Raw genomic sequence first — 40,420 nt, 5'->3', positions numbered from 1 at the left:
CCACAATTTTCATGGGCTTCCCCTCCATCGAGATGACGATGAGTTGTGCAATCCCATCGTGGCACTCAAAACGCGACGCCGCTCACACGGCACCGCGGGATGGGGAATGCCCTTTCATTCGTTAGGCTTATGTCTCAGCTTCTGGTCATTTTCGATCTCGACGGAACCCTTGTTGATAGTGAGCTGCTCTGCAACCAGGCTTTTCTGGATTTACTGCCGTCGCTATGCGAAACAACTGAAGAGCTCGTCGATCAATTCCGAGGGAAGAAGCTCTCCGAGATACTTCTCGAGATCGAACACAAACTCTCGTATTCGCTCCCTGACGGTTTTGAAATAACCTACCGACGCCGAGTTGCTGAACTCTTCGCGTCGCACCTGACGCCGGTCGAAGGCGTACCCGAAATGCTGCAAACCATCGAGTATCCTTACTGCATAGCATCTTCAGGGCCGCCCGAGAAGATTGAGCACGCGCTTACAGTTACGGGGTTGGCGCAGTTCTTTTGTGGTCGGTGCTTTAGCTCTTACACGGTAGGCTCTTGGAAACCCGATCCAGGGTTGTTCTTGCACGCTGCGGCGGCGATGGGTTTTGCGCCATCAAGTTGCGTGGTTGTCGAAGACAGCCCGACGGGGCTTGAAGCGGCGAAGGCTGCAGGAATGCACAGGTTGCACTACGCCCCTGGCCTCGACACAGCAAGGAACGCCGTACAGTTTCGTCACATGTCCGACTTGCCGGCAATTCTTCATAGCATCGAAATCGCTAGTGCACACTGAGCCTAACCCGTCCGTCAACGGGACGCCAAAATGCGGCGCAGTTTGGTTCCCTCCGCTGCGCTCCGGCGCCCGTTACGTCCAACGTTCTCGGCCGATCAGCAATTGATTTGCGCTCCAGATCTTCTTCTTTCAAAAACGGACCCCACGCCATTCGAGCTTACCGCCGCCCACGAGGGCGAATTGCAGGTGTTCTTTGAGGCGAACCCCGCCTACTTCCTTGCAGTGCAGGGTGCGCCGGCTGGGGCACAGGAGGCGTACGACGAGATTCACGGGGAGTTACCCGCTGGTTGGTCGTACACGAAGAAGTGGTTGATCGGTTATCGCGATCCGGCAAGTGGCGAGCTGGTGGCCTTTGCCAGCCTGGTGTCCGATTTGCTAGCGCGTAGGGTGTGGCATATCGGGCTGTTCGTCGTTGCAACCGAGCACCATGGCTCGGGGCTTGCGGCCTCCATCTTTCGCGGAATCGAGGCTTGGGCGCGATCGAATGGCGCGCAGTGGTTTCGCCTCGGCGTGGTGGCGGGGAATCAGCGTGCGGAGCGCTTCTGGGCTCGCCAGGGATTCACTCAGGTACGCATGCGCGAAGGGGTTGAAATTGGCGGAAGGCTTAACAACGTGCGGGTGATGGTGAAGCCGCTCGCCGATCAGGATCTGCGCAGCTATCTAAAGCTTGTGCCGCGCGACGATCCAGCACTGGACTGACGCAAACAGCCCGTCGCATTGGGCGCCCATGCGGCGCACGCACAACCCGCCGCTTACATCCTGAGAAGACATTTCGGCTCGATTCGGGGCAGGATTCGCGCTTGATCCAAAGGAAACCCCGCGTGTCGAAGTCTATTCCACTCATCGCCGTGTTGCTCTGCGCCTCCGGCCTGCTCTGGTCGAACGGCGCCCTTGCAGGCACAAAGAAGCCGCACAAGGCGCAGCCTGCCCGCACGGAGCAGGTACAAGTTCAGGTGAATGACCTGTCGGAGCGCTTCATCGATTTCTACAACGCTGCCAACAAGCCTGGCGTGACCGAGGCGCAGCGGTGGAAGCTTTGGCGCACCCATTACGGGTTTGGCGCGGTGCCGCCTGGGCAAGCAGGCGAAGCGGTAGCGCAGGCAATGTTGGCGGACGCATGGCCTCGCTACCCTGCGGTGATGGACCGCATCGTTGCGGGCTACGCTGGCATGCGCCCTTCGCCAGAGCGGCAAGTCCGTTCGATTGCGGATTTGCTCAAGCTCGACCAGCCCTTGCATCTGCGCATCACTGCCTATGTCGGCTTCCTTGAAGGCAATGCATTTACCCTGGGTAACCGTGGTGAGGTACGCGTCGCGATTCCGCTTGAGGATGCGCCGGAGCACCGCGCGATTACCGCCGCACATGAACTGACGCATGCGGTGCACATTGCTCTTGGTGCGCTGGATGGCGACGGCGCGCAATCGGTCGCGGCGATCGCAATCTCCGAAGGGCTCGCGATGCATGTATCGCGCGCGGTCGTACCCGGTGCCCGGGTCGAGCGCTACGTAGAGTTCATTCCCGGCTGGTTCCGCGACGCCGAGGGCATGCAACGTTCGATCTATGAATCGATCCGCCCGCAGTTGGCGCGCGAGGATGCCGATACCGTTGGCCGCCTTACGCAAGGACACGGCAACACAGGCCTTGAACGCGAGGCCTATTACGTCGGCTGGAAGATCGTCGAGCTGTGGTTGGCAGAAGGGCGCAGCTTTGCGCAGATTGCGCGCATTCCGCCGACCAAGATGGCCAGCGAGGCCGACGCCGCGCTGGCCCGCCTGCTCGCCAAGCTGCCGCCGCGCGACACCAGCGAGTTGAAGCTCTAGCGCACCCCCGCGGCGATCGTTTGTATCAAGCGGTCGCACGGTGAAACATGAGCGCACCCGGCATCGGGAATAATCCGTAGCGTTTGCTGCGCCGCCAAGTGCCGGCCTCCTCCGGCACCCGCACGCGGCGCTTCGTCATTCGGAGCCCCTTGATGCCCACTCTCACCGCACGCACCGCGGTTTCGTTGCTGGCGCTCGTCGCCGCCATCGGCGCCGCCTTCGCCGCTGACCCGGAAACCCCGCTCGACGCCCTGCCCTACACGCCCAGCCTCGACGTCACGGCGATGGACCGCACCGCCAACCCGTGCGAAGACTTCTACCAGTACGCGTGCGGCAACTGGATCAAGAACAACCCGATGCCGGACGACCAGGCACGCTGGAGCGTCTACAGCAAGATGGCGGCGGACGGCCAGCGCTTCCAGTGGGGCATCCTGCAACGCCTCGCCGAAGCTAAGAACGGCAACACCCCGCTGCAGCAGAAGCTGGGCAACTACTTCGCCGCCTGTATGGACGAGGCGCACGTCGAAGCGGCTGGCATGACGCCGATGGCTCCGACACTCTCACGCATCGCGGCACTGCAGAGCACCCGCGAGCTGCCGGCACTGCTCGCCGAGTTGCATCAGGAGCTGCCCGGCAGCAGCCCGCTGTTCGGTTTTGGCGCTGCACAGGACTATGCGGACGCCACGCAGGTCATCGCCTTCGCGGTGGCAGGCGGACTGGGCCTGCCCGATCGCGACAACTACCTCAAGAACGACGCACGCAACCGCACGCTGCGCAAACAGTATGTCGAACACATCACGCGCATGTTCGCCCTGCTCGGCGACGACTCGACTACGGCGGCGCGCAACGCAGCGACCGTGATGCGGGTGGAAACCGAACTCGCGCGCGCCTCGATGTCGCGCGTCGACCTTCGTGATCCGCACAAACAGTTCAACAAGATGGACGCTCGCCGCCTCAAGGCGATGACGCCCCACTTCGACTGGTCGGTCTACCTCGCCGGCCTGCAGCATGCCGATCTGAATCAGTTCAACGTCACCGAGCCGAAGTTCTATGCCCGCCTCGATGCCCTGCTTGCGCGCGAATCGGTCGGCACGCTGAAGACCTACCTGCGCTGGCACACCGCGCACGCATACGCACCACACCTTTCCAAGCCCTTCGTCGACGAGAACTTCGCGTTCTTCGGCAAGACCTTGCGCGGTACGCCGCAACAACAGCCGCGCTGGAAGCGCTGCGTTGCGCTGGCTGACCAGCAACTCGGCGAAGCACTCGGACAGGAATTCGTCAGCCGCGCCTTCAGCGCCGAGCTGAAAGCCCAAACGCTGCGCATGACGCAGCAGATCGAAGAAGCGATGGCCAAGGACATCGAGGGGCTCGACTGGATGAGCCCGGAGACCAAGGCACGCGCGCAGGAAAAGCTGCGCGGCATCGTCAACAAGATCGGCTACCCGGAACGCTGGCGCGATTACGACGCCTTCGTCGTCGCGCGGGAAGACCATGCCGGCAACGTCGTGCGCGGCAGCCGTTTCGAGGCCCAGCGCCAGCTCGCCAAGATCGGCAAGCCGCTCGACCGCGGCGAATGGGACATGACGCCTTCCACCGTGAACGCGTACTACAACCCGCAGATGAACGACATCAACTTCCCGGCAGGCGTGCTGCAGCCGCCGCTGTTCGACCCGAAGCTTGATGACGCACCCAACTATGGCAACACCGGCGGCACGATCGGGCATGAGCTGATCCACGCCTTCGACGACGAGGGCCGCAAGTTCGACGCCCAGGGCCGCCTGCGCGACTGGTGGACCAAGCGCGATGCCAAGGCCTTCGAAAGCCGTGCGCAGTGCGTGGTCGACCAATACGGCAAGTACGTCGTGATCGACGACATCAAGATCAACAGCCGCCTCACGCTGGGCGAGGACATTGCCGATCTGGGTGGCATGATCCTCGCGTGGTCTGCCTGGAAAGCCGAAACCGCGAACAAGACGCTGGAAGCACGCGACGGCCTCACGCCGGAACAGCGCTTCTTCGTTGGCTTTGCGCAGTGGACCTGCGGCGAAGTGCGGCCGGAGGAGCAGCGCATCCACGCGATGACCGACCCGCACTCGCCGGGCAAGTACCGCATCAACGGCGTCGCCGTGAATCTGCCTGAGTTCCAGCAGGCCTTCGCCTGCAAGCCCGGCCAGGCGATGGTGAAGGAAAAGCGCTGCCGCGTCTGGTAAGCGCCGGGCCGGCACGCATGGCCGGCCTGCTACCGCCGCGCCCGCGAGCGGACTAACATGGTGACTTTCCCTTCTGTGGAAAGTCACCATGCGCCGGATCATCCAAGCACTGCTGCTCTGCGTTGCCGCCTCGGCCGAGGCCGGCGTGTACAAATGGACCGACGCTAACGGCAAGGTGCACTACAGCGACCAGCCGCCCCCCGCCGCCGAGGCGCAGAAGGTGCCAATCCGCAAACCGGAGGGCATTACCGCGCCCGAAGTGCCGGAAGAGCACACCAGCACCACCCGCAAAACCAAGCCGGACGATGAAGCCATCGCACGCGAACGCGCGCGCACCTGCGAGATGCTGCGCGCCGAACAGACACGGCTTGAGAATTCACCCAGCGGCAACGCCCTGCGGAATGGGGACGAACGTGCCAAGCGTGCGGCGAACATTGAACAGAATGCCCGCGCCCTGAAGGAGAACGGCTGCTGACCGGAGTTGCGCGGGCCACTTGCCGCCGACCGCCGCCGAAACGGCCATCTCCCTAGATGGCCGGCGCCCTTCCCTCTCAACCCGCGCCCAGCGCGAGCGCAGCGACAGCAATGCTGCCGCTGTCCGAAATCAGGCCTTGCGCCCGATACGCAGCGTCAGCGGCCAGCTGATCGACACGGTGTCCTGCGGATGGCCCCAGACGGCCAGCAGCTTCTGCGTCAGCGCCTCGGTCGGGTCGCTACCGTACATCGCCACATAGCGCCCGCAGGCCGACCAGCTGCGCAGATAGCCCAGAAGTTGCGCCAGCGTCCACTGCACCGACAAGGTGTAGGGCGGGGTCTGGATTTCTTCGAATGGAAAGGCGAGTCGCGCGTAGCGCGTATCCACGTGCTCGCGCTCGGGGTTCCAAAGGGCACCCAAGGTTTCGGTGCGGAACGCCTGCACCAGCGCGTCGATCGCTTCGTGGTCGACTTCCACCGTGCCGTAGGTCCAGGCCGCAATCATGCCGCCCGGCACAAGCACGCGATTGGCTTCGGCGTAGAACGCATCAAGCGGGAACCAGTGCAGCGACTGCGCACAGGTAATCAGGTCGACGCTGGCGTCGGCGAGGCCACTCGCCTCGGCGGGCGCAACGCGCCATTCAACGCGCGGATGGCTCGGCGCGGCGGCGATCTGCGCCTCGCTGATGTCGGTGCCGACCACATGGTCGAAGCGCTCCGCCAGATCCAGCGTCGCCTGCCCGCTGCCACACCCGACGTCCCACGCCAGCTTGTGGTGCGGCACCCAGGCCAACAGGTAGTCGTAGAGCGACCGCGGATAGCGCGGCCGGAACAATACGTAGCCCTGCGCCAGGGGCGAGAAATGATCAGCCGAATCGTCGGCCAGCAAATGATTGGTCATGGCGATACTCTCGATCGGGGGATGCAGCCAGAAACCGCATTGTCGCGCAATGCGCTGACGGTACGCTGACCACTGTCAAGGCTGCCAAGTCGATTCATTTTCCCCCTCCGGGCAAAGGCCTGGCACCAATAGAAACGGCCGGCGTTGGTACGCCGGCCGTCGCCCTGTCGGTAAAACAGGCCACTCACGCAACGGCGACCCCGGTTGCGAGCACCGGGCTGTGTCGTCGCGCGTGCGGGTATTACTTGTCGCTCAGTGCATCCACGCCCGGCAGTGCCTTGCCTTCGAGGAATTCGAGCGATGCGCCGCCGCCGGTGGAGACGTGCGAAACCTTGTCTTCCAGACCGGCCTTCTCGACTGCAGCAACCGAGTCGCCGCCGCCGACGATGGTGATCGCGCCGCCCGCGGTGGCTTCAACCAGTGCGTGCGCCACGGCGTAGGTGCCCTTGGCCGACGCGTCGATTTCGAACACGCCCATCGGGCCGTTCCACAGCACGGTCTTCGCGCCACGGATGATTTCGGCGTAACGCGCGGCGGTCTTGCTGCCGATGTCCACGCCTTCCTGGTCGGCCGGGATCGCGGTCGAATCAACTTCAACCAGGCCATCCAGCGTGCGGGCGTCGAAGTCCAGTTTCTTGGTGATCATCGTGTCGATCGGCAGCTCCAGCTTGTCGCCGGCCTTCGCGATCAGCGCCTTCGCGAGTTCAACCTTGTCGTTCTCGCACAGCGACTTGCCCACTTCCAGGCCTTGCGCCTTGAAGAAGGTGAAGGCCATGCCGCCACCGATCAGCAGCTTGTCGACCTTCGGCAGCAGCGCTTCGATCACGTCAATCTTGCCCGAGATCTTCGAGCCACCAATGATCGCGACCAGCGGGCGCACCGGCTTGTTGACGGCCTCGCCGAGGAAATCCAGTTCCTTCTTCAGCAGGTAGCCCGACGCGCGCGGCAGGTTCACGCCGACCATCGACGAATGCGCGCGGTGCGCGGTGCCGAACGCGTCGTTGATGAACACATCGCCCAGGCGGCTCAGCGCGGCGCGGAAAGCAGCCACGGCTTCCGGCGTCGCCTTCACGCTGTTGCCAGCGGCATCCTTGGCCTTGCCTTCTTCTTCCAGGTAGAAACGAACGTTCTCGACCAGGGTCACGTCGCCCGGCTTCATCGCGTTCACAACGGCTTCGACTTCCGGGCCGACGCAGTCATTGACGAACTTCACCGGCTTGCCCAGCAGCTCTTGCAGGCGGCCAGCCACCGGCTCGATCGAGTACTTCGCGACCTTGGCGCCGTTCGGGCGGCCCAGGTGCGACATCAGCACCACCGAAGCGCCCTTTTCCAGCGCATAGCGGATCGTCGGCAGCGCAGCGCGGATGCGCTTGTCGCTCTCAACCACGCCGTTCTTGATCGGCACATTGAAGTCCACACGGATCAGGGCGCGCTTGCCGGCGAGGTCGAGGTCTTCGATGAAAAGTTTGGTCATGGATGTTCTCGCATGAAAGGTAGAGGGGATGTTCTTGCTTATGCTGGCGCAGCCAGGTTTCAACACATCGCGAAGCACGGCCGCAGCGGCGCTTCACGACCCGACGCCACCGGCCCGGCGCGCATGCGCACCGCCGACGGCTCGAACCTGCCCAGGCCGGCTTCCGCTGGCGATACGGCAGGCCCGGCTGCGGACCGGGCAGCACTTTAACGCATCCGGCGGCGCGGGGATTTGGTTAGGGTCAGGAGATTGCTTGTTTCATTTTTGCTCAGGCTGAGCGTTTGGCGCTGATCGAACGCTTGCGGCATTGGATCGGTGCGTCGGCCGGGTTCCCGCACCCGGCGGGCGTGTTACTTCTTTTGCTTCGCCAAAAGAAGTAACCAAGAAAAGGCGACCCGGCGTTCGCGGTCAGGTGCTAGGCACCTGACTTCCCTCGCGTGCTCGCGAAGTCGGGCGGCTGCGGAACTCGCGTCGGGCTACGCCCGCCGCTCAGACAGTCCTCGCCGTCGGCGCCGCACGCCGATCCCCCGACCCCGCTGCGCCACTCGGCGCTCTCGACGGGACCCAAGATCAAAACCGTCGCAGTGTCACCGTGCGTTGCGCATTCGTAGCCTGGATGGGGCGGAGCGGAATCCGGGGCCGCCTCAAACCGTTCATGCGCGCTCCCCGGATTCCGGCCTGCGGCCTGCATCCGGGCTACGAGGACGCGCCAGCGGTTGATCGTCGACGCTTTTCTTTCCCCCTCTGAAACGCCGAGCAGCGCAGCGTTGCCGGGTTCCGACGTGCGAAGCACGGCGGGGCCGAGGACTGTTTGAGCTCCGAGCGCAGCGAGGGCGAGTTCCGCAGGCCCCCGGCGACGCGAGCAGCGCAGGGCACCCCGCCGCAGGCGGGGCGTTGAAGCGGGGCGACTTTCTTTGGGTACTTTCTTTGTTCGCACAAAGAAAGTACCCCGGCCGCCGGGCCGGGACCCGGCTTGATCGGGAAGGCCCTCGCAACTCGACACCATTGATCGCAAGCCGAACGATGAAAACCTCGAGCCTCACCCAACCCAGCGGCTCGGCGCCGTCCGCACGCGGCGCTAGAGAAGATCCCGCCGCATCAACACACTGAGATAGTTCGTCTTCGGCCGCCAGTCGTGCGTGCCGACCTCGACGTAACCCCAGCGCCGATACATATCGAACAGGTCGGTCGACGGCGCCGCGGTGTCGATCATCATCGTGGCGGCGCCATGCTCGCCAGCCAACGCCAAAGCCGCTGCGTGCAGCGCGCGGCCGATACCCTGCCCCTTGAAGGCGGGGGCCACCGCGAATTGGCACAGCGTCCAGACATTGGGATCGCGGTAGCGCTCAACGTCGGACGCAGGCTGCGGCGGCCGAGTGGTGATGGTGCCAACGATGCTGCCGTTGGCTTCCGCCACCAGGCCATGTCCGGCAGCGAATCGCGCGGCGGTGTCTTCGGGCGATTGATGTGTCGCCCAGTAACGCAACCCCCGCGCCGCCTGACTGGCATAGCCAGCGCGGATGACGTCGTGCGTCAGGGCGACGAGATCATCGGAATCACTTAGCGGGCGGACGATCAGCGAATTGCTCATTGTCCGCTCCACACCAGACAACGGGGGCTCACTTACCCCAGCTGTCCTTCAGCCCAACCGCCAGGTTGAACACCGGCTTGCCCGCCACCGAATCCTTGCGGTCGGCAACAAAGTAGCCGTGGCGTTCGAACTGGAAGGTGTCGCCCGGCTGAGCGGCGGCGAGGCCCGGCTCCAGGTAGGCGGTGATCACGCGCTTGGAGTTCGGGTTGAGCGCTTCGAGGAAATCGCGGCCGCCGGCGTCCGGCTGGGCTTCGGTGAACAGGCGGTCGTAGAGGCGCACTTCGGTTGCCACGCCTTCCGAGGCCGAGACCCAGGTAATGACACCCTTGACCTTGATGCTGTCCGCGCCCGGCGTGCCGCTCTTGGTGTCCGGCACCAGCTTGGCCAGCACGGTCGTCACATTACCCTCGGCATCCTTCTCGCAGCCGGTGCATTCGATGATGAAGCCGTACTTCAGGCGCGCCATGTTGCCGGGGAAGAGGCGGCGGAAGCCCTTGGGTGGCACTTCTTCGAAGTCCTCGCGCTCGATCCACAGCTCGGGCGTCAGGTTGAACTTGCGTTCGCCGAATTCCGGGTGGTGCGGGTGCGCCGGAGCCGAGCAGGGTTCGACCTTGCCGGCGCCAATTACCTCGTCCCAGTTCGTGAGCTTGAGCTTGAGCGGGTCGATCGCGGCCATCGCGCGCGGCGCCTTGGCTTCCAAGTCTTCACGCAAGCAGCCTTCGAGCACCGAATAGTCGATCCAGGTGTTGTGCTTGCTGGCACCGGTGCGCTCCGCGAGCATCTGCAGGCTCTGCGGCGTGTAGCCGCGGCGGCGCAGGCCGACGATGGTGGGCATGCGCGGGTCGTCCCAGCCATCGACGATCTTCTCGTCGACCAGCTGCTTCAACTTGCGCTTGCTGGTGATGATGTAGGTGAGGTTGAGCCGCGCGAATTCGTATTGCTTCGGCAGCGGGTCGGCCAGCAGGCCTGCGTCGCGCAGATGTTCGAGCAGCCAGTCGTAGAACGGGCGCTGGTCTTCGAACTCCAGCGTGCAGATCGAGTGCGTGATGCGTTCGAGCGCGTCCTCGATTGGGTGCGCGAAGGTGTACATCGGGTAGATGCACCAGGCATTGCCGGTGGCGTGGTGCTCGGCAAAGCGGATGCGGTAGATCGCCGGGTCGCGCAGGTTGATGTTGGGCGAGGCCATGTCGATCTTGGCGCGCAGGATCATGCTGCCTTCGGCGTGCTTGCCCGCGCGCATCTCGCGGAACAGGCGCAAGTTCTCTTCGACCGAGCGATCACGCCAGGGCGAATTCTTGCCCGGCTCGGTCAGCGTGCCGCGGTTGGCGCGCATCTCGTCCGGCGTCTGCTGGTCAATGTAGGCGTGGCCGCGCTCGATCAGTGCTTCCGCCGCGCGGTACATGAACTCGAAGTAGCTGCTGGCGTAGAACAGGTGGTTAGTGCCGTTCTGCTCCCAGCCGAAACCAAGCCACTTCACCGCATCGAGGATCGAGTCGACGTACTCCTGCTCTTCCTTCTCCGGGTTCGTGTCGTCGAAGCGCATGTGGCAGACACCGCCGAAATCACGCGCCAGGCCGAAGTTCAGGCAGATCGACTTGGCATGGCCAATGTGCAGGTAGCCGTTGGGCTCCGGCGGGAAGCGGGTGCGGATCTTTGCCGGATCGGGCTGGCCGGCACCGTGATGCGCGGCATCACCGGGCGTGCCCGCCCAATTGCGATGGGCATAGGTGCCCGCTTCGAGGTCGCGCTCGATGATGTTGCGCAGGAAGTTCGCTGCCGGCGCATTGGCCGGGGTGTTCTTGTCGTTGGGCGTGCTCACGGCGGATGCGGAATCTGGATTCGGAAACCGTGATTGTAACGGCTCCCCGGCCTGTGCCCGCGCATGTGACAAACGCCTCGCCGGCGCTTACTCAGGATCAATCCGCGCGCAAGCGGCATCGCTATAGTGCAAAGCACATGATCTACGCGTAAAGTTCAGCCCGAACCCGCTCCACCATTCGCTTCCTGATGCCAATTACAAACCAACCGGCCCAAGCGGGCTCTCGCGCCCCACAAGGTGTGCGATGACGCCGGTCATAGCCAGCGCCCGTGTGCTGGTCGTCGATGACGACCTCACCACGCGCTCGATCGCGATGGCCGCGCTCAAGGACGCCGGATTCGAGCCCTTTGAGGCCAGCGATGGCGTTGAAGCACTCGAACGCTTTACCGAGCTGCAGCCCGAACTGATCCTGCTTGACCTGATGATGCCGCGGCTCGACGGCTTCGAGACCGCGCGTCGCCTGCGCCGTACGCCGGGTGGCGAACGCGTGCCGGTGATCGTGATGACCGGGCTGGAAGATTCCGGCGCGATCGAACAGGCCTACCAGGCCGGCGCGACCGACTTCATCTCAAAACCGATCAACTGGATGCTGCTGCGCCACCGCATCCTCTACGTGCTGCGCTCGGCGCGCGCGATGGATGAACTGGCCAAGAGCGAATCCAACCTGGCGGATGCACAGCGCATTGCACGGCTGGGCAGCTGGGAGTGGCATCTGCGCGAAGGCTATGTGCGGCGCTCGGAGCAGTTCTTCGCACTCTTCGGCGACGACCCGGTGGCCTTCCCGCCGGCGATGGATGCGGTGCTTGAACGCGTCTATCCGCAGGACCGCACGATCGTGCGCGAGGCCTACTCGCAGGGCAAGCGCGGCCAACCCTTCCGCATTGAATACCGCATCGTGCGGCACGATGGCGCGCTGCGCACGGTGCTGGAACAAGCCGAGCCGATCGCCGCATCGGACGGCGCGGTGACCCGCCTGCAGGGCACCACGCAGGACATCACCGAACAGGTCGAGGCCGAGAAGCGTATCCGCTACCTCGCCTACTACGACAGCCTCACCGGGCTACCCAACCGCCAGTACTGTCGCGAACTGCTGAAGCAGACGCTGCGTCGCGCCACGCGTGCCCGCCACTGGGTGGCGGCGATGGTGGTGGATGTCGACCGATTCGGCCGCATCAACGAAAGCCTTGGCCAGAGCGTCGGCGACCAGGTTTTGCAGGTCGTCGCGCGGCGGCTGTCCGAAGCCGTCGCAGCCCTGCCCGGCCGCGAAGACACCCGCTCCACCGCCGCCGTGGTGGCGCGCATCGGCGGCGACCAGTTTGTCGTCTTCGTCGACGGCGCCCCGGCCGGCGAATCGCCCGAAGCGATCAGCGCGCGCCTGCTCGACGCAGTGCGCAAGCCGATCCTGCTTTCGGCGACCGAAGTCGCGCTGACCGCCAGCATCGGCCTCGCCGTGTTCCCCGAGCATGCCGACGATGCCGACGCGCTGCTCAAGTGCGCAGACATGGCGGTGAGCCTCGCAAAGCGCGAGAACCGCGACGCGGTGCGTTCCTTCTCGCAGGATCTGCGTGTCGCCGCCGAATTGCGACTGGCGCTCGAAAACGAGATGCGCAAGGCGCTCGAACAGGGCGAATTCGAACTGCACTTCCAGCCGGTTATCTCCTGGCCGGAAGGCACCGTGCTCGCGGCCGAGGCTCTGATCCGCTGGCGCCACCCGAAGCGCGGCCTGCTCGCGCCGGGCGAGTTCATTCCGCTTGCGGAAGAAACCGGGCTCATCGTCGAGATCGGCGAATGGGGCCTGCAGGCCGCTTGCAAGCAGATGGCCGCCTGGGTTGCGCAAGGCGTGGCGCCGCATGCCGTTGCGGTGAACCTGTCGGGCATCAGCTTCCGCCATGTGCGACTGCTGTCGGCCGTCAGCAGCGCACTGGCCGCTGCCGGCCTGCCGGCAAACCGGCTCGAACTGGAAATGACCGAGAGCGTGCTGATGCGCGACGTGGAACTCACCTACGAGATCCTCGCCGAGCTCAAACGCATGGGCGTGCGGCTGATGGTGGACGACTTCGGCACCGGCTATTCGTCGCTCGCCTACCTCAAGCGCTTCCCGATCGATGTACTTAAGATCGACCGCTCCTTCGTCAAGGATCTGGATCGCGACAGCTCGGATGCCGCGATCACGTCGGCGGTGATGGCGATGTCGCAGGAACTGGGGCTCGCCGTGGTGGCCGAGGGCGTTGAAACCGAAGCGCAGGCCGCTGCATTGGCGCGGCGCGGCTGCAAGGCGATGCAGGGCTTTCTGTTCGCACGCCCGCTGCCTGCCGCCGACTTCATCGAGTGGACCCAACGCGGCTGGCCGCGTGCGATGAAGTCCGCCTGAAGCGAAGAAGTCCGCCTGAAGCGATGAAGTCCGCCTGAAGCCCTGTCCGAGCTACAGAACGCCCGCCCGGCCAAGCCGCGCGGGCGTTTTTCATGGCGCCTCAGATCTTCCAGCGCACGTTATCGCGCACCGCAGCCGCCATCGCCGCAACAGCCGCATCGTTTTCGGCCACGATCGCGATATGCCCGCGCCCGGCAGGTTCGGCAAGCGCGCGGTAGCCCTGCATCGTGCCAGTCTGTGGCACATGCACCTTGTCACCCGGAATCAGGAACAGCGACACCATGCCCTTGTCGGTATCCAGCACCACATGCCAGCCGGTACCTTCCGGCCCCGGGCACAGCTTCATGTAGCGCACATGACCGAGCGAGTGCGTCAGCTCACCGCCGAAATGCGCGAGCACTGCGCGGAACTGATCGGGGTCGGCCAAGCGCGCGGTGGTGAAGGATTCCGGCTCGTGCATCACATGCTCGATCGCAAAACGCGGCGCGTCGTAACGGCCGTGCCCCTGCCACACCGAAACACCAAGCCCGATGCTCAGCACCACCGACGCCGCCACGGCCCAGGCACGCCAGGGCATCTGGCGGCGGCCACTGACGGCGAGCAGGATACGCTCGTCGAGGCCTTCCGGCACCGGCACATCCAGCACACGGGCGATGCGCGCCTCCTGTGCGTCGATGCGGCGCGCAAACAGGCGGCAAGCGTCGCAGCCGGCCTCGTGGGCGCGGGCTTCGGCGGAGATGCGTTGCGGATCGGCGAGTTTCGCGCGCCGGTACGCGAGGCAGTTCATTTCAGTGGGCGCGTTCATGCGTGTCCTCTTTTCTGATCGGCCGGCGTGCCCTCCAGCAAACCGCGCAACGCCTGACGCGCGCGGGTCAACCTGACCATGATGGCCCCTTCGGTGGTGTCCAGTTGCTGCGCGATCTCGGCACAGGAAAACCCGCCCAGCGTCTGCAGCAGAAAGGGTTCGCGCAGCGACAAGGGCAGGCTGCCGATCAGTTGTTCCATCTCATAGAGCGCGATCGGCGAATGCTCGGCCGGCAGGTCGAGATCTTCCGGCGCCTCATCGGCATAGTCGAACTGCTTGCGCTCGTAGAGTCGTGCATGTTCGTTGCGCAGGATCTGTAACAGCCAGGGCTTCGGATTGTCCTTGTCGCGCAGGCTTTCCCATGCGTTCCACGCGCGGGTGCAAGTCTCCTGCACCAACTCCTCGGCAACGAAGCGGTCACGGCAGAGCCAGAAGGCGAAGCGATAGAGATCCGCGCTATAGGCGCGGACCACACGTTCGAAATGGCGTTGGCGAAGCATCAGCAGCATGGCGCTTCCAGTAGGTTCTGCCCGAGCAGACCGGGGGCCGGCAGCAAACCTTACATCGTGTGATCAATGCGGTCGGGGCAGCAAGGCAATTTGCCGCCTAAACTGCGGCCATGTCACCCGCTACTTTGCCCGACGCCGCGCCTGATGCCTTGCGCAACCTCGGTCCGCGCTCACGCGAGATGCTGGCTGCGGCGGGCATTCACTCGATCGCGGATCTGACGGCGCGCGGCGCCGTGCGGGCTTGGGACGATGTGCGGCGGGCGGGCCAGCCGGCGAGCCTGAATCTGCTGTGGGCGCTGGTCGGAGCACTGGAGGGCCGCGACTGGCGCGATGTGGCGCGGAACGACCGCCTCGACCTGCTGATGCAGATCGAGGCCATCGCAGAAGCGCGCAAGGCGCTATCGGATCAGGACACCGACACGCCCTGAGCAAGCGGGCGCGCGCGGCGGCAGATATCCGACACCAGCGCCGCATGGGCTTCCGGTACCGGTTGCTCGACGCGGCGATAGACGCGGCCATCCGGCGTGCGGGCCAGCAGGCCATGATTGACCAGCTCGCGCCGGATCAGCACATAGTCCTCGAACCCCAGCGCAGCCTGGATCCAGCCGTTCACGTCGCGCTCATTCATCGCAATGCGCGCAGGCAGTTGCGCCCACACGCCGAGCACGCACGGCAAGCGGTGGCCGGCCTTGGTGGGCCAACGCCGCAGGCGACCGCTCGCATCAAAGTAACGCAGCAGCGCCGTCTGGTCCTTCGGCGGGGGCGGTGCTTCCGGTTGCGGCCGCGCTGTCGGCACCGTGTGGCGGTGTTCCGCGCGATAGCTCTGGTAGTTGCGATAGCCGGTAGCGCGCGACAGTGCGTTGAGCAACTGCAGATGGCCGGGCGGTCCGTCGATCTCGGCAAGCTGGCGAGCAAGCGAACGGGCGAGTGCCGAGATGTCGTCGGCGTAGTAAGGCAGGGTAGTACGGGACACGATCAATCCTTTCATCGTGCCGGCCCCGGATTCGGGTTGTCGGTGGTCGCCGTTCCGACGCGGCACAGGACGCGCGTCAGGGTGTGGTACGTGGCAGGTTTAGCTTCCCTTGCGGGGGCGACGCCTCGGTGATCTGCCGACCGGGGCGGAAGTATGCCGCGCGCGGCGCCGCCCGGCAAGCTTGATCAGCACGCCTCGGCAGTACAATCGCCCCAGGGCCCGCGCGCTAAGGGCCTGACCTGATGGAGCTTCCATGCTGTATTCGATTCTTGCGATCAGCGTTGGCGCCGCCGCCGGCGCGGTGTTGCGCTGGCTGCTTGGCACCTCGCTCAACGCACTGTTTCCCACCGTGCCGCCGGGCACGCTGGCGGCAAATCTGATTGGCGGTTATCTGATCGGCGTGGCGATCGTGTTCTTCGCCGATCAGCCGGGGCTCGCCCCCGAATGGCGACTGTTCGTGATCACCGGCTTCCTTGGTGGCTTGACCACTTTCTCCACCTTTTCGGCCGAAGTCACCACCCTGCTGCAGCAGGGGCGGCTCGCCTGGGCGCTCGGCGCGGTGTCGATTCACGTGGCCGGTTCGCTGTTGATGACGCTCGCCGGCATGGCCAGCGTCGGGCTGCTCAAACGCTTGTAAGGAGACCACCATGCAAGGCGTGCTGCTGAACTTCTACACCGAACAGAACCGCAAGCATCACGGCCGCCCGCTCGCCGACTGGTTGCTCGACGAAGCGCGCCGCCTCGGCGTAACGGGCGCTACGGTGCTGCACGCGGCCGAAGGCTTTGGCCGCGCAGGGCGGCTCCACGCCGCGCACTTCTTCGAACTCGCCGACCAGCCGGTGGAGGTTTCGATGGCCGTCTCGCCAGCGGATGCCGATCGCGTGATGGCGCGCCTGCGCGAGGAAGGCATCAAGCTCTTCTACGTGCGGATCCCGGTGGAGTTCGGCACCACGGCCGACTAGCTGATCCACACCGCCGGCGGCATTCGCTGCCGGGGGCCACTCTTCCTTGCCGGCGCAGCGGCAGATCTTGCCGCTGCAGCGTGCGCTGGCCTCGCTCGTTTCCCCAAGACCCAGCGGCAAAACCCTGGCGTGAACTGCGACCGGAGCGTACGCATCTGGTAATAACCATGACTGCATTCTGGTGTGGAACTGGCGTGTACAGGCCATGACTGCCCGCCCGGCAGCGGCCGCCCATCGCAGGCGCGGCAACCCACACGGAGGAGCACACCATGAGCATCAGCGGCATTTCATCCGGCGCCAGCCAGTTCGCCAGTGCGCTGTTTTCGAAGATCGACACACGCCAGCAGGGCTACATCTCGGAAGACGACCTCACGACCGCCTTCAGCATGGTCGACAAGGCGCGCGGCAAGAGCAGCAATATCGACGCGGCCGAGGTCTTCAAGCAGTTCGACAGCGACAGCGACGGCAAGGTCACGAAGGACGAATTCTCAAGCGCGATCGAGAACCTCGCTTCGCAGCTCGACCAGCAGTTGATGAGCTCGCGCATGGGCGGCCCAGGCGGGCCTGGTGGTGCCGGTGGCATGCCGCCCCCGCCGCCGAAGGACGACACCGGTTTCACGAAAGATCAGCTGAGCAGCCAGATCGAGGAAATCGGTAGCAAGGACAGCAAGCGCACCGACCTGCTGAACAAAATCGTCAACAACTTCGACGATGCGGACAGCGACGGTGACGGCAAGGTCAGCTTCAAGGAAGCGATGGCCTACGACAAATCGACGCAGACCAGCGACAGCGGCACGACGTCGGACACCAGCAATACGAACGCGCAGGCCAACAGCGAGGCGCAGTTGATGATGAAGATTCTGCAACTGGCGCACGCTTACGGCACCTTCGGCACCGATCAGAACAGTGCCGGGGTCGCCAGCCTGCTCTCGACGCAGGCCTGATGCGACGCCAACGCCGGGGTGCCGTCGCGCCCCGGCAAGTCAGCGCAGCAACGAGATCGCAATGATCCCCATGCCGACGCCGATCATGGCATCGAGCACCCGCCACGAAGCCGGCTTGGCGAACAACGGTGCCAGCCAGCGCGCGCCGTAGCCGAGCAGCATGAACCAGCTGACCGACGCGGCGATGCAGCCGAGCCAGAAGCCGACGCGGTCCAGCCCATGCTCACGCCCGCCGATCGAGCCGATCAGCACGATCGTGTCGAGATAGGCGTGCGGGTTGAGGTAGGTAAAGCCGAGCACCAGCACGATTGCCTGCTTCAGCGGCATCGGCGGCGCGTCAGCGGGCGTCAGTGCGTGCGCACTGAAGGCCGAGCGCAAGGAACGCAGGCCGTACCACATCAGGAACGCAGCACCACCCCAGGTCGCCACTTCCACCGCCACCGGGAAGTGTTCGATCACCTTGCCCATGCCGGTCACGCCGAGCCCGATCAGGAAGGCATCGGACAGCGCGCACACGAGAATCGTCGGCAGCACATGCTGCCGCGTGAGGCCCATCTTCAGCACATGCGCGTTCTGCGCGCCAATCGCCATGATCAGACCGGCGGTAACGAGAAAACCTTGAAAGATGACGTGGGTGTTCATGCTGCACCTGATCGCTCTGCTTGTTATCGAGGCCCGTCGATACGCCCGCCGCCGCGCGAGGCAGCAAGGAGAGGCGGCAACGCTGACCGGCACCGGATCGGTGTGCGGACGTATCGACTGCGTGGGCACTCGCGGCACCTTTGTAGGACCGCGGAGAACAGGATAGCGGCCAAAGCAGCATCGAATTAGCAATCTGAAATATGCAGACAGATCATTAGCACTGCTAATAGTTCGACCCGGCACCGCGCTCCCCTGACTTCCATGCTGTCTGAAAGCGAACGGACGTCGCTCGCACCGCTGCCGCTGTCCAGTCTTTGAACACGCGGTGTTCCATTACTGGACACCGCGGCACGCAGAACCCTCCACGCGCACTCAAGGCCAATCGGGGCGCAATGCCCGCCCGGCATGGGTTTCCGGCTGATCGAGCTGCGCCGCCAAAACGCTTGGCACGGGCACTGCACAGGTACGCCACGAGGCGAAGCAATCGCCCGCACACCTACAACAGGAGGAGACCATGACCTACGCACTGCCCGGCCAAGCTGGCGCGCCCGTCCAGTTCAAGCAGCGTTACGACAACTTCATCGGCGGCAAGTGGGTGCCCCCGGTGCGTGGCGAGTACTTCGATAACATCACGCCAATCACCGGCAAGCCCTTCTGCCAGGCAGCACGATCCGGCGCCGAGGACATCGAACTGGCGCTCGACGCCGCACACGCCGCCGCCGACAAGTGGGGGCGCACCTCGCCGGCCGAGCGTTCGAACATCCTGCTGAAGATCGCCGAGCGCATCGAGGCCAACCTCGAGCGCCTCGCCTATGCCGAGACGGTGGACAACGGCAAGGCGATCCGCGAGACGCTCAACGCCGACATCCCGCTCGCGGTCGATCACTTCCGCTACTTCGCCGGCGTGCTGCGCGCGCAGGAAGGCTCGATCAGCGAAATCGACGAGAACACGATCGCCTACCACTTCCACGAGCCGCTGGGTGTGGTCGGCCAGATCATCCCGTGGAACTTCCCGATCCTGATGGCCGCGTGGAAGATCGCGCCGGCGCTGGGGGCCGGCAACTGCGTGGTACTGAAGCCCGCCGAATCGACGCCGATCAGCATCCTGGTACTGGTCGAACTGATCGCCGACCTGCTGCCGCCCGGCGTGCTCAACATCGTCAACGGCTTCGGCCGTGAAGCCGGGATGCCGCTCGCGACCAGCAAGCGCATCGCGAAGATTGCTTTCACCGGCAGCACCGCAACGGGCAAGGTGATCGCGCAAGCGGCCGCCGGCAACCTGATCCCCGCGACGCTGGAGCTGGGCGGCAAGTCGCCCAACATCTTCTTCGCCGACGTAGCGGCGCAGGACGACGACTTTCTCGACAAGGCGATCGAGGGCCTCGTGCTGTTCGCCTTCAACCAGGGCGAGGTCTGCACCTGCCCGTCGCGTGCGCTGATCCACGAATCGATGTACGACGAATTCATGGATCGCGTACTCGCCCGCGTGCGCGCGATCAAGCAGGGCAACCCGCTTGATGCCGCGACGATGATGGGCGCACAGGCCTCGCAGATGCAGATGGACAAGATCCAGAGCTACCTCGCGCTGGGCAAGCAGGAGGGCGCGAACTGCCTGATCGGTGGCGAACGGGCACAACTTGGCGGCGTGCTGGCAGAGGGCTACTACATCCAGCCGACGATGTTCCGCGGTCACAACAAGATGCGCATCTTCCAGGAAGAGATCTTCGGCCCGGTCGTGGCCGTGACTACCTTCAAGGACGAGGCGGAGGCGCTCGCAATTGCCAACGACACGGTCTACGGGCTCGGCGCAGGCGTGTGGACGCGTGACGCCAACACCGCCTACCGCATGGGCCGCGGCATCAAGGCCGGCCGGGTGTGGACCAACTGCTACCACGCCTATCCGGCGCACGCGACCTTCGGCGGCTACAAAGAATCGGGCATTGGCCGCGAAACGCACAAGATGATGCTGGACCACTACCAGCAGACGAAGAACCTGCTCGTCAGCTACTCCCCCAAGGCGCTCGGCTTCTTCTGAGAACGCTTCGCTCGGCTACTGCGCGTCCCGATCTCGAAGCTGCGATGCTCGCCGTACCGGATGTACGGCTGCGCTTCTCACTTCGACCTCGGGCCGCTCGTGACGCCGATCGAAACGTTCTGATGCAGGTCCGATTCGAATCGGGAAGCTCCATCCTTCCCTTGCGGGGCGACTTGTCGCCCCGCCTTTTTTAACTGCAGTCGTCGGTCCGTGCAGCCAGTTCGGGCGCCAGTCCAAAGGTGGCCAAGGCAGGACGTAGTGCGGATTCTCCTTCGGCGTATCCGCACAACAGGACTGATCTGCCCGCTCCAAGCCGTACCTTTCAGCGAAGGAAGAACCCTGTCTCCCGCAACATCTTTACGCAGGGCATATCGCGATACTCCATGTCACCTCTTACGTCCTGCGGTGCGTCTGCGCGAGTGTTTTGACGCGCGACCAGGGACTCGGTAGCTGTCATTTGGTACGTCGTTGCTACTACGGTTCGGAGCACCGGTTTGCCATGTATCTCAATGCGAGTGCGGCATGTATCAACTCCGCCGAGCCGCTCGACGTTCAGAGGGTCAAACGCGAAGCCAAGGAAAGCGATGTGAGTGGCATTCGTCAGCAGCGAACGAGCAAACATGAACTCGGGAGACGACTGATGGTGGCGCACCTCCGGAATAACGCGAAGGTTGCGCGCTGCGGCTTGGACGTGTTCCGCAATGATGCTGCCTCCATAGCCACGCTCGCCTGGCATTGGCCAAGCGGATGCTCCTCCAACATTGCCATACACGTGGACGATTTGAATTGCCTCAAGCTTTTTTAGCGCATCAGAGCGAGTACGTCCGTACGCGGCCATAAGCTTGGTGAGCAGAGCCTGCTCGAGCGAGCGGTCGTAGTTGAACGTCACAACAGACAACCAGGAGAAGTCCAGTTCGTCCCACGACTGATTCGATGGTGCGAGATGATCAAATAGGTAGCCATACAGATCGTCCTGCGTCGCCACATCAAGCCAGTCACACACAGCCCGTTCAGAACGCATGATGAGATATGCGATCGCGAGCTTCCCAACCTCAGCAAACTCGGGACGATTGGCCAGAAACGCGTCGATCGAGGAGCGCCCGCTCAGTCTGAATGCGCCGACAAAATCCTGGACTTCTTCCCTCCCGACAAGGTTGTCAATCGCGGATGGCGGATTCGCAACTGGAGCCGTCGCAAGCGCCAGAATCTGCATGCGCAGCTGAGCGCCAAGGGGATAGCCGTAAGCGCAACTCGCCCCAGCGCCGAGCACGAGACAAACACGCTTCTGGGATAACGTCATCGGCAGCCTCGATAAAGCAATGTCGAGCGCACAATTCTACAGTTCGGTAGGTTCGCTGAACTTGTGAAGCCCAACGACTACGCCAGCGCAAGCACCGAGTTACCCATTGGCCGCACGGCTCGACGTCTTTATCGGCGGTGAATCGTCCTCCGCCTCGATCCTACCTAGACACGGGTCGAGCGACCTCCATCACCTCCCGAAGACCGGGTCCGAAAGCAGCCGCGGCAGTGCGCGCGCCGGCTCGTAAGCTGCGCGAAGGCTTGACCGACCATGCTGCCTGCCCCAGATCCGCCACGAGGTGATCCGATGCCCCTGCCCGCCACGCTCGACGCCCACCGCCAACGCCTCGCACAAGCCCGCGAACTGGCCTTCGTACAGGGCGGGCGGCCGGATACGCTGGTCGGCGAGGAAGTGCTGGCCTCATGGCAGCGCAGCAGCGCTGCTGGGCTCTCGCCCGACGTGCCAAAGCCACCTGCGCTGGTACCGCAGCCGCTACTGCGCGAGGCACATGAGCGCAACGGCCAGCTGATCGCGCTGGCACAGCCCGTGATCGACACCGTCGCGCGGCAAATCCGCGACAGCGCCTCGACCCTGATCCTCGCCGACGCCAATGGGCTGATCCTGCGCTCGCTCGGCGATGCAGACTTCCTCTCGCGTGCCGAGCGCGTCGCGCTGTGCCCCGGCGCGGACTGGAGCGAAATACAGCGTGGCACCAACGCGATCGGCACCGTGCTGGCCACCTCGCGCGCGCTGGAGATCGTCGGCGGCGAACACTTCCTCGCCCACAACACCCAACTCACCTGCAGCGCCGCCCCGCTGTTCGACCCCACCGGCCGGCTCGTCGGCGTGTTCGACATCTCCGGCGACTACCGCGCCTACCAACCCCACACGCTGGGGCTTGCGCGCATGGCGGCGCAGTGGATCGAGCAGCGCCTGTTCGAAGCGGATTTCTCGCGCCACCTGCTGCTCGCCTTCCATCCGGAAGTCGACTACGTCGGCGTGCTCGGCGAAGGCGTCATCGCGATCCGAGAAGACGGCGCGGTGCTCGGCGCCAACCCCGCCGCGCTGGCGATCCTCGGCCTGCGCCGGCGCGCGCTAGACGGACTCGGCTTTGCACAGTTGTTCGAACAACCGCACGCGCGGCTGCTCGATAGTGCCCGCCGGCATCCGGCTGCGCTGCATGAACTCGATGCCCGCGGCGGCCTGCGGGTGTATGCCCGCCTGCGCGGCGAGCTGCCAGCGCCAAGCAGTGGCCCGGCCCGCACGCGCCCGGCGCCGCTGCCCCGCCGCCATGCGCCGGACCTCGACGAGCTCGCCGCTGGCGATGCGACGATGGCTGCGCTGGTTACGCGCGCACGCAAGCTGCTGGCACACGACATACCGATCCTGATCCAGGGCGAATCCGGCGCCGGCAAGGAGATGCTGGCGCGCGCACTGCACGAAGCCGGGCCACGACGCGATCGCCCCTTCGTCGCGCTGAACTGTGCCGCGATCCCGGAATCGCTGATCGAATCGGAACTCTTCGGATACGAACCCGGCGCCTTCACCGGGGCGCGGCGCGAAGGCGCCGCCGGGCGCATCCAGCAGGCCGATGGCGGCACGCTGTTTCTCGACGAAATCGGCGACATGCCGCTGGCCTTGCAGGCCCGCCTGCTCAGGGTGCTGCAGGAACGCTCCGTGAGTCCGCTGGGCGGCGATCGCACGATCGCGGTGGATCTGCGGCTGATCTGCGCCACGCACCGGCGGCTGCGCGACGAAGTGGCCGGTGGCGGCTTCCGCGAAGATCTGTACTACCGCATCAACGGCCTCGCGCTGCAGCTACCGGCGCTGCGCGAACGCAACGATCTGCCGCAACTGGTCAGCCGCCTGCTGCGCGAGGTGTCCGGCGGACGCGAGATCGGCGTCAGCAACGAGGTGCTGCGCGCGTTTGCGGCCTACAGCTGGCCCGGCAACCTGCGCCAGTTGCACAACGCGCTGCGCGTGGCGGTCGCCCTGCTCGACGAAGGCGAAACCACGATCAGCTTCGAGCACCTGCCAGACGACCTGCGCGAGGACATCGCACGGCCGGCGGCGCCCTCGGCATTGGCGAACGACGCGCTGGCGCAGATCGAACGCGAGGCGGTGCGCCGCGTGCTGGCCGAGGCGGGTGGCAACGTATCAGCCGCCGCACGCCGGCTCGGCATCAGCCGCACCACGCTGTACCGCAAGCTGCACTGAGCGTCGCCGGTCAATTAGCCTGGCCGATGCGATTGCGCCAACATAAGCCGCGCTAATACACTGGGCGGATGAAGATCGATTTCGCCCTGCTCGAATGCCTGGAAGCGGTGGTTACCGAAGGCAGCTTCGAGAAAGCCGCCCGCACGCTGTCGATCACGCAATCCGCGGTTTCACAGCGGATCCGGCAATTCGAACAGCAAGTCGGCGCGCCGCTGCTGTTCCGCACCCGCCCGGTCACCCCCACGCCTGCCGCACAACCGCTGCTGCGCTTTGCACGGCAAACGCAGCTGCTGGCGCTGGATGTATGGCCCGAGTTGCTCGAAACCGTGTCGCGCGGCCGCGTGCGCATCGCAGTGAACGCGGACAGCCTTGGCTCCTGGGTGCTGCCTGCGCTCGCGCCCTGGGCCGAACGCAACGCGGCGATGCTCGACTTCGTCGTGGACGACCAGGAACACACGCAGGAATGGCTGCGCAACGGCGAGGTGATCGGCTCGATCAGTTCCGACCCGGCGCCGGCGCACGGCTTCCGCTCGGTCGCCCTCGGGGTGATGCGCTACCGCTGCGTGGCCTCACCGGCTTTCATTGCGCGTTACCTGCCGCGCGGGCTCGACCGCACGGTGATCCACCGCGCCCCGGCGCTGGTTTTCAACCGGCGCGATGCACTGCTGACCGAACACCTGCGGCGGCATTTGCGGATCAAGGAGCCCTACTTCCCGAACCACTTCGTGCCTGCCTACGAGGCCTTCCTGAGCGCTGCGCTACTGGGTTACGGCTACGGCCTGCTACCGGAAGTGCAGTGCGCGCAGGCGCTGGCAAGCGGCAGCCTGGTGGACATCACGCCGAACACGCCGCTCACGGTGCCCTTGTACTGGCACACCTGGGGCCTTGCGACCGAGCTGGTCAGCACGCTCAGCGCAGCCCTGGTGGAGGGCGCTTCGCACGCGCTCGAAGCGATGCCGGCGCCAACCCGCGCCGCGCGCAAGACACCACGCGCCTGACCCGGCGCGCCATTCGTTTGTCGGCGGCGGCCGTTCCACCGCCGTGGCCCGGCGCGTCAAATCGTGGCTTCAGCGGCGCCCTAAGCTGCAGGGCAGATCCAGCGCGCCCCGTTGCGCGGATCGGTCGCCAAGGAGCCACCCGCCATGCCGAAAACCCATGCCGCCCATACGCTGGAAATTGCAGCGCTGATCGAGTCGATCTGGGGCCCCGCGTTTGGTCGCACCGAATGTGCGACCGAATACAAGTACCACCACGTGAGTCGCTTCGGCCTGCACCTGCGGCTGCGCGGCCACGGCTTCCGGTATGCGGACGGCCTGCCTTGCGAGGGACACATCTGCTACATCGAGACCGGGATTGACGAAAAGATGCTGCACGCGGTTTCGATCAGCATGGACGTCGAGTCGATGACACGCACTGCGCGCCGCCCGCAGGACGGCCTGTCGCTCGCCGAGGTGCTGATGGTGCATGGCGTGTTTCACGGTAGCCGCGACGCAAGCGAGCTGGCCGACGCCCACCTGCCCCCACCGCCGCCGCTTGGCCTCGCTGATCTGGTTGCGATCGAATCGACGCTGGGCATGCCGGGGGTGCCCTTGCCGCCCCCCGGCACGCAAAGGCCTCAGGCCACCGCAGGCAAGCCGGACAAGGCCATCGCCAGTTCAGCCTCGTCGTAGTCCTGGTCCACCAGGCCGCCCGAGAGGTAGTTCTGGTAGGCGGCCATGTCGAAGTGACCATGACCCGACAGGTTGAACAGGATCGTCTCGGCACGGCCCTCGGCCTTGCAGCGCAGCGCTTCGTCAATCGCGCAGCGCACCGCATGGTTGGCCTCCGGCGCCGGCACGATGCCTTCGGCGCGCGCGAACATCACGCCGGCTTCAAAGCAGGCGGTCTGGTGGTAGGCGCGCGCCTCGATCAGGCCAAGCTCCTTCACATGGCTGACCAGCGGCGCCATGCCGTGGTAGCGCAAGCCGCCAGCGTGGAAGCCGGCGGGCGTGAAGGTCGAGCCAAGCGTGTGCATCTTCACCAGCGGTGTCAGGTGCGCGGTGTCGCCAAAGTCGTAGGCGTACTTGCCGCGCGTGAGACTCGGGCAAGCGGCCGGCTCCACTGCGATGATGCGGCGCTGCTTCACGCTCGCACCGCCGCGCAGCTGCAGGCCGATGAAGGGGAAGGCGATACCGGCAAAGTTGCTGCCGCCGCCAGTGCAGCCGATCACCACATCCGGGTCGTCGCCGGCCATCTCCAGCTGCAGCATCGCTTCTTCGCCGATGATGGTCTGGTGCAGCAGCACATGGTTGAGCACCGAGCCGAGCGCGTACTTGGTGTCTTCATTCAGCGCCGCCACCTCCACCGCTTCGGAGATCGCGATGCCGAGCGAACCCAGGTGATTCGGGTTCTGCGCCAGCACCGCGCGGCCGGACTGCGTTTCGTTGCTGGGCGAGGCAACGCAGCGCGCGCCGTAAGTTTCCATCAACGCGCGGCGGTAGGGCTTCTGGTCGTACGACACACGCACCTGGTAGATCGTGATGTCGAGGCCGAACAGGCTGCCGGCAAAGGCCAGCGAGCTGCCCCACTGGCCGGCGCCCGTTTCGGTGGCGAGCTTCTTCACACCGGCCTGGCCGTTGTACCAGGCCTGCGGCACCGCGGAGTTCGGCTTGTGGCTGCCAGCCGGCGACACGCCCTCGTACTTGAAGTAGATCTTGGCCGGCGTGCCGAGCGCTTTTTCGAGGCGGCGGGCACGGATCAGCGGGCTCGGGCGCCACAGGCGCAGCACCTCGCGCACCGGCTCCGGGATCTCGATGCGGCGTTCGGTCGACACTTCCTGCTCGATCAGCGCCATCGGGAACAGCGGTGCGAGATCCGCCGGGCCGATCGGCTGCTGCGTGGCCGGATGCAGCGGGGCTGGCGGCGGCACCGGCAGATCGGCGGCGATGTTGTACCAGTCCTTCGGCATCTGGTCTTCGCTCAGCAGGAACTTTGTCGTTTCGCTCATCCTTCTCACTCCTCCGGTTTCGCTATCGTGTTATCCGCTGGCACCGCCAGCGCCGGCAGGCATTCTGACCGATGGTGCTGACGCGTCTCTGACCTGCCTCATGCCCGTGCCATGCGCATCGGTTCATCGCGCGAATCTGCAGTTCATTCCTCGATCACGGCAGGCTGTCGCAGTGCGCTCGCGAACCGGCACGGCGGCGTTCAATCTGCAGCCATCGAAAGACGACGCAGACAGGAAAGGAAGCCGCCATGAAAACCGCCGCCAGCCGTATCGCCACCCGTGCATTCGCAGCCCTGATCGCCGCCGCAGGCGTGGCGTTCAGCATCGGCGGCACGCTGTTTCTGATGAGTGCGCCGTCGCTCGAATACGCTGCAGCAAGCAGCATCGCGGCGCAGTCAACGCCGGTGGTGGTCGCGAGCCGCGACTAAGCGCGGTGCGGCCGGGTCGCCCCCAGGCCTTTCACGCGGCGATGATGTCGGCCGCGCCAGCGACCGCGTAGTGACCCTTGCCTGATGTCTTGACGCGATACATCGCTACATCGGCTCGGTGGATCAGATCGGCGACCGTCATGCCATCGTAGGGAAACAGGCACAGGCCGATGCTCGCGCCGGTTTGAAGGCCGGGGGCGATCGACTGCATCGGGGCGCTGATCTGATCGAGCAGTTTGGTGGCGAGCGCTTTCGCGTCCGCCTCGCCGGCGATATCGCGCGCGATGACGAAGAATTCGTCACCGCCGATCCGCGCCACCGTATCGACCCCGCGTACCGCCGCCACCAGGCGGCTCCCCACCTCCCGCAGCACCTGGTCACCCACCTTGTGGCCAAGCGTGTCATTGATCTGCTTGAAGCCATCAAGATCGAGGAAGAAACCGCAGTTGATCTGACCGGTGCGTTGCGAGGCGGATATCGCCTGGGCAATCCGGTCGTAGAGCAGATCACGGTTGGGCAAACCGGTCAGCCCATCGTGCAGCGAGCGATCGAGATGATGCCGGCGCTCCTCGTCGAGCATGCGCTCGCGCAGGAACAGCAGACGACGCTGGCGCTCGGCGAGGTAGCCGGCCGAACCGCCGATCAGGTTGGCCGACACGATGAAGAAGTCGTGCCCCAGCAGCACATGCAGCGGGTAGCCCATCAGCGCGCCGAAGAACAGGTTGTAGCCGAGCAGCATCAGCAGATCCACGCCCAGCGCATAGATGAAACGGGTGCCGACGAAGTTGTAGGTGTAGAAGGTCACCACCACCATCATCGGGTAGTAGTACGGCGCGCTTTCCAGCGGCAGATGCGTCTGCATCGCAATCAGGCCAACGCCCGCGGCGAGCCCGACCAAGGCCAATACCAGATGGGATGAGCGCGCGAACCAGGGTGTCAGCGAAAAGATCAGCACCACCAACGGCACGCAGAGCGCAGTGCCGCGCGCGCCCCAGAGGTGCGCGACAACATCCGGGCTGACAAACCAGCGATCAAGCACGCCGTGCAGGATGTACACGAACATCCCGACCAGGATCGCCGCCTGCCCTTGGAGGCGCGTGCGGGCCCGCGTCGCTTCGAAGAATCCGTCCTCAAGATCCGCGTCGCGAAACCGCAGCGTCAGCGGGTGCATCACGGCCATCTGCTTCCCCCTCCCTCGGTGGCGCCGGCCGCCCCGCAGTACGGGCGCCAGGCTGCGGTGTCGCGGTGATTCTCCCACGCCGGCGCTTGCCGGCAAAAGGGTGCCACAAGGCTCCCTCACCCGCAGCGCAACACACCGTCGGCGCGCTGCGCGCCGGCGCTGGCGGCAAGCTTCGGGCGGCTGCTGGATAGCGCCACACCGCCGCGACTGCCGTCCGTCCATCGCGCAAATCTGCAGTCCATTCCGCAACTGCTGCAGGCCATCGCAGCGCGCTCGCGACGCAACGTCGCGAAGTCCATTCTGCAGCCATCGACAGACGACGCAGAGAGAAGAGGACAACGCCATGAAAACCACCGCCCCCCGCACCGCCACCCGCGCACTCGCAGCCCTGATCGCCGCCGCTGGCGTTACCTTCAGCATCGGCGGTACGCTGTTCCTCATGAGCATGCCGTCGCTTGAGTACGCTGCGGCAAGCGGCATCGCGGCGCAATCGGCGCCGGTCGTGGTCGCGACCAATCGCGACTGAACCTGCAGCCCCCGGAATGGAGCAACGCCCAATGCGATTGATCGGTAACCTGCTGTGGCTTGTGTTCGGTGGCCTGTGGATGGCACTCGGCTGGCTTCTCGCCGGCGCCATCTGCTTTCTCTCCATCATCGGCATCCCATGGGGGCGTGCCTGTTTCGTGATCGGCCAGCTGGCTTTCCTGCCCTTCGGTAACGAGGCGGTCGACCGCCGCGTCGTCACGCAACGCGAGGATATCGGCACCGGGATCCCCGGGGTGGTCGGCAACGTGCTTTGGTTCATCGTCGCCGGCTGGTGGCTGGCGCTAGGCCACCTGTTTCACGCGCTGCTGTGCTGCATCACGATCATCGGCATCCCGTTCGGGCTGCAGCACCTGAAGCTCGCCGGACTCGCGCTGGCACCGATCGGCAAGACCGTCGTGCCGCTGGACCGCACGCTCGCACGCTGATCCAATGGCGGATCCGCGATCTTTCGGAAGCGCATCATGCTGACGATTCTTGGCAAAGCGACATCGATCAACGTGCGCAAGGTGCTGTGGACCTGCGACGAGATCGGGATCCCCTTCGTGCGCGAAGACTGGGGCGCCGGTTTTCGCACCACTGACACCGCCGAATTCCGCGCGCTGAACCCGAACGCAATGGTGCCGGTGATCCGGGACGGCGACTTCGTGCTGTGGGAATCGAACACCATCTGCCGCTATCTCGCCGGTCAGCACGGCCGCACCGATCTGCTGCCCGCTGCGCCTCAGGCCCGCGCGCAGGTTGAAAAGTGGATGGACTGGCAGGCGACCGAACTCAACAACAGCTGGCGCTACGCCTTCATGTCGCTGGTGCGACAGCACCCCGATTACCAGGACGCCGAGCGACTCGCGGCCGGTATTGCAGCATGGCACCACCACATCGGCATCCTGGAGCAGCAGCTCGCGCGGACCGGTGCTTATGCCGCGGGCGACAGCTTCACGCTGGCGGACGTGGTGCTGGGGCTATCGGTGCATCGCTGGTTCATGGCGCCGATACCGCCGACCTCGCGGCCGGTCTTCCCGGCCGTCGGTGCCTACTACGAACGCCTAAGCGAGCGGCCCGCCTTCATGCGCCACGGCCGCAACGGCACGCCATGAGCGGCCGAACCGACCAGGGCGACAACCATCTTGTGCTCTACGACCCAACCCGCCATGAAGCACTTCGGGCCAGCGCGTGGGATGCGGTGCGCGCGCGCACAACGATCGACGAGATCGTCCGCGATGCGGAAGCGCACTTCTCGCCAGACCGCTACTGGCCGCTGCACCCGCGCGATCTTGCGCCCGACGACGATCCGAACCTGCCCGCCACCACGCTGTACTTCGGCGCCTGCGGCGTCATCTGGGCGCTGCACTACTTGCAGGCTCGCGGCGCCGCCCGCCTCGAGCGCGACTATCTCGACCAGCTCGACGCGCTGCGCGAGCGCAACCGCGCCTGGCTCGCATCAATCGGTAGTCAGGACTTCGCTGCCTACCTGATGGGCGATACGCCGATCCGGATGCTCGCGTACGGCGCAACGCGCAGCCAAGTGGATGCGAAAGCGCTCGCCACGCTGATCGACGACAACCGCGAGCACCCGGCGCGTGAACTGATGTGGGGCGCGCCCGGTACCTTGCTGGCCGCGCTGTGTCTCTACGAACTCACTGGCGACGAGCGCTGGGCGGCGCAGTTTCGCGACACGGCGGCGGTGCTGTGGTCACAGCTTGAGTGGTCTGAGAAGCACGAATGCGCGTTCTGGACGCAGGACCTCTACGGGCACCGCACAAACTACCTCGATGCGGTGCATGGATTTGTCGCCACCGCCGCGCCGATCTTGCGCGGCGCACACCTGCTGCCTGCCGCCGACCGCGACGCCTGGCTCAGCTGTATCGCCAACACCATGCAGCGTAGCGTCACCCGCGATGGCCCCTTCGCGAACTGGCGTGTTTTCCTCGACACACCAGCCGGACGCGATCCCCTCTACCTGATGCAGTTCTGCCACGGCGCGCCGGGTTTCGTGATCTGTCTCGCCGATCACCCGGACGCGGCGCTCGACCCGCTGCTGCTTGCGGCCGGCGAAACGATCTGGAAGGCGGGCCCCCTCACCAAGGGCGCCAACCTGTGCCATGGCACAGGTGGCAACGGCTACGCCTTCCTTAAGCTCTACCGACGCAGCGGTGACCCGGTCTGGCTGGAACGTGCGCGCGCGTTTGCGATGCATGGCATCGAACAGGTCGCCGCCGAACGCGAGCACTACGGCCACGGCCGCTACTCGCTGTGGACCGGCGACATCGGTTTCGCGATCTACCTCTGGGATTGCCTGCACGGCGAAGCGGCGTTTCCAACGCTGGATGTGTTCTACCCCTGAGCCAGGCGGCAGCGCGCATCTGCGGCTACTGTTACCGTATCGCACTCAGCACCACCGGCCCACGACGATGACCCAGCAACCCGATTCCGACGAGATCGCCAAGCACATCACTCAGCTTACCGATCTCATCTATGTCGCCAGCAACAGCGACGAAAGCCTTTCGCTGGAACTACGCGTCGCAGCGATGGGGTTTGCGGCGCGCGAATTGTGTGTCTCGGACTTGGCCGAGCGAGACTGCGACCCGGCCGAGCGCATGAACGCCATCAAGGGGCTTTTCATTGCCGCCTTCGAACATGAATTCGCGGCGACGATTGCGACCGTGGAAACGGAACGCGCGATGCGACGCATGACCGCCAAGCGGGCCGACTAGTCCGCGCGCCAGCATCCTCCGCGGCCCCGGCGCGCGCAGCGCGCAGGCGGCCGACGTGCTACCCAGCGCTGCAGCAGTGTGCCGCGCCGGATCCGTCGCGCAACTCTTCCAGGATCGGGCACTCGGGCCGCTCGTCGCCGTGGCAGCGCATGGCGAGCGCGGCGATGGCGTCGCGCATGCGCGTGAGATCCGCGATGCGGCGATCGAGCTCCGCCACTTGCGCCAGGGCCAGCGTTTTCACGTCCGCACTGCTGCGATGCTGGTCCTGCCACAGCGACAGCAAGTGCCGGATCGTCTCAAGCGGAAATCCCAGCTCACGGGCATGGCGCACGAAACGAAGGGTGTCGAGATCGCGCGCCGAATAGCGCCGATAGCCATTGTCGCCACGCACACCGGGCGGCAACAGTCCGATCGATTCGTAGTGGCGGATCATCTTGGCCGAGAGGCCGGATGCCTTGGCGGCAGCACCGATGTTCATGTCTTCAACTCCGCAGAACGCCCGCCTCGCGCGACGGGGCCAAACAGTTCGAGCCTGTGCATCGTCATGGCAATGCCGGATCAACGCTGCCGGCTGCTCGGCACCGGCCGCCAGCGTGTGAGCAGCAGCGCGTTGGTGATCACGCTGACACTCGAGAACGCCATCGCCGCACCCGCGATGACCGGCGACAACATGCCTGCGGCCGCGAGCGGAATACCGACGACGTTGTAGGCGAATGCCCAGAACAGGTTCTGCTGGATCTTGCGCCAGGTGCGCCGGGAGATATCGAGGGCGTCGGCAATCAGTGCCGGGTCACCGCGCATCAGCGTGATGCCCGCCGCATGCATCGCCACCTCGGTGCCGGTCGCCATTGCGATGCCGACATCGGCGGCAGCGAGCGCCGGAGCGTCGTTGATGCCGTCGCCCACCATCGCAACCCGCACACCGCCGGCCTTGAGCGCGGCGACACGCGCAGCCTTGTCGCCCGGCAAGACGTTGGCGAGCACCTCGTCGATGCCCAGCTCGGCCGCCACCGCTTGCGCGGCACCTGCGTTGTCACCGGTAATCATCACGCTCTTGACGCCCATCGCCCGCAACTCACGCACTGCAACGATGGCCTGCGGCTTGACGCGGTCGCCGAACGCGAGCAGCCCGCGCAACTCGGGCGCGCCGCCTGCCGGTATCGCCATCAGCCATGACACGGTGCGCCCCGCTGCCGCGAGCTCGTCGGCGCGCGCTGCAAACGGGCCCGCGTCAAGCCCGAGTTCGTCGCGCAGACGGGTGTTACCCAACTGCAGCGTGACACCGTTCAGAACACCGCTCACGCCGCGGCCTGGCAGGGCGCGCAAATCGCTGGCGGCCGGCACCGCAATCGCGAGCGCCTTGGCCGCATCGAGCACCGCCTGCGCCAGCGGGTGCGCGCTGCCAGCCTGCAGGGCGGCGGCGTCTGCGAGGAGCGCCGAGTCCTTGCCCACCGCGGCGATCGCCGCCAGGGTCGGGCGGCCTTCGGTAAGCGTGCCGGTCTTGTCGAAGGCGACCACACCAACGCTGTGCGCGATTTCGAGCGCCTCGGCATCCTTGATCAGGATGCCGTGCTTGGCCGCGACACCGGTGCCGGCCATGATCGCAGCCGGCGTGGCGAGGCCGAGTGCGCACGGGCATGCAATCACCATCACCGCAACCGCGTTGATCACCGCGTTGCTCACATCGCCGGTCGCAAGCCACCAGCCCACGAATGTGATGAGCGCGATCACCAGCACCACCGGCACGAATACCGCGCTGACCTTGTCGACCTGGCGTTGGATCGGCGCCTTGGCTGCCTGCGCGCTTTCGACAAGGCGGATGATGCGGGCCAGCGTGCTCTCGGCCCCCAGCGCGGTGGTGCGCACCACCACCCTGCCCTCACCGTTGATCGCGCCGCCGATCACCGGTTCGCCCGGTTCGCGCGCCACCGGCAGACTCTCGCCGGTGATCAGCGATTCGTCGAACTGGCTGATGCCCTCAAGGATTTCGCCATCCACGGCGACACGCTCGCCCGGCAGCACAACCACCAGGTCGCCGAGGCGCAGTTGCGCCAAGGGCAGCATCTGCTCACGGCCGTCACGCAGCACGCGTGCGGTGTCGGGGCGCAGGGCCTGCAAGGCGCGGATCGCGGCCGCGGTTTGCCGCTTCGCGCGCCCCTCCAGCCACTTGCCCAGCAGCACCAGCGTAATCACCACCGCGGACGCCTCGAAGTAGAGATGCATGCCGCCAGCGAGCCATTGCCACACCGACAAGCCGAACGCGGCCGAAGTACCAAGCGCAACCAGCAGATCCATGTTGCCGGCACCCGCGCGCAGCGCATGCCAGCCGGCGCGGTAGAAGCGCGCCCCGAGCCAGAACTGCACCGGCGTTGCGAGAACAAGTTGCAGCCAGCCTGGCAACATCCAGTGGCGGCCGACGAGTTCGCCTAGCATCGGCACCACGAGCGGCAGCGACAGCAACGCGGCCAGCACCACGCGGATGCCGTCGCGGTCGACGGCAGGGGCCCGCTCGGCCTCGGGGGTCGCGTCCGCTTGCGGCAGCACTGCTTCAAAACCCGCCGCCTCGATCGCCGCGGCAACCGCCTCGACACCAACGCCGGGCAGCGTGCGGATGCGCGCAGACTCCGTCGCCAGATTCACCGCCGCATCCAGCACACCCGGCACCCGCTTGAGGCCCTTCTCGACCCGTGCGACGCACGAGGCGCAGGTCATTCCCTTGATGCCGAGGTCAAGCTCGGCGAGCGGCACATCAAAGCCGGTCTTTTGCACCGCCTCGCGCAGCACTGCGGTGTCGAGCACGGCCGCACTCGTGACACGGGCGCGCTCGGTGGCCAGATTGACGCTCACCGACTGCACGCCGGGCACGGCCTGCAACGCACGCTCGACGCGCGCAACACAGGAAGCGCAGGTCATGCCGCTGATTGGCAGGTCAAGCTCCTTCGAAACCGGGGTGATCGTTGTGTTCATCGCTGTTACGTCCATTGCTGTACCTGGAGCCCGTAGCGTCAGCCTTACCATCATGGGAAGGTCAAGCGCTATTTTCACCCGAGTGGCGCCGTGCGAGTGCCGATCTCAACAGGGCAATTACTGATCGTCGAATTCAAGCCGATCGGTGAAGATGCGCACTCCTGCCCAAGCAAGCAACAGCATGAAAGCCACCACCTTCCGACGCCTGATCAACCTGTGGCCACCGTTCTTCTTTGCCGGCATCCGGGCAAAGCGGATCTCAGACGACTTCCGCGAAGCCGACGTCGCACTCAAGCTGCATTGGTACAACCGCAACTACGTCGGCAGCCATTTCGGTGGCAATCTGTTTTCGATGACCGATCCGTGGTTCATGCTGATGCTGCTGCAGGTACTCGGCCCCAAGTACCTGGTGTGGGATCGTGCCGCAACGATCGAGTTCGTCACGCCGGGGCGCGGCACCGTCACCGCGCGCTTTCGCCTCGACGACGCGCAGATCGCCGATGTGATCGACAAGACAGCGAACGGCGACAAGTACCTGCCCACTTTTCATGTCGACATCCTCGACGCCCAAGGGCAGCTCGTGGCCAAGGTCACGAAGACCGTCTACATCCGCCTGAAATCGGCCCATCGCCCCGCCGCAGGCTGATGCACGTCAGTTTCGCCCGCGTCACGCAAAGGACATAATCCGCTGGCGCGACCATTGCGCCAACCAAACGGAGTCCTGCATGTCCCACGGAGCGGCCCCACCTTCCACCGCCAATGCAGCATCCGGCGGCCCAGGCTTGAAATTCGACGTGATCGCCGGCCTCACTGCGGCCGCGGTCGTACTTCCGAAGGCGATGGCCTACGCCACGGTGGCGGGCCTTCCCGTCGCGGTCGGCCTGTACACAGCCCTCGTCCCGATGGTGATCTATGCGCTGCTTGGCACCTCGCGGGTGCTCAGCGTCAGCTCCACCACGACCCTCGCAATCCTCGCCGGTACCGAACTAGCGCTGGCCGTGCCGGACGGTGATCCGACGAAACTGATCGCGGCGGCGGCCACGCTGACGGCGCTCGTCGGCGTCCTGCTGATGCTCGCGTCCGCGTTGCGGCTGGGCTTTGTCGCGAACTTCATTTCCACGCCGGTCCTGACTGGCTTCAAGGCCGGCATCGGGCTGGTCATCGTGCTCGATCAGGTTCCCAAGCTGCTTGGCCTGCACATCACGAAGCAGAACTTCTTCCACGATCTGGTCACCGTCGTACAGCACCTGCCGGACGCGTCGATGATGACCGCGCTGGTCGCAGCGGCAACGCTCGCTGTATTGATCGGCATGGAGAAACTCTGGCCACATTCGCCGGCGCCGCTGGTCGCCGTCGGCGGCGGGATCGCGGCATCCTGGCTGCTGGGCTTGAACGCGATGGGCGTGTCGATCGTCGGCTTGATCCCGCAAGGCTTCCCGTCGCTGACCCTGCCGGATGTCAGCTTGGTAGCGCAGTTGATTCCTGGTGCAGCCGGTATTGCGCTGATGAGCTTCACCGAGAGCATCGCAGCGGGGCGCGCCTTTGCGCGTAACGACGAACCCCGCATCAACGCCAACCGTGAGCTGATCGCGACCGGCGCGGCCAACCTCGGCGGCGCCTTCCTCGGCGCAATGCCGGCCGGCGGCGGCACGTCGCAAACGGCGGTTGTTCGCTCCGCAGGTGCGCAATCGCAGAAGGCCTCGCTGGTGACCGCCAGTGCGGCACTCGCGACGATGCTGCTGCTCGCGCCGATGCTGGGCCTGCTACCGAATGCGACGCTCGCGGCGGTCGTGATCGTGTATTCGGTCGGCTTGATCCAGCCGAAGGAATTCATGGCGATCCGCAAGATCCGCAACATGGAATTCCGCTGGGCCTGCGCGGCGATGCTTGGCGTACTGCTGTTCGGCACCCTCAACGGGATCCTGATCGCGATCATCATTTCGCTGGTGGGCCTCGCCAGCCAGACCGCACGCCCGCACGTCTATGCGCTCGGTCGCAAGCCCGGCACCGACGTGTTGCGTCCGCTATCGCCCGAGCATCCGGAGGATGAAAGATTCGAGGGGCTGCTGGTCGCGCGCCCCGAAGGCCGCATCTTCTTCCTCAATGCGACGGTCGTCGGGGATCGGCTCAACGAACTGGCCGCGGAACACAAACCTAAGGTCATCGTGCTGGACATGAGCCGCGTGCCAGACATCGAATACTCGGCACTGCAGATGCTCGCCGATGGCGACAAACGCGTCGCCGAACGCGGCATCACCCTCTGGCTGGCGGGGCTGAACCCCGACGCGCTGGCGATGGTGCAACACTCCGGCCTGGCGGAGCGGCTCGGGCGCGATCGCATGGTCTTCAACGCACAGACCGCAATCGAGCGTTACATCGCTCAAAACAAGAAACCCGCCTGAGCGGGTTTCTTGCAAGTCACAACAGGCGGCCGGTGCCGAAGCTCCGGCCGGCCTGATCAGTACTTTTCCGGCACGTACTTGAACGGGTAGTCGGTCGCCTTCACGCGGCCGATCTTGCGCTTAGGCAGCTTGACCTTCTCGGCCGGGATCTCTTCGTAAGGCACATGCGCGAGCAGGTGGCTGATCACGTTGAGGCGCACTTTCTTCTTGTCCTCAGAACGCGCGACAAACCACGGCGCCCAGGACGAATCGGTCTTCTCGAACATCTCGTCGCGGGCCACGGTGTAGTCGTCCCACTTATCGAAGGACTTCACATCCATCGGCGAAAGCTTCCAGACCTTGCGGCCGTCGTCGATGCGGTCGCTCAGGCGGCGCTCCTGTTCCTCGGGGCTGACTTCCAGCCAGTACTTGAGCAGGATGATGCCGGATTCGACCATGGCCTTCTCAACCATCGGCACCACGTCGAGAAACTTCTTCACCTGTTCCGGCTTCGCAAAACCCATCACCCGCTCGACCCCGGCGCGGTTGTACCAGCTGCGGTCGAAGATCACGATCTCGCCGGCCGCCGGAAAGTGCGGGATATAGCGCTGGATGTACATCTGGGTCTTTTCGCGCTCGGTCGGCGCTGGCAGAGCCACAACGCGGAACACGCGCGGGCTGACGCGTTCGGTGATCGCCTTGATGGTGCCGCCCTTGCCGGCACCATCACGCCCCTCGAAGACAATGCAGACCTTCAGCCCCTTCGCCACCACCCACTGCTGCAGCTTGACCAGCTCGACATGCAGGCGCTTGAGCTCCTTGTCGTAAGCCTTGGCGCTCATCGGTTCAGTCGAAACCGGCGCGGCCGGTTCGGACTTCTTGGCGGAATGCTTCTTCTTGTTGCCGGACATGACGACCTCCTTTGGATGAGGCAGACCGGCTTCGGCGTGGATGCTGCGGCCGCGTCGGCCTGCAATCGGGTTTGGCGGCCGCCGCCGCCGGTTACCCGGCAGCGGCGGTTTGCCCTTACTTTGTTGTCGCCGCAAGCGGCGCCGACGGCGCAAAATCGCCGCCGAGCGCCAGATGCAGATTCACACGCTGCACGCGCGCATCACTTTGCACACGCAGCTGTTCGCCCTGCACGGCGATCAGACCAAGCTCTTCGTTGATCAACGCACGACGGTCTATCGACCCAACACGCAGCCGATGGTTCGCTAGCTCCACCTGGCGGCGGTTTTCGAGCACGCGGGCATCAAGCTGCTTGGCACGCGTCTGCAAGGTCACGTTGGCAGCCAGCGCGTTCTCGACATCGGCGAAGGCACGTTGCCCGGCCGCGGTGTAAGCGGCTACGGCGGCCTTCTGCTCGGCCGTCTTCGCCTCGACCTGCGCCTGCAATGCCCCGCCGGTGAACAGCGGCGCCACAATGCCGGCCCCCATGCTCCACACCGGGTTGTTGCGGTCAGCCAGAACGAACAGCGAGCTGTCGATCGAGTTGACGCCCGCGGTCAGCTTGATTGCCGGCAGCCGCGCAGCCTTGGCCTCTTCGACCATGTAGAAGCTCGCGGCGACCTTGCGCTCGGCCGAGATGATGTCCGGGCGGCGCTCCAGCAACTGCGACGGCAAACCGGCCGGCACCGCTTCGGGCATCGCAGGCATATTGCCCGCCACCGCCAACTCAGCCGCGGGATAGCGGCCCAGCAAGAGCTCCAGCGCGCGCTGGGTCTGCGTCTCCGCCAACTTGAGCTGCTCGAGCGAATCCTGCCGTGCCGCCAAGGCCTCGCGTGCAGTCGACACCGCCGTGCCGTCGGTATTTCCGACGCGCTGGCGGGTCTCTTCCAGCTTGATCAGGCTTTGCGTCGCGGCGATCGATTGCTCTGCCAGCTTGCGTTGCTGCTGCGCCTCGATCGCGAGATACCAGGCACGCGCCACACCAGCCGCGAGCGACTGACGCGCCCAGGCCAGATCGGCAACCGTGCTGTCGTACTGCGCGGTGGCGGCTGCGCGTTGCGAACGCACCCGCCCCCACAGGTCGAGTTCCCAGTTGACGCTGAGACCACCGCCGGTCAGGCCGCTGCCGTCCGACATCTTGCCGCCGGTGCGGCCATAGGCCATCACGCTGGGCCAGAGGCTGCCGCCGGAGGCAGTGACAATCGCACTAGCCTGCTCGATGCGGGCCGCAGCGACCTTCAGATCCGGGTTGTTGGCGATCGCTTCGTTGACCAGTGCAATCAGTTGCGGGTCATTGAAGCGGGCCAGCCAGCCATCTTCGAATTGTCCAGAGGGCGCGCCAGCCTTCCAGCTTTCGGGCAGCGGCGCGTTCGGCAAGGTCTGCGCGCGCAGATCCGCCCCTTTGGGCGGAGACTGCAGCGCGCATCCGCCCGCTACGAGCGCCAGCGCGACGGCGAACGCCGCGCGGCTTAGGTTGAAATCAGCCATGGTCCGTTCCTCAGTGAAGCTTCAGGACCAGGTAGTTCAGGATCGAGTTGATCCGCACGATCACTCGACGCAGGATCTGCACCGGCTTCAGGTGTTCCGTGTAGATCGCGCCATGCCCCGTGGCACCGGCCGCGAGGAACAGGTCGCGATGCTTTTCTTCCAGCTCCAGCTTGACCGCGAAACGGCCCGGCGGCAGCGGCTGCGCGCCGGTTTGCGGGATCTGGCCGCTCATCGGGAGCTGCCCCTGACCCTGCGCCCACACGATCGACTGCACCTTGGTCTTGATCACTTCACCCGGATAGGTCGGCAGTGCGATCTCGGCTTCGTTGCCCGGTTCAACGTTGTAGAGCTCGTTCTGTGAATAGAGAGCAAGAATCTGCTGCTCATCCTCGACGAACACCATTGCCGGCTGCAGTGGCATCGGCACCACCCAGGAGCCAACGCGCAACTGGTTGTTGATGACGGTACCGTCGGCCGGCGCGTACATGGTGGTCTGTGACAGCTCCCACTTGGCGTTGTCGAGTTGCGCACGGATGGCAGCGACCTGGGCTTGCTCGCCGTTCACCTGAGCACCGATCTGCTCCTTGACCTGACGCTCACTCGCCTCGGCGGCTGCCAACTCGGCCTTGACCTGCTTGACGTTAGCCAGCGCCTGTTCAAGGTCGAACTTGGTGCCCGCCTCGGTTTTCGCCAGTTCCGTGAACTCGGCGACGCGCTTCTGCGCAAGATCGAGTTGGGCACGGATGCCTTCAGTCTTGCTGGTCGCAGCCTTCAGCTGTTCGCCAAGGTTCTTCGCATTCGCGATCGCCGAGGCAAGTTGCGACTCGAAGGAGCGGACCGTCTGCTCATAGGGCGTCGGGTCAAGCTTGAACAGCACGTCGCCCTTCTTCATGTGCACGTTGCCTTCGGCCGGCACAGCGATGACACGGCCACGCACTTGCGGCACCACTTGCACGGTGTACTT

38 protein-coding genes (1 of these 38 cut by a window edge) are annotated in these 40,420 nt (G+C 65.3%); 22 read left to right on the top strand and 16 right to left on the bottom strand.

All coding sequences use genetic code 11. The features are described from left to right. Window positions 1–129: 129 nt before the first annotated feature. The 5 genes from HH302_RS18415 to HH302_RS18395 all read left to right on the top strand — a co-directional run bounded on the left by HH302_RS18415 (window position 130) and on the right by HH302_RS18395 (window position 5,279). Window positions 130–771, top strand: a complete 642-nt coding sequence (locus tag HH302_RS18415; RefSeq protein WP_172203754.1) for an HAD family hydrolase — start codon at window positions 130–132, stop codon at window positions 769–771. A gap of 30 nt (window positions 772–801) precedes the next feature. After that, entirely contained in the window at window positions 802–1,470 is a 669-nt protein-coding gene (locus HH302_RS18410) for an N-acetyltransferase (RefSeq protein ID WP_172203752.1), read from the top strand. Window positions 1,471–1,592: 122 nt separating this feature from the next. After that, window positions 1,593–2,591: a DUF2268 domain-containing putative Zn-dependent protease gene (locus HH302_RS18405; protein ID WP_172203750.1), complete on the top strand. Its 999-nt coding sequence runs from the start codon at window positions 1,593–1,595 to the stop codon at window positions 2,589–2,591. Window positions 2,592–2,743: 152 nt separating this feature from the next. After that, on the top strand, window positions 2,744–4,804 hold the full coding sequence (locus HH302_RS18400) for a M13 family metallopeptidase (protein ID WP_172203748.1): 2,061 nt from the start codon (window positions 2,744–2,746) through the stop codon (window positions 4,802–4,804). Window positions 4,805–4,892: 88 nt separating this feature from the next. Next, window positions 4,893–5,279 carry a DUF4124 domain-containing protein gene (locus tag HH302_RS18395; protein ID WP_172203746.1) on the top strand — a complete coding sequence of 129 codons (387 nt, stop codon included), beginning with the start codon at window positions 4,893–4,895 and terminating at the stop codon, window positions 5,277–5,279. A gap of 129 nt (window positions 5,280–5,408) precedes the next feature. Here HH302_RS18395 and HH302_RS18390 read toward each other — a convergent pair whose 3' ends face one another. The 4 genes from HH302_RS18390 to HH302_RS18375 form a co-directional block, all read right to left on the bottom strand. Beyond that, window positions 5,409–6,179, bottom strand: a complete 771-nt coding sequence (locus tag HH302_RS18390) for a class I SAM-dependent methyltransferase (RefSeq protein ID WP_172203744.1) — start codon at window positions 6,177–6,179, stop codon at window positions 5,409–5,411. Between the two features lie 241 nt (window positions 6,180–6,420). Next, window positions 6,421–7,653, bottom strand: coding sequence for a phosphoglycerate kinase (gene pgk, locus HH302_RS18385; protein ID WP_172203742.1), 1,233 nt, complete (start codon window positions 7,651–7,653; stop codon window positions 6,421–6,423). A gap of 1,078 nt (window positions 7,654–8,731) precedes the next feature. After that, on the bottom strand, window positions 8,732–9,244 hold the full coding sequence (locus HH302_RS18380; protein WP_172203740.1) for a GNAT family N-acetyltransferase: 513 nt from the start codon (window positions 9,242–9,244) through the stop codon (window positions 8,732–8,734). A gap of 28 nt (window positions 9,245–9,272) precedes the next feature. Next, the gene (locus tag HH302_RS18375) at window positions 9,273–11,063 is read right to left on the bottom strand and encodes a glutamine--tRNA ligase/YqeY domain fusion protein (protein ID WP_172203738.1); all 1,791 of its coding nucleotides are present in this window, start codon (window positions 11,061–11,063) and stop codon (window positions 9,273–9,275) included. Between the two features lie 244 nt (window positions 11,064–11,307). Between HH302_RS18375 and HH302_RS18370 the strand changes: the two genes are divergently transcribed. Continuing rightward, window positions 11,308–13,434, top strand: coding sequence for a bifunctional diguanylate cyclase/phosphodiesterase (locus HH302_RS18370; protein ID WP_172203736.1), 2,127 nt, complete (start codon window positions 11,308–11,310; stop codon window positions 13,432–13,434). A 100-nt stretch (window positions 13,435–13,534) separates the two neighbouring features. Here HH302_RS18370 and HH302_RS18365 read toward each other — a convergent pair whose 3' ends face one another. Continuing rightward, the gene (locus HH302_RS18365; protein WP_172203734.1) at window positions 13,535–14,239 is read right to left on the bottom strand and encodes a DUF3379 family protein; all 705 of its coding nucleotides are present in this window, start codon (window positions 14,237–14,239) and stop codon (window positions 13,535–13,537) included. Continuing rightward, complete coding sequence (locus HH302_RS18360; protein WP_172203732.1) at window positions 14,236–14,748, bottom strand: sigma-70 family RNA polymerase sigma factor; 513 nt, start codon at window positions 14,746–14,748, stop codon at window positions 14,236–14,238. Before HH302_RS18360 ends, HH302_RS18365 begins: the two co-directional genes overlap by 4 nt. Window positions 14,749–14,858: 110 nt before the next feature. Here HH302_RS18360 and HH302_RS18355 point away from each other — a divergent pair, with 110 nt between their 5' ends. Then, window positions 14,859–15,176, top strand: coding sequence for a TfoX/Sxy family protein (locus HH302_RS18355; RefSeq protein ID WP_172203730.1), 318 nt, complete (start codon window positions 14,859–14,861; stop codon window positions 15,174–15,176). On the opposite strand, the gene HH302_RS18350 is transcribed toward HH302_RS18355, so the two are convergent. Next, window positions 15,155–15,721 carry a DUF2087 domain-containing protein gene (locus tag HH302_RS18350; RefSeq protein WP_172203728.1) on the bottom strand — a complete coding sequence of 189 codons (567 nt, stop codon included), beginning with the start codon at window positions 15,719–15,721 and terminating at the stop codon, window positions 15,155–15,157. The two genes, HH302_RS18355 and HH302_RS18350, sit on opposite strands and share 22 nt — an antisense overlap. 253 nt (window positions 15,722–15,974) lie before the next feature. Between HH302_RS18350 and crcB the strand changes: the two genes are divergently transcribed. The 3 genes from crcB to HH302_RS18335 all read left to right on the top strand — a co-directional run bounded on the left by crcB (window position 15,975) and on the right by HH302_RS18335 (window position 17,627). Next, entirely contained in the window at window positions 15,975–16,358 is a 384-nt protein-coding gene (crcB, locus tag HH302_RS18345) for a fluoride efflux transporter CrcB (RefSeq protein ID WP_172203726.1), read from the top strand. 10 nt (window positions 16,359–16,368) lie between these two features. Beyond that, on the top strand, window positions 16,369–16,683 hold the full coding sequence (locus HH302_RS18340) for a DUF190 domain-containing protein (protein WP_172203724.1): 315 nt from the start codon (window positions 16,369–16,371) through the stop codon (window positions 16,681–16,683). Window positions 16,684–16,952: 269 nt separating this feature from the next. Beyond that, complete coding sequence (locus HH302_RS18335; protein ID WP_172203722.1) at window positions 16,953–17,627, top strand: EF-hand domain-containing protein; 675 nt, start codon at window positions 16,953–16,955, stop codon at window positions 17,625–17,627. A 39-nt stretch (window positions 17,628–17,666) separates the two neighbouring features. Here HH302_RS18335 and HH302_RS18330 read toward each other — a convergent pair whose 3' ends face one another. Further along, entirely contained in the window at window positions 17,667–18,269 is a 603-nt protein-coding gene (locus HH302_RS18330; protein WP_172203720.1) for a LysE/ArgO family amino acid transporter, read from the bottom strand. A 514-nt stretch (window positions 18,270–18,783) separates the two neighbouring features. Between HH302_RS18330 and adh the strand changes: the two genes are divergently transcribed. Beyond that, window positions 18,784–20,304, top strand: a complete 1,521-nt coding sequence (gene adh / locus HH302_RS18325; protein WP_172203718.1) for an aldehyde dehydrogenase — start codon at window positions 18,784–18,786, stop codon at window positions 20,302–20,304. Between the two features lie 322 nt (window positions 20,305–20,626). On the opposite strand, the gene HH302_RS18320 is transcribed toward adh, so the two are convergent. Then, the gene (locus tag HH302_RS18320) at window positions 20,627–21,517 is read right to left on the bottom strand and encodes a hypothetical protein (protein ID WP_172203715.1); all 891 of its coding nucleotides are present in this window, start codon (window positions 21,515–21,517) and stop codon (window positions 20,627–20,629) included. Between the two features lie 393 nt (window positions 21,518–21,910). Here HH302_RS18320 and HH302_RS18315 point away from each other — a divergent pair, with 393 nt between their 5' ends. The 3 genes from HH302_RS18315 (at window position 21,911) to HH302_RS18305 (ending at window position 25,491) form a co-directional block, all read left to right on the top strand. After that, complete coding sequence (locus tag HH302_RS18315) at window positions 21,911–23,821, top strand: sigma-54-dependent Fis family transcriptional regulator (protein ID WP_172203713.1); 1,911 nt, start codon at window positions 21,911–21,913, stop codon at window positions 23,819–23,821. Between the two features lie 68 nt (window positions 23,822–23,889). Then, window positions 23,890–24,819 (top strand): LysR family transcriptional regulator ArgP, encoded by a 930-nt coding sequence (locus tag HH302_RS18310; protein WP_172203711.1) that lies wholly within the window; start codon window positions 23,890–23,892, stop codon window positions 24,817–24,819. 144 nt (window positions 24,820–24,963) lie between these two features. Continuing rightward, entirely contained in the window at window positions 24,964–25,491 is a 528-nt protein-coding gene (locus tag HH302_RS18305; RefSeq protein ID WP_172203710.1) for a hypothetical protein, read from the top strand. On the opposite strand, the gene HH302_RS18300 is transcribed toward HH302_RS18305, so the two are convergent. Further along, entirely contained in the window at window positions 25,437–26,807 is a 1,371-nt protein-coding gene (locus HH302_RS18300) for a TrpB-like pyridoxal phosphate-dependent enzyme (RefSeq protein ID WP_172203709.1), read from the bottom strand. The genes HH302_RS18305 and HH302_RS18300 overlap by 55 nt on opposite strands. A gap of 248 nt (window positions 26,808–27,055) precedes the next feature. Between HH302_RS18300 and HH302_RS18295 the strand changes: the two genes are divergently transcribed. Next, on the top strand, window positions 27,056–27,235 hold the full coding sequence (locus tag HH302_RS18295) for a hypothetical protein (RefSeq protein WP_172203708.1): 180 nt from the start codon (window positions 27,056–27,058) through the stop codon (window positions 27,233–27,235). A gap of 31 nt (window positions 27,236–27,266) precedes the next feature. On the opposite strand, the gene HH302_RS18290 is transcribed toward HH302_RS18295, so the two are convergent. Next, window positions 27,267–28,415: a GGDEF domain-containing protein gene (locus HH302_RS18290; protein WP_172203707.1), complete on the bottom strand. Its 1,149-nt coding sequence runs from the start codon at window positions 28,413–28,415 to the stop codon at window positions 27,267–27,269. Between the two features lie 343 nt (window positions 28,416–28,758). Between HH302_RS18290 and HH302_RS18285 the strand changes: the two genes are divergently transcribed. The 5 genes from HH302_RS18285 (at window position 28,759) to HH302_RS18265 (ending at window position 31,672) form a co-directional block, all read left to right on the top strand. Further along, complete coding sequence (locus HH302_RS18285; RefSeq protein WP_172203706.1) at window positions 28,759–28,941, top strand: hypothetical protein; 183 nt, start codon at window positions 28,759–28,761, stop codon at window positions 28,939–28,941. 31 nt (window positions 28,942–28,972) lie between these two features. Further along, window positions 28,973–29,386, top strand: coding sequence for a YccF domain-containing protein (locus HH302_RS18280; RefSeq protein ID WP_172203705.1), 414 nt, complete (start codon window positions 28,973–28,975; stop codon window positions 29,384–29,386). Window positions 29,387–29,422: 36 nt separating this feature from the next. Beyond that, on the top strand, window positions 29,423–30,055 hold the full coding sequence (locus HH302_RS18275) for a glutathione S-transferase family protein (RefSeq protein WP_172203704.1): 633 nt from the start codon (window positions 29,423–29,425) through the stop codon (window positions 30,053–30,055). After that, a complete protein-coding gene (locus tag HH302_RS18270; RefSeq protein WP_172203703.1) occupies window positions 30,052–31,302 on the top strand; it encodes a LanC-like protein in 1,251 nt (416 codons plus the stop codon). The genes HH302_RS18275 and HH302_RS18270 overlap by 4 nt, the downstream gene beginning before the upstream one ends. Window positions 31,303–31,369: 67 nt before the next feature. Further along, a complete protein-coding gene (locus tag HH302_RS18265; protein ID WP_172203701.1) occupies window positions 31,370–31,672 on the top strand; it encodes a hypothetical protein in 303 nt (100 codons plus the stop codon). Between the two features lie 58 nt (window positions 31,673–31,730). Here the strand turns inward: HH302_RS18265 and cueR are convergent, their stop codons facing one another. Both cueR and HH302_RS18255 read right to left on the bottom strand, forming a co-directional pair. Then, window positions 31,731–32,150: a Cu(I)-responsive transcriptional regulator gene (gene cueR, locus HH302_RS18260; RefSeq protein WP_172203699.1), complete on the bottom strand. Its 420-nt coding sequence runs from the start codon at window positions 32,148–32,150 to the stop codon at window positions 31,731–31,733. Window positions 32,151–32,230: 80 nt separating this feature from the next. Beyond that, the gene (locus HH302_RS18255; protein ID WP_216661976.1) at window positions 32,231–34,639 is read right to left on the bottom strand and encodes a heavy metal translocating P-type ATPase; all 2,409 of its coding nucleotides are present in this window, start codon (window positions 34,637–34,639) and stop codon (window positions 32,231–32,233) included. Between the two features lie 181 nt (window positions 34,640–34,820). On the opposite strand from HH302_RS18255, the gene HH302_RS18250 reads away from it, so the two are divergent. Together HH302_RS18250 and HH302_RS18245 are read left to right on the top strand one after the other, a co-directional pair. Beyond that, window positions 34,821–35,285: a DUF4442 domain-containing protein gene (locus HH302_RS18250; RefSeq protein WP_172203695.1), complete on the top strand. Its 465-nt coding sequence runs from the start codon at window positions 34,821–34,823 to the stop codon at window positions 35,283–35,285. Between the two features lie 79 nt (window positions 35,286–35,364). After that, window positions 35,365–37,041, top strand: a complete 1,677-nt coding sequence (locus HH302_RS18245) for a SulP family inorganic anion transporter (protein ID WP_172203693.1) — start codon at window positions 35,365–35,367, stop codon at window positions 37,039–37,041. Between the two features lie 56 nt (window positions 37,042–37,097). Here HH302_RS18245 and ppk2 read toward each other — a convergent pair whose 3' ends face one another. From ppk2 to HH302_RS18230, 3 genes are all read right to left on the bottom strand, one after another. Next, window positions 37,098–37,931 carry a polyphosphate kinase 2 gene (gene ppk2, locus HH302_RS18240; RefSeq protein ID WP_172203691.1) on the bottom strand — a complete coding sequence of 278 codons (834 nt, stop codon included), beginning with the start codon at window positions 37,929–37,931 and terminating at the stop codon, window positions 37,098–37,100. Window positions 37,932–38,046: 115 nt separating this feature from the next. Continuing rightward, entirely contained in the window at window positions 38,047–39,456 is a 1,410-nt protein-coding gene (locus HH302_RS18235; protein WP_172203689.1) for an efflux transporter outer membrane subunit, read from the bottom strand. 10 nt (window positions 39,457–39,466) lie between these two features. Then, window positions 39,467–40,420: the 3' portion of an HlyD family secretion protein gene (locus tag HH302_RS18230; protein WP_172203687.1), read on the bottom strand. The gene runs 183 nt beyond the window's last position; 954 of the gene's 1,137 nt are visible here — the last part of the coding sequence; its start codon lies off the right edge, out of view; the stop codon is at window positions 39,467–39,469.

It is taken from the genome of Niveibacterium sp. COAC-50 (assembly GCF_013184235.1).
Lineage (GTDB): Bacteria > Pseudomonadota > Gammaproteobacteria > Burkholderiales > Rhodocyclaceae > Niveibacterium > Niveibacterium microcysteis.
The sequence above is the reverse complement of the archived record's forward strand: the minus strand, read 5'-3'. Positions and strand labels throughout refer to the sequence as shown.

What these genes read in the sequence shown, in the direction of transcription:
- HH302_RS18415 (WP_172203754.1), top strand. Translation starts at nt 130, where the DNA reads ATGTCTCAGCTTCTGGTCATTTTCGATCTCGACGGAACCCTTGTTGAT.
- HH302_RS18410 (WP_172203752.1), top strand. Translation starts at nt 802, where the DNA reads ATGCGGCGCAGTTTGGTTCCCTCCGCTGCGCTCCGGCGCCCGTTACGT.
- HH302_RS18400 (WP_172203748.1), top strand. Translation starts at nt 2,744, where the DNA reads ATGCCCACTCTCACCGCACGCACCGCGGTTTCGTTGCTGGCGCTCGTC.
- HH302_RS18395 (WP_172203746.1), top strand. Translation starts at nt 4,893, where the DNA reads ATGCGCCGGATCATCCAAGCACTGCTGCTCTGCGTTGCCGCCTCGGCC.
- HH302_RS18390 (WP_172203744.1), bottom strand. Translation starts at nt 6,179, where the DNA reads ATGACCAATCATTTGCTGGCCGACGATTCGGCTGATCATTTCTCGCCC.
- pgk (WP_172203742.1), bottom strand. Translation starts at nt 7,653, where the DNA reads ATGACCAAACTTTTCATCGAAGACCTCGACCTCGCCGGCAAGCGCGCC.
- HH302_RS18380 (WP_172203740.1), bottom strand. Translation starts at nt 9,244, where the DNA reads ATGAGCAATTCGCTGATCGTCCGCCCGCTAAGTGATTCCGATGATCTC.
- HH302_RS18370 (WP_172203736.1), top strand. Translation starts at nt 11,308, where the DNA reads ATGACGCCGGTCATAGCCAGCGCCCGTGTGCTGGTCGTCGATGACGAC.
- HH302_RS18365 (WP_172203734.1), bottom strand. Translation starts at nt 14,239, where the DNA reads ATGAACGCGCCCACTGAAATGAACTGCCTCGCGTACCGGCGCGCGAAA.
- HH302_RS18360 (WP_172203732.1), bottom strand. Translation starts at nt 14,748, where the DNA reads ATGCTGCTGATGCTTCGCCAACGCCATTTCGAACGTGTGGTCCGCGCC.
- HH302_RS18355 (WP_172203730.1), top strand. Translation starts at nt 14,859, where the DNA reads ATGTCACCCGCTACTTTGCCCGACGCCGCGCCTGATGCCTTGCGCAAC.
- crcB (WP_172203726.1), top strand. Translation starts at nt 15,975, where the DNA reads ATGCTGTATTCGATTCTTGCGATCAGCGTTGGCGCCGCCGCCGGCGCG.
- HH302_RS18340 (WP_172203724.1), top strand. Translation starts at nt 16,369, where the DNA reads ATGCAAGGCGTGCTGCTGAACTTCTACACCGAACAGAACCGCAAGCAT.
- HH302_RS18335 (WP_172203722.1), top strand. Translation starts at nt 16,953, where the DNA reads ATGAGCATCAGCGGCATTTCATCCGGCGCCAGCCAGTTCGCCAGTGCG.
- HH302_RS18330 (WP_172203720.1), bottom strand. Translation starts at nt 18,269, where the DNA reads ATGAACACCCACGTCATCTTTCAAGGTTTTCTCGTTACCGCCGGTCTG.
- adh (WP_172203718.1), top strand. Translation starts at nt 18,784, where the DNA reads ATGACCTACGCACTGCCCGGCCAAGCTGGCGCGCCCGTCCAGTTCAAG.
- HH302_RS18320 (WP_172203715.1), bottom strand. Translation starts at nt 21,517, where the DNA reads ATGCAGATTCTGGCGCTTGCGACGGCTCCAGTTGCGAATCCGCCATCC.
- HH302_RS18315 (WP_172203713.1), top strand. Translation starts at nt 21,911, where the DNA reads ATGCCCCTGCCCGCCACGCTCGACGCCCACCGCCAACGCCTCGCACAA.
- HH302_RS18310 (WP_172203711.1), top strand. Translation starts at nt 23,890, where the DNA reads ATGAAGATCGATTTCGCCCTGCTCGAATGCCTGGAAGCGGTGGTTACC.
- HH302_RS18305 (WP_172203710.1), top strand. Translation starts at nt 24,964, where the DNA reads ATGCCGAAAACCCATGCCGCCCATACGCTGGAAATTGCAGCGCTGATC.
- HH302_RS18300 (WP_172203709.1), bottom strand. Translation starts at nt 26,807, where the DNA reads ATGAGCGAAACGACAAAGTTCCTGCTGAGCGAAGACCAGATGCCGAAG.
- HH302_RS18295 (WP_172203708.1), top strand. Translation starts at nt 27,056, where the DNA reads ATGAAAACCGCCGCCAGCCGTATCGCCACCCGTGCATTCGCAGCCCTG.
- HH302_RS18290 (WP_172203707.1), bottom strand. Translation starts at nt 28,415, where the DNA reads ATGGCCGTGATGCACCCGCTGACGCTGCGGTTTCGCGACGCGGATCTT.
- HH302_RS18285 (WP_172203706.1), top strand. Translation starts at nt 28,759, where the DNA reads ATGAAAACCACCGCCCCCCGCACCGCCACCCGCGCACTCGCAGCCCTG.
- HH302_RS18280 (WP_172203705.1), top strand. Translation starts at nt 28,973, where the DNA reads ATGCGATTGATCGGTAACCTGCTGTGGCTTGTGTTCGGTGGCCTGTGG.
- HH302_RS18275 (WP_172203704.1), top strand. Translation starts at nt 29,423, where the DNA reads ATGCTGACGATTCTTGGCAAAGCGACATCGATCAACGTGCGCAAGGTG.
- HH302_RS18270 (WP_172203703.1), top strand. Translation starts at nt 30,052, where the DNA reads ATGAGCGGCCGAACCGACCAGGGCGACAACCATCTTGTGCTCTACGAC.
- HH302_RS18265 (WP_172203701.1), top strand. Translation starts at nt 31,370, where the DNA reads ATGACCCAGCAACCCGATTCCGACGAGATCGCCAAGCACATCACTCAG.
- cueR (WP_172203699.1), bottom strand. Translation starts at nt 32,150, where the DNA reads ATGAACATCGGTGCTGCCGCCAAGGCATCCGGCCTCTCGGCCAAGATG.
- HH302_RS18255 (WP_216661976.1), bottom strand. Translation starts at nt 34,639, where the DNA reads ATGAACACAACGATCACCCCGGTTTCGAAGGAGCTTGACCTGCCAATC.
- HH302_RS18250 (WP_172203695.1), top strand. Translation starts at nt 34,821, where the DNA reads ATGAAAGCCACCACCTTCCGACGCCTGATCAACCTGTGGCCACCGTTC.
- HH302_RS18245 (WP_172203693.1), top strand. Translation starts at nt 35,365, where the DNA reads ATGTCCCACGGAGCGGCCCCACCTTCCACCGCCAATGCAGCATCCGGC.
- ppk2 (WP_172203691.1), bottom strand. Translation starts at nt 37,931, where the DNA reads ATGTCCGGCAACAAGAAGAAGCATTCCGCCAAGAAGTCCGAACCGGCC.
- HH302_RS18235 (WP_172203689.1), bottom strand. Translation starts at nt 39,456, where the DNA reads ATGGCTGATTTCAACCTAAGCCGCGCGGCGTTCGCCGTCGCGCTGGCG.